The sequence below is a fragment of the Stenotrophomonas sp. YJH_SMC_80 genome (assembly GCF_059372495.1).
Window position 1 is genome coordinate 388,428 of the sequence record NZ_JCAFVP010000003.1, and the last position, 56,634, is coordinate 445,061.

The following is a 56,634-nucleotide window of genomic DNA, read 5'->3' on the forward strand; positions in this document are numbered from 1 at the left end:
AACGGAGCCCCGTATGAAGCTGTTGTCCGCTGTGTTGTTGTCTGCGCTTTCGCTCTCCGCCGTTCCGGCGCTGGCGGTGGAAGCTTCGCCCTCACCGCTGCTGGGGCGCTGGTCGCTGGATATCGCCACGTCTGCGTTACCCGAAGCACAGCGCCCGAAGCAGGTGGTGCTGGAGTTCAAGGACGCCGGTGCGGGGCGGTGGAGTTCACACGTCGACATCGTCCTGCACGACGGCAAGACGATGAAATCCGACGGCACGTTGGCGCTGGACGGTACGCCCGGGCCCTTGTCCGGCACCTACGGCGCAGACAAGGCCAACCTGAAACTGCCGGCGCCGAATACCCTGGTGATGCAGCTGGTGGACCATGGCACGCCGGCCTCCACCCGCATCTATACCGTGGCGGCGGACCGTACGACGATGACCGAGACCAAGGCGTTCTACGGCCACGACGGCACGCCGATCCTGCAGACCAACCTGTTCAAGCGGATACCGTAGCGGCGCCGCCTGCGCCATGCCCACGGGGAGGGAATCCGCGGGCATGGCACCGGCAGCCTTACACCGAGGCCGGGTCGCGCTTGCCGGTGTCGATGCCGTACTTGTCGATGGCCTCCTGCATCCGCGAGCGCTCGATGCGGCCTTCGTCGGCCAGCGACTTCAGGGCGGCCAGCACGATGAAGTGGCGATCCACTTCGAAGAACGTGCGCAGCGACTCACGCGTGTCGGAACGGCCGAAGCCATCGGTTCCGAGTGCGATGAAGCGGCGGTTGTTGATGAAGGGACGGATCTGGTCGCCGACGATCTTCATGTAGTCGGTGGCCACCACCACCGGGCCATCATGGCCCTCCAGGCACTCCTGCACGTAGGGTACGCGCGGTTCCTCAGCCGGGTGCAGCAGGTTCCAGCGTTCGGCAGCCAGGCCATCGCGGCGCAGTTCGGTCAGGCTGGTCGCGCTCCACACATCGCTGGCGATGCCGAAGTCCTGCTGCAGCAGTTCTGCCGCGGCTTCCACTTCGCGCAGGATCGAACCGCTGCCCATCAGCTGCACGCGTGGCTGCGAGTCGCTGTCGGCGGCCGCCGGGTGCAGCAGGTAGAGGCCCTTCAGGATGCCGGCCTCGGCGCCTTCGGGCAGTGCCGGCTGCGGGTAGTTCTCGTTGAGTACGGTGATGTAGTAGTAGATGTCTTCCTGGTCGACATACATGCGGCGCAGGCCGTCATGGATGATCACCGCCAGCTCGTAGTTGTAGGTCGGGTCGTAGGACACGCAGCTGGGAATCACCGACGACAGCACGTGGCTGTGGCCGTCATCGTGCTGCAGGCCTTCGCCCATCAGCGTGGTGCGGCCCGACGTGGCACCGAGCAGGAAGCCGCGGGTACGCGCATCGGCAGCGGCCCAGGCCAGGTCTCCGACGCGCTGCAGGCCGAACATCGAATAGAAGATGTAGAACGGGATCGTGGCCAGGCCGTGGTTGCTGTAGGCGGTACCGGCGGCGATCCACGAACAGATCGCACCGGATTCATTGATGCCTTCCTGCAGGATCTGGCCGTCCTTGGCTTCCTTGTAATAGCTCAGCTGGCCGGCGTCCTGCGGGGTGTACAGCTGACCCAGGTAGGAGTGGATGCCGATCTGGCGGAACAGGCCTTCCATGCCGAAGGTGCGCGATTCATCGGGCACGATCGGAATCACCAGCTTGCCCAGCTCCGGGTCCTTCAGCAGGCTGGTGAGGATGCGCACGAAGCCCATGGTGGTGGATTGGCCGCGATCGCCGCTGCCCTGCAGCTGGGTGTTGAAGATCGACAGCGGCGGCAACGGTAGCGGATCGACCTTGGCCAGGCGCGCCGGGAGCTGCCCACCCTGGATGCGGCGGCGCTCGGCGAAGTAGGCCGCTTCGGCGCTGCCCGGTTCCGGGCGCAGATAGGGCATCTCCTCCAGCTGCTCGTCGCTGACCGGCAGGTTGAAGCGGTCGCGGAAAGCGCGCACCGCATCGGCGCTCATCTTCTTCAGCTGGTGGTTGATGTTCTGGCCTTCGCCGGCTTCGCCCATGCCGAAACCCTTGACCGTCTTGGCCAGGATCACCGTCGGCCGGCCGCTGGTGTTCACCGCCTGCTGGTAGGCGGCGTACACCTTCTGCGGATCGTGGCCACCACGTGCCAGCGCCCAGATGTCGTCGTCGCTCATGTGCGCGACCAGCTCCAGCAGCTCGGGGTAGCGGCCGAAGAAATGCTCGCGCACGTAGGCGCCGCTCTGCGACTTGAAGGTCTGGTAGTCGCCGTCCACGCATTCCATCATGCGCTGGCGCAGCAGGCCGCTGTGGTCGCGGGCCAGCAGGTCGTCCCAGCCACTGCCCCATATCAGCTTGATCACGTTCCAGCCGGCCGCGCGGAAGGTGCCTTCCAGTTCCTGGATGACCTTGGCGTTGCCGCGTACCGGACCGTCCAGGCGCTGCAGGTTGCAGTTGACCACGAACACGATGTTGTCCAGCCGCTCGCGGCCGGCCAGGGAAATTGCCGCCAGCGATTCGGGCTGGTCCATCTCGCCGTCGCCGAGGAAGGCCCAGACCTTGCGGCCCTGGTGTTCTTTCAGGCCGCGGTATTCCAGGTAGCGCATGTAGCGCGCCTGGTAGGCGGCGGTCAGCGGGCCCAGCCCCATCGACACGGTGGGGAACTGCCAGAACTCCGGCATCAATCGCGGGTGCGGATACGAGGACAGGCCTTCGCGACCGGCTTCGCGGCGGAAGTTGTCCACGCGCGCTGGATCGATGCGGCCTTCCACGTACGCGCGGCCGTAGATCCCCGGCGCGGAGTGGCCCTGGATGTAGATCATGTCGCCGTCGAAGGTGTCAGTACGGCCACGGAAGAAATGATCGAAGCCCACGTCGTACAGCACAGCCGCCGACTGGTAGGTGGCGATGTGGCCGCCGACGTTGGAGTGCTTGCCGGCACGCAGCACCATCACCATCGCGTTCCAGCGGATCATCGCGTTCAGGCGGCGCTCGATGGCCAGGTCACCCGGGTAGGCCGGCTGGCGCTCGGGCGGGATGGTGTTGACGTAGGCGGTCCAGGCACGGGTATGCAGGTCGCCGTGCTGCCGGGCGTCCAGATCGCTCAGCTGGTCGATCAGGTAGTGCGCGCGCGGCCGGCCGCCGGCCTGCATCACCGCCTCCAGCGATTCACGCCACTCCTGGGTTTCCAGTGGATCGGTATCGAAGGGAATGAGGGCTTGGTTCATGGCTGTCTCCAGAGGGCGCCGGTCGGACGTCTGCCTGGGCGACAACACCGGCAGGGCGCACAGCACTGGAGCGGGGTCGCAACGGCGGGCGCCGTGACGCGAAGGGCGACCGTGGCGGCCACCGAGAAGACAAGCGTAGGCCTGCCCCCCACGCTTCGGTAGGCGTGCAGGGCTTGGGTCTCTGGCAAGCAAGGGTTGGTGCCGCGCGCCGTATCATGGGCCGATGCGCTGGGCGCGGCCGCTGATCAGGCCGGGGACAGCCCCGGCAGGAACACCGGGATGATCGCCACGCCGACGCCCAGCAGGCACCAGGCGACGATGGGCAACCAGCGCGCCAGGCGTTGGGCGGGTTCCGGTGCACGACGACCGCCGATCCACAACAGCAGCGTGAGCACACCCAGCGCATAGGCGAGGACGACGATCACCGGATGCACATGGATGACCCGGCTGGGCGGCCACATCTGCTGCTGGTAGGCGGTGGTGTGGGCGACCAGCAGCAGGAACAGCAGGCTGCTGAAGGTGTTGATGGCGGTGCGTGCGTTGATGGGAGCACTCCTTGTGCGGGCTGCCGGGACATTGCAGGGGCCGCATTCTAGCGGCTGCCTGCCGGTCGTTGAAACGCCACTGTCATCGATGGCGGTCACCCTGCGTGGCTTTCCAGCCTCGGGGTGGTTGGCCGGCCGTGAACAGCGTGAGGATCTGGGAGAAGAGCTACGAACTGCGGCGCCGGCTGCTGCGTGGCTTCTTCCTGCGTCGCGGTTCGGCCAGCGAGGATGCCGAAGACCTGGCGCAGGAGGTCTACCTGCGCCTGCTGCGCAGCACCGGCGAGGATGCCGATGCTGTCGAGAACCCGGAAGCCTACCTGTTCACCGTGGCGGCCAACCTGGCGCGCGAGCATGCGCGCGCGCGGTCGTCGCTGCCGCCGCTGGAAGACGTCGACCTGCTGGCCGAAGTGCTGAAAAGCGAAGAAGACATCGAAGGTGAATTCGAGCGTGCGCAGCGCTGGAACGATATCCGCAGCACCATCGCACGACTGCCGGCGACCACGCGGCGGGTGATGGAACTGCACTACCGCGACGGGCTGGACTGCCCGCGAATCAGCCAGCAGCTGCAGGTGTCGGTGCACATGGTGCGAAAGCACATCGGCAAGGGGCTGGAGGCCTGCAGGAAGGCGCTGGGCGCCAGGGAGCTCACATGAACCGGACCTCATCGCCCGCGGCCGACGACACGATCGCCTGCGAGGCCATGGACTGGTTCCTGCGCAATCGCGAGGGGCCATTGGATGAGGCCGGGCGCCTCGCGTTCCTGGACTGGATGAAGCGCTCGCCGGAGCACGTGCGCGCCTACATGCACGCCCTTGCGTTGCACCGGCAGGTGGGCGAGGCGCTGCAATCGCCGTTGCCTGACGACGCGGCGGTTCCACCGCGGCAGGTCGCCGCCAAGGTGGTGCCGCTGTTCGGTAGCGTGCACGCGCCGCCGCGCGCTGTGCCGCGTCGCGGTCGTGCGCGCTGGTGGGTGGCGGCTGCTGCAGCCTGTATCACCCTGCTCGGCGTGGGCCTGGTTCCGCAGGTGATGCCCACCTGGCAGCTTTACAGTGCCGGACAGGGTGAACTTCGCGACCTGGTGCTGCCCGACCAGACCCAGGTGCGGCTCAACGCGGACAGCCGCCTGCGGGTACGCATGGGCTGGTTCAGCCGCAAGGTGGAGCTGCTGCAGGGTGAGGCAACGTTCGACATCGCCCGCGACCGCCGTCCGTTCGAGGTGGCGGTGAACGGCCTGGAGATCCGCGACATCGGCACGGTGTTCGATGTATCGCGACGGCTGCAGAGCACGCGCATCGGCGTGGTCTCCGGCGAGGTGGAGGTATGGAGCCAGGGTGTGGACCCCCGGCGTCTTGCGCAACTGGGCGAAGGCCGGGTGGTGCAGGTCGACGCGCGCAGCCATGCGGTCGAGTCATTGGACCTGCCATTGTCGATGCTGCTGGACTGGCAGCAGCGCAAAGTGTCCTTCCTCGACGAGCGGCTTGACGAGGTGGCCGCTGCCTTCAACCGGCACAACCAGGTGCAGGTACGCGTGCTGGACGAAGGTGCGGCATCGGCACGGTTGTCCGGCAGCCTCGATGCGCATCGCATCGGTGCGCTGCAGGCCTTCCTCGAACGCGACCCGCGCTTCGTGGTGAGGCGCGAAGGCGACACCGTGCGGGTTGGCAGTCGCTGAGGCCGACGTGGTGTGGACTGTCAGAAAAAATTCATCGAATCCGCGTTCTCCACTTCGGTGGATGCCGGCTCTTACTTGGGAGAAGCCGCTGCCGATCCGCGCAGTGGCACCTGCTGCCTTCTCTCTTCCAAGGACCCGTGATGCGCAACACGCTCTACCTGTCGATCATCCTCGCCCTGTCTCCCTGCAGCGTGCCGCTGGCCTTCGCCGCCGGTGCCGACGGCCTGGAGGCGCGTGTATCCACGCCGATCGCGGCGCAGCCGTTGGCGCGTGCGCTGGAGCAGCTGTCGCGCGGTTCCGGGGTGCAGTTCCTGTACTCGGCCGGCGGTGATGCCCGCATGGCCGGTGCGGTGCCGCGCGGTGCCACCGTCAGGCAGGCGCTGGACGCGCTGCTGGCCGGTACCGGCCTGGGGTACACCGTGGTGGATGGCAATGTCATCGCCATCGATCCGGCGCCAGCTCGCAACCAACCGAAGCCGGCCGCGCCGAAGCCGCGCGAGGCCGAGGCAATGGTGGCGCCGACCCTGGACACGGTGAAGGTGATTGCCGCACATGAGGTCATCGACCAGAAGAAGTCGTCGCCGGTGATCAAGGATTCGGTGGTGTATGACGAGATGGACAGCTACGGCGACGAGACCCTGGCCGAGAGCCTTATGGCCGCTCCAGGGCTGAGTGCGGTGGAGGATGCCGGCGAGCCACGTTATGTGACCGTGCGCGGCGTGCAGGCCAACCTCAACTACACCACCATCGATGGCATTGCGATTGCCAGCGTGGGGGGCAGTGGCTCCGGCGAGCGCATGAACAACCTGCAGCTGATTCCCAGCGACATCGGCACCCGTACCGACATCTACAAGAGCTTCAGTGCCGAGCAGGCACCGGATGCGATCGGCGGCGTGATCGACATCATCAGCCGCAGTGCCTTCGACCGGTCAGGCAAGTACGTGTTTGCCGATGTGGCAGGCATCTATTCCACCGCCGAGACCAACGTCGAGCGCAGCGCTGGCGGCAACCACGAGACCCTGGGTCACTTCGGCAAGAGCGCCAAGATGGTGTTCTCCAACCAGTTTGGTGTCGACCAGGAGTTCGGCATCGTTGCGGTGGCACGCTACGAGCAGCGTTCGCGCAACAGCGTCAAGCGCTGGGTGGAGTCGAACTACTACTACAACGACGCTGGCAAATACCTCACCGACGGTACCACGGGCCCGGACCAGGCCAAGGGCTGGAACGGGCTGCGTGCGCCTGGCAACTTCAGCACTGGCACCTATACCAACTTCATCACCAACTTCGGTGGCTCCGCCAAGCTTGAGTGGAAGCCCTCGGATGATCCGTTCTACGCATCGTTGCTGCTGTATTCGTACCGGTTCTACGAGAACTCGACGATGAACAAGACGGATCTGTACGGCAACGCCAAGTTTCCGGTCCGCAACCAGACCGAAGACAGCGGCACCACCCAGATCAACAGCATCTACATCAAGAACCGCCACGACCGCTGGGACCGCAGCAACCGTGGCGCCATCGCCAGCTTCAACTGGGACATGGGTGACCGTTCGCGGCTGACCCTGCGCGGTGGCCATACCGAAGAGACCTTCCACAACAGCCAGGTCTACTGGGGGGTACGCGCCTACCCGAGCAACCTGTTCGTCGACTACGAGAACGACAGCCACGGTTTCCCCAACGCGGTGGCCGTTTCCGATTCCAGCCTGCTGACCAGTTCCGCATTCAAGCTCAATCCGGCGCAGGCCTACGTCTCCCCGCGCGATGCCAAGGAGAGCATCGACAACCTGCGCGCCGACTTCAGCTACAACATCGACGCCGATGCGAGAGGTTTCGGCCTCGCCGCCGGCGCCGAGTACCGCCACCTGAAGATCTGGCAGGACATCGACTTCGACTATTTCAAGAGCAGTGCCACGCTCAACGACTACCTGTATCCGGGTTCGACGCTGCTGGGCAGCGTGCCGGGCTTCCCGCTGATCGACAACCGCAAGTGGAACGAGCAACTGCTGCCGAAACTGGGCAACAACAATGCGACGTATCCGAATGCCAACTTCACCAGTGACTACAAGTACGTGGAGGACATCACCAATGCCTATGTGTCCGCGCACTACGCCTGGGACCGGCTGCTGCTGATCGGTGGCCTGCGCTACGACCACACCCGCTTCGATGCCTACAGTCCGTTCAGCGATGATGGCGGCACTACCTATACCTCCGCCTTCCGCACTACGAGTGGTGGCTACAACAACCTGCTGCCCTCGTTGAACGCAACCTTCAAGCTCACCGAGGACCAGCGCCTGCGCTTCTCCGCCAGCCGCACGCTGGGCCGGCCGACGCCGAGCAACATCGCCCAGGCCACCAGCACCAGCTGTGGCGATGACGAGGAGGGCAGGGGCTTCTGCAGCATCAAGCAGGGCAATGCCGACCTGCAGCCGCGCCGTTCCACCAACATCGACCTGGCGTGGGACCTGTATTTCAACGGCAACAACGGCCTGGTCTCGGTGGCGCTGTTCGACAAGGTGATCAAGGACGACATCTACACCCTGACCACCTTCGAGGACGTGGGTGATACCCGCTACCGGGTGACCCAGCCGATGAACACCGATGAGTCCAAGCTGCGCGGTGTCGAGTTCGCGGTGGCCAACCGCAACCTGCAGTGGGGCCGCCAGCGCTTCGACATGTACTTCAACGCCACGCGGCTGGAAGGCCAGACCAACTACCGCATCAGTGATGGCACCGAGCGCCGCCTGGACCGGCTGCTGTACCAGCCGGACTGGTCGCTCAACGGTTCGGTGATCTGGCGCATGCCGTGGAAGAGCGCGCAACTGCGCCTGTCCGGCACCTACCGCAGCCGGATGCTGGTCGACTTCGGCGACACCCAGTGGCTGGATTCGTACTACGACCCGTACATGACCTTCAACATGGGCTTCAGCCACAAGGTCAGCAAGCACGTGACGCTGAAGTACGAGGCCAAGAACCTGTTCAACACCCAGCCGACCTACAGCACCGGCCCGAACGGGCGCTTCCGTACCGAGATCGACGACTACGGCCGCTTCTTCTACTTCCACATCATCTATAACTGAGGGCACAGCCGTGGAGACGATCAATCGCAGGCGATTCCTGGCCCTGGCCGGCCTGTCCGCTGCCGGTGCCTGGATGGGCACGGCACACGCGCTGGCCGCGCAGGGCGATGCCACCGCGCTGAACCCGCGCAACCTGCTGGCCAAGCCGCGCTTTGCCAGCACACCCTTCACCCTGGGCGTGGCCTCGGGTGATCCCTCGGCCGATGGCATGGTGCTGTGGACGCGCCTGGCGACCGAACCGCTGGTGTTCGGCGGCGGCATGCCGACCCGGCCGATGCTGGTCGAGTGGCAACTGGCCGCAGACGAAGGCATGCGCAAGGTGGTACGTCAGGGGGCGGCGATGGCGCATCCCGAACTCGGCCACGCCGTGCACGTGGAGCTGGACGGGTTGGCGCCCGGACGGCCCTACTGGTACCGCTTCAGCGTCGGTGGCCACGCCAGTGCGGTTGGTTGCACCCGCACGCTGCCCGCAGCCACGGCCGCGGTGGATCGCGTGCGCTTTGCGGTGGCCGGTTGCCAGCACTACGAAGAAGGCCACTACACCGCGTGGCGGCGCATTGCCGAGGAACCGCTCGATTTCGTCTTCCACTATGGTGATTACATCTACGAAGGCGAAAGCCAGCCGGGCCTGCGGAAGATGAACGGCCAGCCGTTCACCAACCTGCGCAACCACGTCGGCCCGCAGATCTACACGCTGGATGATTACCGCCGCCGCTACGCCCAGTACAAGAGCGATGCGGACCTGCAGGCCGCGCATGCGGCGGCACCGTGGTTCGTCACCTTTGACGACCATGAAGTGGACAACAACTGGGCCGGCGCCGAAGACCAGGATGACACGCCCAGCGAAGTATTCCTGCTGCGCCGCGCACAGGCGTTCCAGGCCTACTACGAGAACATGCCGTTGCGCCGTTCGGCATTCCCGCGCGATGGCCACATGCAGATGTACCGACGTGCACGCTACGGCACGCTGATGGACCTGCACCTGCTCGACACCCGCCAGTACCGCAGCAAGCAGGTGAACATGGCGCTGCGTGAGGAGGTGGAATCGCCGGAGCGCAGCATTGTGGGGGCGAAGCAGGAGCGCTGGCTGTTCGACGGCCTGGCCGATGCCGCACCGCGCTGGCACACCATCGCCCACCAGGTGGCGCTGGGCAACTACATGCGCGAGAAGGACGGGGTGGTGCAGTCGTCCGACGACCAGTGGTCGGGCTATCTGGACAGCCGCCGGCGCCTGCTCGACCACATCCAGAAGGTGGGCTTCGGCAACGTGGTGACCGCCTGCGGCGACGCGCATCGCCACTATGCCAGCGATCTGGTGCAGGACCACCGTGACTCGGGCGTGGTCTCCAGCGAGTTCCTCGCCACGTCGATCACCTCCGGCGCCGATGGCCAGGGTGTGGACGCGTATGCCAGGAACCAGCTTGCGCACAGCCCCTATCTGAAGGCGACCACCGACAAGCGTGGCTACGTGCTGTGCGATGTCACCCGCGATGCGTGGATCGGCGACATGAAGACGCTGGATACCGTGATGCAGCCGAATGGCGCGGTGCAGAGCTGGAAGCGCTATGCGGTGGAGCACGGCCGGCCGGGGCTGCAGGAGGCCTGAATCTACCGCTCTACAGAGATCCTTCAATCCTGCTCGAACCGCAGTGGTTCGCTGCCCATCGCCGGGTCACTGGTGCCGGGGCGCCCATCCTCGGCGCGACCGGCCAGGCGCAGCATGCTCTCGCCCGCGCCGATCTGCAGGTCATACCAGCCCGCCGTGGGCGTTGCGTCCCACGCCAACGCGGTTTCTGCGTGTGCGGGTAGTACCAGCGCCTGATCGGGCATGTGCCCGGCATAGGCACCAGGCTGCACACGCACCTGCTGCGCGCCATCACCCAGGTTTCGCAGCCGCAGCCGCAGTTGGCCATCCGTGCGATCAATTGAAGCCTGCAGCGCAGGATCCTTGGCCGCCCCCTGGAAGTGGCGGTGGAAGCCGTTCGGGCCCAGCAGCCACAGGTCATAGCGGCCCTGGGCATCAAGCGGCCAGCGCTCGCGCAGCGCCATGCCCGGGAGCAGCGTGTAGCGGCGCGGCACCGTATCCAGCCGCAGCCGGTCGTAGACATGCAGCACTGCCGCCGCGCCTTCGCAGGATAGCGCCAGATCCACGCCCGAGGCGTCCACCGCAGCCATCGATGCCTGCGGCCGATAGGGCAGGGCGCGCGCCGGGCGTATGCCGACTTCCTGCTTCGCTGGTTTCAGCCCCTCCGGCAGCGCCGGCACGGTTCGCCCTGGCAACGCAGCGGCGCGTGCGGCCACCGCGCTCACGTCGGGCAGGCCGCGCACGAACGGGCGGGTATCGCGCTGGGCGAAGTCGAAGGCGTTGCTGAGGTCGCCGCAGACCGCGCGGCGCCACGGCGAGATGTCCGGTGCCGCCACACCGAAGCGGCGTTCGATCAGTCGAATGACCGAGGTGTGGTCGTAGACCTGCGAGTCGACCCAGCCACCCCGACTCCACGGCGAGATCACATACAGCGGCACGCGCGGGCCCAGTCCATACGGGCGGCCGCGCAGTTCGGCAGCATCGTACTTCTCGTCGCCCGGTGCGGGATGGCGGTGGTATTCGCCCTCGGTACTGACCGAGGACGCACCCGCCCAGCCGCCATCCACCGGCGAAGGCGGTGCCGGTGGCGGCATGTGGTCGAAGAAGCCGTCGTTCTCATCGAACATCAGCAGCAGGGCGGTGCGGCTCCAGACTTCCGGATCGGCAGTCAGCGCATCCAGCACGCGCGCGGTATAGGCCGCGCCCTGCGCCGGACTGGAGGGTCCGGGGTGCTCGCTGCCGGCCGCGTCGGCGATGATGAAGCTGACCTGCGGCAGGCGCCCGTCGAGTACGTCCTGGCGCAGCTGTGGCAGGCCACGGGTACTGACCCCGCGTGCGCGCAGTTGCGGGTCATGCCCGGGTGCAGCACTGTACGCCCGACGGAACGCCTCGAAGCCGGCCAGCGGGTTGTCGGTGAAGTTGTCCGCCATGTCCTGGTAGATCTGCCAGGACACGCCGGCCTTCTGCAGGCGCTCGACATAGCTGGTCCAGCGGTAGGACGCCGGATGCCCGCCGTGTTCGGGGAAGTTGTCATGCGAGTTGGCGATCACCGGGCCGCCGGCGCGGGCCTGTGCATCGTTGTGGCCGGTCCACAGGAACACCCGGTTCGGATTGGTGCCGGCCTGCATCGCGCAGTGATAGGCGTCGCAGATCGTGAACGCATCGGCCAGCGCGAACTGGAACGGCATGTCGCTGCGCTGGAAGTAGCCCATGGAGTGGTTCTGCTTGGCCTTCGGCCAGTGCCCCATGCGGCCGTGGTCCCAGGCGCGCTGCGCATCGGGCCAGGTGTGCGGCGTGCCTTCCACCCGCATGTAGCCGAAGTGCGCGGCGGTATCCAGCGGGAACGGTGCGATCGCCCGCGTGCCACTCGCGTCGGGCTGCAGCCACAGGCTGCGCGCGCGGCCACCGGCCTGCAGCGCGGCGGCCGGGGCCACGAAGCGGTCACCGAAACCACGTACGCCCGGCAGCGTGCCGAAGTAGTGGTCGAACGAACGGTTCTCCTGCATGAACACCACGATGTGCTGCAGGTCTTCGAGGCTGCGCGTCTGCGCGGCGGGGGCGATCGCTGCGGCCCGTGCGATGCTGGGCAGCAGCGGGGCAAGGCCGGCGGCAACGCCGGCCTGCAACAACCGGCGTCGGCCGATATCGGTCACGGGCTCACTCACAGGTCCACGCGGAAGGAGATGCCGACGGTGCGCGGGGCGCCGATGAAGGCGTTGTCGCGGCCGTCCACCCCCGCAAGATACCGCTTATCGGTGAGGTTGCTCACCACCAGGTTGGCACCCATGCCCTTCAGGCGCGGCGACAGGCCCTGCAGGTCGAAACCGATGTTGGCATTGAACACGGTGGCCGAGGGCAGCTTGTTGACGTTGGCGGCATCAAGGTAGCGCGTGCCCAAGTACCGTCCGGAGAGGCCGAAGTTCCAGTTGGCGCCCTGCCAGTCGGCCGACAGCACCAGGGTGTTCTCCGGCTGGCCGATCACCTTGGCACCGTCGACGATGCCGAGCTGCGTATCGCGTGCGGCATTGCCACTGCCCAGGTATTTGGAGCGGTTGTAGGTGTAGGCCGCGTTGATCCGCCAGCCATTGTCCCAACCATAGCCGAACGCCGCTTCCAGGCCGTTGCTTTCCACGCCACCGAAGTTCTCGTAGACGCCGTCGGTCTCGCCCAGGTAGTCGATGCCGCTGACGAAGCCCGCCGGCAGGTAGACGATGCGGTTGTCGAACTTGATGTTGTACAGGGTCACCGAGGCGGTCAGCGGCCAGCGGCTGATGCGCATGCCCACTTCGATGTTGTCGGCGGTCTCCGGTTCGACATTGCGGAAGCGCTGCGGGTCGGTCTCGCCAAGTACGCCTGAAGGAATGGCGGCGAAATTCTGCGAGAAGCCGGCGAACAGCTCCATGCCTTCCACGCCCGGTGCCCAGGTGAAGCCGGTGGACAGCAGCGGATCGGACCTGGAATCGGATTTCACGTGCTCGCTGGCACCGATCACGCGGCGGCGCGACTGGTCGACGAAGAACTGCTTCACGCCCAGGCGGGCACTGAACGGCCCGAAGCGGGCCACGTCCTCGACGTAGTACATCTGCTCGTCAACCTTGTACTTGTCCTCGAACTGCACCCAGTACGGCTGATGGTCGAAGGCGATGTCCTGGCCGACGTTGAGCAGGCGGTGCCAGTCACGGCGTGCCGAACGGTCCAGCTTCTCCACCCACAGGCCGCCACGGATGGTGTTGTCGATCGCACCGAAGGTCTGCCGCCATTCGACGTCGGCGGTCACGCCCATGCGGTCGTTGTCGTAGTGGGTGTGGCGGTAGGACTGCGCGCCCAGCACGTTGCCCGCGTAGCAGTTCGGATCGTACTCGGCGGTGAAGCCCAGGCGCGGGGTGCAGCTGGCCAGGCGCTGCGCGGCGCTGCCATCGGGATTGACGAAGAAGATCTGGCCACGGTTGCTGCCGCCGTACACGGTCTTGCCACCGAGATATTCCGATTCGGGGCGGCCCGCACCCTCATCGCTAACCTGTGCCAGGTAAGGTGGAAGCCAGTCGCCACGACCTTGCATGCGGTGCCCGTAGGCGGCCACCGAGGCCTTGAACCCGTTGCCGCCGTCGAAGGCCGCACGCAGGTAACCAAAGGTGTTCTCGCGCAGAGCACGCGAGCCGGAACGGTAGTTCTGGTCCAGATACGGAATGCCGGTGAGGGTGCCGACCAGGTTGTCGCGATCCGGATTGGTGGCAAAGCCCTTCGGTGAGACGCTGGTGTATTCCGGCTCGTCGGCATCGTTGTAGGACAGGTAGCCGGTCAGGGTCCAGCGATCCAGTTCGGTGATGAACTTGCCGGCGATGTGGTCGTTGCTGGCGTGGCCGGTGCCGTCGATCCAGTCGTGCACCTTCGACGAGGAGGCGCTGATCCACGCGCGGGTGTGGCCGCCGAGCAGGCCGGTGTCGTAGCGCACGTAGTACTTGCGCGCCTCGTTGTCACCGGCACCGACCACGAAGCGCAGGCGGCTGTCCTGCAGCGGATCGCTGGTGAGGAAGTTGAGCGTGCCGCCGAGGGCTTCGTTCGAGCGCGAGGAGATGTCAGCGGTGCCTTGGCTGACTTCCACCGTCTCCAGGTCGAGGGTGTCGATGTAGCGGTTGGCCAGCGAGCCGCCGCCGTAGCCGGAGCCGCCGTTGGGCAGGCCGTCGATGGTGGTGCCGATCTGCTGGGTATCACGATTGGTGACGAACCCGCGCATGCTGATCTGCGTGCCCCACACCGACGAGCCGGTGGCGTCGGCCTCGCTGACCACCACGCCGGGTACTTCGTTCAGCGCATCGTTGACGCTGCTCATCACGGTCTGCCTGTTCAGTGTTTCTGCGCGCACCGACGTCTTGGCGTAGCTGGTGGCCTGGCCGATCACCTGCACCTGGTCGAGGGTACGCGCATCGCTGCTGCGCGCTTCGCCCGTATCGCCCTGCGGTGCTTCTGCGAGGGCGTCCAGGGTGGGGGCGATCAGCAGGGCAAGCAGCGAAACACGGGGAAAGCGCGCAATCGTTCGCATCGAAACCGGACCTTCAGAGGGAGGAAACCCCGGAGTGTCGGCAGCGCCAATGACATCGGCATGACGTGCCAGCGCAGGAACGATGGCACTGTGGGGGCGGTCACGACCTTCGGGTATGCTCGGCGCTTCAATGGACCTGAGGTGGTGGCGATGCAGAAGCGATCGACGATCTGGCTGGGCGGCGCAGCCCTGGTGCTGCTGGCAGGATGCAACCGGACGCCCTCGGATGGAGAGGTGGTACCGCCTGTGCCAGCTACGGCGGACGAGACCGCAGCACCGGCCGCCGCCCCAGCCGGTTCAACAGCCGCCGCCGATGGCGCCGCACTCACCGACCGCGAGGGCAAGGCTGTGCCGCTGGTGCCCTTCGACCCAGCCAGCGTGCCGCTGAGCGACGCCCCGCTGGGCAAACTGCCGTTCTTCAGCCTGCCGCCGGGCTATGCGTCGCAGAACGCCCACCCACGCGCCTGGGCGCGCTTCCCGTTCCGGATGGGCAACGGCGTGCATTGGGTGGAAGGCCCGAGCTGGTCGGCACGTATCGTGACCGACGGCGATGGCGCACCGGACAAAGCGTTTTCCGCACTGGAAGTACAGCGCAACTTCGACGGCGTGATCACCGCCGCCGGTGGCCGCAAGGTCTTCGAAGGCGCGCTGCTGCGCGACATCTACTACGGCCCGCAGCTGGAAGGTGAGATCGGAGGTGGTTTCATCGATGCGGTGAACGGCGAGCAGGAGGCTCCCACCACGGTGTACGTGCTACGCCAGGCCAATCGCACCGTGTGGTTGCAGCTGGCAGTGGACAGCAATGGCGCTGGACTTGTGGTCGTGGACGAAGTGCCGTTCAAGGCCACCGCGCAGTGGTCGGACAGCTTCCCGCACCTGTCCCTGCCGGCCGGTTATCGTGACCGGAACAAGCCCGAGCAGCGTGATTTCGATGCCTTCCCGTTCTGGACCGGCGATCAGTTCGAACAGGTTGAGGGCCGCACCTTCGCTGCCGATTTCGACAAGGGCGAGCGCGAGTACTCGATGCAGGAAGTCCGTCGCAATCTTGAGGCGATGATGGCCCAGGTCAACGGCACCAAGCTGTTCGAGGGGCGCATCCCGCACGAAGCGGCCGAGGACGTACCGAAGCAGGTGCAGTCGTCCTACGGCAATGCGGCCAGCTACAGCTGGGACAACTACGACACCGTGGTCTACCGCGTGGATCTGGCTGATGGTCGCCAGGTGTGGGTGCACGCGCGCCTGGAATACCTCAGCGCAGGCTGGGTGGTGGCCGAGCGCAAGGGCTTCACCCAGACCGCGGCGCTGTTGCCGGCCGATGCGTTGAGGAAGAAGTTGGACAGCGATGGCCGCGTGGCGATCCAGGTCAACTTCGCCATCGACAAGGCGCAGATCCTGCCGGCGTCCGAACCACAGCTGGCGCAGGTGCTGGACCTGCTGCGCGCCGACCCGTCGCTGAAACTGTCGATCGAAGGCCACACCGACAACAGCGGTGCGGCCGCGCACAACCGCAGCTTGTCCGAGGATCGGGCGCGGTCGGTGGTGGCCGCGCTCACCGCAAAGGGCATCGCCGCCGACCGCCTGCAGGCGGTCGGATTCGGCGCCGACAGGCCGGTGGCTGACAACGGCAGCGGAGAAGGCAAGGCACGCAACCGGCGGGTCGAGCTGGTCAAGCGCTGACCCACGGGGTGCTCAGTACCGCGCGTCCTTGGGTTTCGGGTCGCGCGGCCAGTCCTTGGCCTTGTTGGCGAAGTCCGGGCGTGGCTGGTTGATGAAGTAGCTGGCGATGTCCACCGCATCCTGGTCGGGCATCACCTGCTGCCCAAGCGGGGGCTTGCGGGTCACCGCCGGTGGCATGTTGTGCTTGACGAAGCCGGCGGCCTTGTACAGGCGCGCCATGCCCGCGCCGATGTTGAAGCTGTGGTCGCCCCATAGCGGCGGGAAGGCGATGTCACCGCTGGCGTCGCGCCGACCTTCGCCGTTGTCGCCATGGCAGGCGGCGCACTGCACGGCGTACAGCGCCTGGCCGCGGACCGGGTCCGGGGTCAGCGTGCTGTCGATCGGCCCCTCACTGGGGGCGGCCACCTTTGCACCCTCTGGCACCGGACTGCTCAGCCACGCCATGTAATCGAGCATCGCGCGCATCTGCGGCGAGTCCTTCGGCAGCGGCTTGCCGTTCATCGAACGCTGCAGGCAGCCGTTGATGCGCTCGGTCAGCCCGATCACCTTGCCCGGACGCGGCATGTAGCGCGGATAGGCGCCGCCGCCGGTATTGAAGTAGTGATTGCCGAAAGGCCGCTTGCCCTCGGCCATGTGGCACGAGTTGCAGTTCAGATCGTTGCCGACATTGTCCGGCAGCAGCCGTGCGGTCTCGTTGAGGATACGGCGGCCGAGCATCACCGATTCGGCATTGCCGAGCCCGGCGATTTCTTCGGCGCTGGGCGCATGGTAGTGCCCGACCACCTTGCCCTGCGCATCGAGGATATCGATCGTGCTGGCCACGGCGGCATCCAGGTCCGGGTACAGATGACGGTAAGCGAGGGTACCGGCGCCGGCCAGCAGCACGAGGGTGATCGCACTGGCGATCAGCAGGCGGGAGCGTTTGCGCGAACGTTTCATCGTGCTGCCTCCTGCGGAACGTAGTGCACCGGCTTGTCGCGCACCACCCGGCGAATGCGCGCCACGTCGACCTCGCTCACGGCACTGGCCTGGTTGCCCCAGCTGCTGCGGATGAAGGTCAGGATCTGTGCCAGCTGCGCGTTCGGCAGCTGCTCGAAGCCGGGCATGGTGAAGGCCATGCGGTCATGCGGGGTATGCGGCGTGCGGCCGCCGATCAAGGTCACCTGCACCAGCGAGCTGGGGTCATCGGCGAACACGATCGAGTTGCCGGCCAGGGCTGGATAGACGCGCGGCATGCCGCGCCCGTCGGCGCGGTGGCAGGCCTGGCAGTGCTCGGCATAGGCCAGCGAACCGGCCACGCGGTAGTCGCCGCTGCGCAGTGCGGCGGTGGTGGTGTCGGTACCGGGCGACCACTGTGCGCTGCGTCCTTCGCGGGCGGGCAGCTGCTTCAGGTAGCGGGCCATCGCCAGCAGGTCGGCATCGGACAGGTACTGCGTGCTGTGCTCGACCACGTCGGCCATGCCGCCGAAGGCCGCCGATCGATCGGTGCGGCCGGTACGCAGGAAATCGACGATCTCGCCCTCGCTCCAGCTGGCCAGGCCGGTCGATTCATTGCGCAGGTTCTTCGCATACCAGCCTTCCAGCACCGAGCCGGACAGGAACTGGCGGCTGCCATCATCGGCCATCGCCTTTTCCTGGAACGCCAACCCGCGTGGCGTGTGGCAGGCGCCGCAGTGGGCCAGGCCTTCCACCAGTTCGGCGCCGCGTTGCTGGCTGGCATCCAGCGACGGATCCGGGTTGAACGTGCGCGGGCGTGCGAACAGCAGCTGCCACCAGGCCAGTGGCCAGCGCATGTTGGCCGGCCACGGGATCGTGCTGTCGGCGTTGTCCTGCTTCACCGGTTGCACCGAGCCCATGAAGTAGGCGTACAGCGCCTTGATCTCGGCGTCGCTGGCGATCACGTACGAGGCGTACGGCATGGCCGGATACAACGGCTGCCCATCGTGACGGATGCCGCGACGTACCGCGCGCTCGAAGTCGGCGTAGTCGTAGGCGCCAATGCCGGTGTCCGGATCGGGCGTGATGTTGGTCGAGTAGATCGTGCCCATCGGCGTCTGCATGCCGAGGCCACCGGCGAACGGCTTGCCGCCGGGCGCGGTGTGGCAGGCCGCGCAGTCGGCCGCGCGCGACAGGTATTGTCCCTGCGCGATCAATGCCGGATCGTGGATGTCGACCTGCGCGGCCTGTCGCGGTGCGAACCAGTAGGGCGTGGTGCGGGCGACGCCGTAGGCGGCGGCCAGCGTGGCGGCCAGGGCAATGGCGAGCTTGAACGAGGTGCGCATGACGGCACTGTGGGCAATCCCGCGCGGGCGTTCATTGATCCGGATCAATGACTGAACAGATACAGCTTGTACACCAAGCTGAATCGTTCCTGCGTTGTCATCAAGTCGTCATCCACGCGCGATAGATGGCCCACGCGCGCGTCGCTAACCTGCCACGCTGTCGCACCTTTTTCCCCGATTGCCCATGAAGCGCCTGCTGCTGTTGTTGCTGGCGTGCGCCGGCCTGTGGCTGGCTGCATGCTCGTCCTCGATCAATGCCTCGTCCACCTCGCTCGCCGATCGGCTGATCGCGCCGGGTGGCGTATCGACCCTGCTCGATCGTCCGCGCATTGCCGCGGCCATTGCCGAACTGCCCAATCGCCACGGCTTCGCGCCGGGCCGCGATGGCGTGCCGATCTTCTGGCGTGTGTTCGATCCTGGCGATTACGGCGCGCGTTACCACTACCTGCCGCAGCGCCACGAGAACGGCCTGCCGCTGGATACCGGCCTGAGCCTGGCAGTACCGCAGCCGTTCCGCGCGCAGGCACCGCGCGGTACCGTGGTGCTGCTGCACGGCTGGATGATGAACGGTGATTCGATGCTGCCGTGGTCGTTGCAGTTGGCCGAATCCGGCTACCGCGTGGTCACGCTTGACCTGCGCAACCATGGACAGTCCGGTACCGGGCCGTCGGGCTATGGCACCTATGAATCCGACGATGTGGTGGATGTGATCGGCGAGCTGCGCGCGCGTGGTGAAGTAACCGGCCCGCTGTACCTGTTCGGCGTGTCCTATGGCGCCGCCACAGCGGTATTCACCGCCGACAAGCTCGGCGACCAGGTGGAAGGGGTGGTGGCGATGGAATCGTTCGCCAATGCCGGTGTGGCGATCCGCACGATGATTCCACACCTGATGGGACTGCAGCCGGAAGGCCTGAAGGCGCAGGCGATGGCGTCGTACGCGCGCTGGCGCTACGGCGGCCAGGACATCAACCAGGTGATCGCCGCCGCCAGCCGCCGTATCGACGTCGATCTGGACCGCGTGGACGTAGCGCGCGCGCTGGCCGATACCCGCGCCTGCGTGCTGCTGCTGCACGGCCAGGGCGACCAGCACATTCCGGTCAGCCAGGGCCGCGAACTGGCCCAGGCCAACCCGCGCGCGCACTACATCGAGATGCGCGGCGAGGACCACATCACCCTGCCGCTGCGGCTGGACCTGCTGGCCGGCGTGGTCGATGACTGGATGGCGCGCGATGAGCACCACCCGAAGAGCGCCTGTCCGGCCCCACAGCTGCCGGCCCAGGCCGAGTGGCTGGCCCACCGCTGAAAAAGGGGACGGAGGGAATTAAGTCGTTTCCCGCACAGTTGGACCAGAAACGACTTAATCCCCTCCGTCCCCTTTTTCTGTCAGGCCACGCGTCGTGCCAGCGAGCGGGCAGACGCCGCGACGCCCAGCAGCAGCGCGGCCACGCACAGGAAGGCGAAGCCGAGGCTGGTGCCGTGTGCCAGTGCACCGATCGCTGCCGGGCCGGCGAGGATGCCGGCGTAACCCAGCGTGGTGACTGCGGTGATGGCGATGCTCTCCGGCATCACCCGCTGCTGGCCGGCCATCGAGAACAGTGCCGGCACGATGTTGGCGCAGCCCAGCCCGACCAGTACATAGCCCGCCAGCGCCACCGGGAACGAGGGCACCAGCGTGGCCAGGGTGAAGCCTGCTGCGGCGGTGATGCCGCCGAAGACCAGGGTGCGGGTGCGGCCGAGGCGCTCGACGATGCCGTCGCCGAACAGGCGCATCGCGGTCATCGCCAGGGTGAACAGCGCGAAGCCGGCGCCGGCCTGGTCACGCGGCACCTGCCGCACTTCGGCCAGGAACACCGCGCTCCAGTCCAGCATCGAGCCCTCGGCGAGGAACACCACGAAGGCCAGCACGCCGATGAACAGCACCACGCCGTGCGGCAGCGCCAGCAGTGGGCCGTCGTGCAGGATCCGTTGCGGGCGCCAGTGCGGCGCCGACAGCACCGCGACCAGCAGCAGTGCCGCCACCGAAACCAGCGCGGCCAGCCACAGCGGTGTACCCAGGATCAGCAGGCCGGTCATGCAGCCGGCGCCGACGAAGCCACCGATGCTGTAGAAGGCGTGGAAGCCGGACATCATCGCGCGCCCGGCGTCGCGCTCGACCGCGACCGCCTGCATGTTCATCGCACAATCCAGCGCACCGACGCCGGCGCCGAACACGAACAGCGCCGCACCCAGCGCCACCGGCGAGGGCGCCAGCACCAGCAAGGGCAGGGCGCACAGCATCATCGCGCAGGTGATCACCATCACCCGGCGGCAGCCCAGCCGCCCGGTCAGCGCGCCCGCCAACGGCATCGCCAGCAGCGAGCCGAGCCCAAGGCACAGCAGCACGGCGCCGAGGCTGGCGTCGGACAGCCCGGCCTTGGCCTTGGCGTAGGGCACCATCGGCGCCCATGCGGCGGTGGCGAATCCGGGAATGAAGAAGGCGGCGCGGGTGGCGTGCTGCTGGGCACGGGGGGATGAAGGCGTCATGCGCGATGCGAAGCTCCAGGGAACAGTCATGAAAACGATTTCAGACTGACTCGGCAAGTGCCATGCGTGACATCGGGCGACGCATACGATTGCAGTGACCCGATTGCGTCACCAGCGATTAACGCCACGCACGGACAGTGGCTGCACGGTCTGCATTCCGCCGGCCGCTGCCGGAGACCTCTACATGAGCACGACACCGACCATCCTCCTCGTCCATGGCTTCTGGGGCGGGGCCGCACACTGGGCCAAGGTGATCCTGGAACTGCATCGCAACGGCCACGACCGTGTGCAGGCGGTGGAACTGCCGCTGACCTCGCTGGCCGACGACGCAGGACGCACCCGGAAAATGATCCGGCAGATCGACGGGCCGGTACTGCTGGTCGGCCACTCCTATGGCGGCGCGGTAATCAGCCAGGCCGGCAACGAGCCCAACGTGAAGGGCCTGGTCTACATCGCTGCCTTCGCGCCTGATGCAGGCGAAAGCCCCGGTGGGATCACCCAGCAGCACCTGCCGGAGGCGGCGCCGAACCTGGCACCAGACAGCGATGGCTACCTGTGGCTGCGTGCGGACAAGTTCCATGAGAGCTTCTGCCAGGATCTGAGCGAAGACGAAGGCCGGGTGATGGCCGTTACCCAGAAGGCACCGCTGGCCAGCACCTTCGGTGATGCGGTCAGCGACCCGGCGTGGAAGCAAATGCCGAGCTGGTACCAGCTGTCCCGCCAGGACCGCATGATCGCGCCGGAAAACCAGAAGGCCATGGCCGCAAGGATGCAGCCCAGGCGCCTGCTGGAGCTGGATGCCAGCCATGCCTCGCTGGCTTCGCAGCCGAAGGAAGTGACCGCGCTGATCCTGGAGGCCTGCGCCGCCATCGGCGGCTGATCCCGCGCCAGCACTCCGCACGACAGCCGCGGCGCAGGGGAGTACACTCCTGCGCCGCGGCTGTCCGGCCGCGTCCCTCTCTTCCCTCCAGCCGCCGCCAGAGGATCCCACCCTATCGTGGAGGTCCCGCCGTGCTGCCTGTGCCTGTTGTCCATACGCCGTCCCCCTTGCCGCGTCGCCGCGCGTTGCCGCAGGCGCTGGCCCGGGGTTTGCTGATCGCTGCTCTGGGCAGCAGCGGTATTGCTGTTGCGCAGTCCAGTACGGATCCAGCCAAGGATTCGCAGGCGCCTGCATCACAGACCCTGCAGACCGTGCAGGTCACCGCCAACCTGCTCGGTACCATCACCGAGGGCAGCGACGCCTATACGCCCGGCACCATTGCCACCGCTACCCGCCTGGTGCTGACGCCACGGCAGACCCCGCAGACCATCAGCGTGATCACCCGCGCACAGATGGATGACTTCGGCCTGCACGGCATCGACGACGTGATGCGGGTGACCCCCGGCATCAGCATCGTCACCTACGACAGCGAACGCACCGAGTACTACGCGCGCGGCTTCGCGATCCAGAACTTCCAGTACGACGGCATTCCGATGTCGCGCAATTCGGCGTACTCCGCCGGCAACACGCTCAGCGATACTGCCATCTACGACCGCATCGAAGTGCTCAAGGGCGCGACCGGCCTGCTGACCGGCATGGGCGATCCGGGTGCGACCATCAACCTGGTGCGCAAGAAGCCGGGCAAGGACTTCGCCGGCAGTGCCTCACTGGGTGTCGGCCGCTGGGACGACTATCGCGCCGAGCTCGATGTGGGTGGCCCGCTGACTGCCGATGGCCGCGTGCGTGGCCGCGCCGTGGGTGCCTGGGAAGACAAGCGCTCCAACCTGGACAACTACCAGCGCACCAGCAAGGTCGGCTATGCCGTGCTGGAAGCCGATCTGGGCGAACGCACGCTGCTGTCGGTTGGTGGCGACGTGATGGACAGCGACCCGAAGGGGGCGACGTGGGGCGGCATTCCGCTGCTGGACAGCGCCGGCAACTTCAACCGCATGCCGCGCTCGTTCAACAATGGTGCGCAATGGGCCGGCTGGCGCCAGTACGTGCGTACCGGTTTCACCACGTTGGAGCACACGTTCGCCAACGATTGGATTGCCAAGCTTCAGCTCAACCACCAGGTCAACGGCTATGACGCCGCACTGGCCGGTGCCGCCGCCGGCAATCCTGATCCGTTGACCGGCGAGGGCGTCAGCCTGTGGCTCGGCAAGTACGTTGGCAAGACCGTCAGCAATGCCGCCGACTTCTATGTGAGCGGGCGTTTCGGCCTGTTCGGGCGGGAGCATGAGCTGGTGGTCGGTGGCAGTGCCTCGCGCAAGCGCTGGACCAATACCGGCTACGGCCCGCAGGCGGGGTTCCCGGATACCGTGCCGGACTACAGGACCTGGAATGGCGACATTGCCGAACCGCAGTGGCAGCGCACCTATGACAACAATGAAGTGACCCGCGAGAATGGGCTGTACGTGGTTGGCCGCTTCGATCTGGCCGATCCGTTGAAGCTGATCGTCGGCAGCCGCCTGGCCAGTTACCGCTCGCCGGACACGCGCGAGACCGGTGTCCATGTGCCCTATGCCGGCGTGGTCTACGACCTCGGCGAGCATTACTCGGTGTATGCCAGCTACAGCACCATCTTCAAGCCGCAGGGCGAGCGTGACGAGCAGGGCAAGGCACTGGATCCACTGGAGGGCCGCAGCTACGAGGTTGGCCTGAAGGCTGAGTTCTTCGATGGACGCCTCAATGCCAGTGCGGCGCTGTTCCAGCTTGATCAGGACAACTTCGCCCAGCCCACCGGCGGCAAGACACCGGATGGCCAGGATGCCTACCGCGCCTTGATGGGCGTGCGCACCAAGGGTTACGAGCTTGAAATGTCGGGTCAGCTGGCCGAGGGCTGGCAGGTGCAGGGTGGGTTCTCCCACAAGATCGCCCGCCAGGCGGGCACCAAGGTGACCACGCTGGAACCGGAGAACCAGTTCAGCCTGCACACCCGCTACCGTCTGCGTGGCGCCTGGCAGGCGCTGACGCTGGGTGGTGGCGCACGCTGGCAGGATTCGACTTTCGGCGAGATCACCAACCCGGCCACGCGGGCCAAGGTGGTGCATCGCACGCAGCCGTACTGGTTGCTCGATGCGATGGCGCGCTACCAGTTCAACGATCGCCTGTCGGCCACGGTCAACGTCAACAACCTGCTCGACAAGCGTTACTACACGATCTTCAACTGGTACAGCACCTACACCTGGGGCGAGCCGCGCAACGTGCGGTTGAGCTTGAATTACAGGTTCTGACGCAGATGCGCCCGCGATGCTCTGCAGCATCGCGGGCGATGTGGTTACAGCGGCAGGTCGAACACCAGCACTTCGGCATCGTTGCCGTTTTCCAGCGTCAGCTGGGCTTCGTCGCTGACCTGCAGCGCATCACCGGCTTCCAGGGTGATGCCGTTGACCTGCAGCTGCCCACGGGCCACCTGCACATAGGCGCCACGACCGTTGCCAAGGGCATGGTGCAGCTTCTGGCCGCCGTCGAGGATGGTGGCGAAGATGCGGGCATCCTGGTGGATGCGCAGCGAACCGTCGGCACCGTCCGGCGAAGCGATCAGGCGCAGCTGGCCGCGCTTGGTCTCCGGCGCGAAGTGGGTCTCCTCGTAGGACGGCGTGATGTTCTCGGTGTCCGGGAAGATCCAGATCTGCAGGAAGTGCACGGTCTCGTCGGCCGAGTGGTTGAACTCGCTGTGGGTGACGCCGCTGCCGGCGCTCATGCGCTGCACGTCGCCGTAACGCAGCACCGAGCCGGTGCCCATCGAGTCCTTGTGTTCCAGCGCACCGCCCAGCACGTAGGAGATGATTTCCATGTTGCTGTGGCCGTGGGTGCCGAAGCCCTGACCGCCGATCACCTTGTCTTCGTTGATCACCCGCAGCGGGCCGAAGCTGACGTAGCGCGGGTCGTAGTAGTTGGCGAAGGAGAAGGTATGGCGCGAGGACAGCCAGCCATGCTCGGCCAGGCCACGGGTAGCGCTCTTGCGGATCTGCAGCATGATGGAATCTCCTTGTTCGATGGTTTCGATGGGGCGGGGTGGGCTGGCAGCCGCTGTGTTTCCCCGTTGGAGAGAAGTATCCGCTTGCGCCTTGGGTTTGAAAAACGGATAGTTTTGACAGTCATCATCGAAAAATTCGAATGCTCAAGCTCAGCCTCGATGCCCTGCAGATCCTGGATGCCATCGACCGGCGCGGCTCCTTTGCCGGCGCCGGCAAGGCCCTGCACAAGGTGCCCTCGACCATCTCCTACACCGTGGCCAAGCTGGAGGAGGACCTGGGCGTTCAGCTGTTCGACCGGGTCGGTCCGCGCGCCGAGCCGACCGAGGCTGGCCGCGCGCTGCTGGACGAAGGTCGGCACCTGCTGCGCGCCGCCCGCGAGCTGGAACTGCGGGTGCGCCGGGTGGCGTCGGGCTGGGAGACCGAACTGACGCTGGCGGTGGATTCGGTGTTCCCGACCTGGCTGCTCGGCCCGGATATCGCCGCGTTTCGTGAGGCCGAGGCACCGACCCGGCTGCGATTGATCGGCGAGGCCCTGTCCGGCACTTGGGAGGCCCTGCTGGACCGCCGTGCCGACCTGCTGGTCGGCGCGCCGGGTGAGGGCCCCAGTGGCGGTGGTTACGTGGTCGAGCCGCTGGGCACGGTGGAGTTCGTGTTCGCGGTCGCGCCCGGTCATCCGTTGGCCGCAGTGCCAGGCGTGCTCGGTCGCGAGCAGCTGGTCGAGCACTGCGCGATCGCGGTTTCTGATTCCGCGCGCAGGCTGCTGCCGCGCACGGTCGGCTTGTTGATGGGGCAGGAGATGCTGACGGTGCCGGACATGGCCAGCAAATTGAAGTTGCAGTGCGAAGGCGTGGGATTCGGCTTCCTGCCCGAGCCGTGCGCACGCGCTGCGGTGGCGCGCGGCCAGCTGGTGATCCGCGAGGTGGAGGAACACAAGCCGGAAGAGACCTTCTGGCTGGCCTGGCGCACCGGAGAGGATGGCGCCGCACTGCGCTGGTGGCGCGAGCGCCTGCGCAGGCCGGAGCTGTTGTCGCAGTGGTGGCAGGCGATGGCCAGGGGGTAAGGTTTGGCAGGGCTGCGCCCTGCACCCGCTACGATCCAGAGCAACAGCAACTGCAACAGCAACAGCAGAAGCTGGTTTCCTGAGGGATGGCGGGGTGGGTCCGGTTGCGGGGGCCGCTGCAAGTACATCCATGTAAGCTCGGTCGCCGCATCCATGCGGCTCAGGCCCCCGCAACCGGGCCCACCCCGCCTTCGACAGTTTTCCGCGATCTGTCGGAACGGCGTACTGCTCTGGTAGGTGTCGACCTTGTCGACACGGTAGGTCCACGCCATGCGTGGATGCTCTTCGATCAATTGTCGAAATGTTCGAACTCGATGGAGATTCATCCACGCATGGCGTGGATCCATCAGATCGCGGAAATCTGTCAGAGGTGGGGCGGCATGGGCAGGCAGGACCGTTGGCGGCATGGATGCCGCCATCGAGCCCCCATGGGTGAGGGCGCTTTGCTTGCGAAGCATTGCTTCGCAAGCGCCCGAACGCACAGCCGCCAGCGGCTGGGCCGGACCGCGGAGCGGGGTTTACGGCGTGTCCTGCCTGTCCATGCCGCCCCGCCAGCCCACGGAATGCCAGCTTTTGCCGTTGCCGTTGCCGTTGCCGTTGAGGTTGCCGGCCAGCGGCCGGCACTACCAGGATGCAGGGCGCAGCCCTGCCGAAAAACACGCATAAAAAACAGCAGGCCGAGGCCTGCTGTTTCGGTGTAATGGTGCGCCCGGAGAGATTCGAACTCCCGACCGCCTGGTTCGTAGCCAGGTACTCTATCCAACTGAGCTACGGGCGCCAATTACATGAACTTGTTGTGCTGACTGTGTATGGTGCGCCCGGAGAGATTCGAACTCCCGACCGCCTGGTTCGTAGCCAGGTACTCTATCCAACTGAGCTACGGGCGCGCGGTACACAATCAAATTTTACTGCATTTCCAGCGGCGGATGCTGGAAACCTGTCGAGTGGTGCGCCCGGAGAGATTCGAACTCCCGACCGCCTGGTTCGTAGCCAGGTACTCTATCCAACTGAGCTACGGGCGCCCTGCGACAGGAGCGGAATTATGCGGATGTCGGCGCGTACCGTCAACAGTTTTGTGAAAATTTTCATCCAACTGAATGAAAAAGCTGTCAGCCACGGCATCAGGGGCCTTCAGCCACGCGAAATGATCGGCGCGCGTGCCCAGTTCCTGCGCGGACAGCACGCGCAGCTGCGCGTCCACATTCGGCAGCTTCGCCAGCAGCGTCTGCATCGATCCGGTGGGGGCCAACCAGTCGTGCTCCATCAGCACCGCCTGTGCGCTGCCATGCACACGCGCCATCTGCGCATCGAGGTCTTCGTCCATGCCGACGGCGGCGTAATGGTTGTTCAGGCCGACGCGCGCCCAGTCGGCGATCAGCCCGCGCGCTTCGGTGCCACCGAAGCCGAGGCGACGGCCATGCAGCACGCCCTGGTGCTGTGCGATCCACGGCAGGAAGCGGTAGACCAGCGGCAGCAGCCAGCCACGCGGTGGTGGGAATCCGCGCCAGAACGGTGAGCCGCTGGCGCCCAGCCACAGCCGGTTGAAGTGCTGCGGGTTGCGGCCGGCATGCACGCAGGCCAGCTGCCCGCCCAGGCTATGGCCGCCGATGATCCAGGGCAGGGCGCCGCCTTCGTCATCCGCTGCGGCCAGGACGGCCTGGCTGGTCGGCAGATCCTGTTCGAGTACCTCGCGATAGCCCCAGTCCTGCGTGCGCGATGGGCGCAGCGAACTGCTGCCGTTGCCGCGCCACTCGTGCAGGTACACCGCCACGCCCTTCGCCGCCAGCGCCAAAGCCAGTGGCAGGTAGTGGCGCGCCGCCACGCCCAGTGCCGGCAGCCACAGCAGGCGTGCGATGGGCTGTGCGGGCACGCAGGCGATCACTTCGTAGCGATGGCCATCAGCGCACTGCACGGCAAGGACGCCGGGTGTGAGGCTCATGCGTGTGGTGCCGCGCCGAAGTGATCCAGCACCAGCACCTCGCTGCGGCCGGGGGCATAGCCCTGCTGCAGGCCGCGTGCAACGTAGTCGATACCGGCTTCGCAGGCATTGGCCAGGCTCAAGCCGTTGCACAACTGCGCGGCGATGGCCGAGGCCAGCGTGCAGCCGGTGCCATGTGCGTCCAGCGGCAGGCGGGCATGGATGAACTCTTCGCTGCTCACGCCGTCGAAGTAGCGGTCGATCACGCGGTTGCCTTCATGCAGGTGGCCACCTTTCAGCAGCACCGCACCGGCCCCCAGGTCGAGCAGGGCGGAGGCGGCCTGTTCTGCGTCTTCACCGTTGCTGATCTTCCGGCCGACCAGTAGTTCCGCTTCCGGCGTATTGGGGGTGATCAGCGTGGCCAGCGGGATCAGGCGCTCACGCATGGCCTGCAATGCGCTGTCTTCCAGCAGGCGTGCCCCACTGGTGGCGACCATCACCGGGTCCAGCACCACATGTGGTGGGCGGTGGCGCTCCAACGCTTCGGCGACGGCATGGATCACTTCGGCGTTGGCCAGCATCCCCAGCTTCACCGCGTGGATGTCGAAGTCGTCGAAGCAGGCATCCAGCTGCGCGCGCAGGAACTCGATGGGTGGCACGTGCACGGCGATGACGCCGCGGGTGTTCTGCGCGGTCAGTGCAGCGATCGCCGAGAGGCCATGCACGCGGTGCGCGGCGAAGGCCTTCAGGTCGGCCTGGATGCCGGCGCCACCGCCGGAGTCGGAGCCGGCGATGGTGAGGGCGGAAACGGGAGTGGTCGGGCTCATCAGTTGATTGTGCCGTGGTCCCGGAGGGGAAGGTAGATCCACGCCATGCGTGGATGTCCTTGATTCAATGCCGCCAACGCGCCCACTGCTGGTACAGCACATAACCCAGCCCGGTCAGGCCGGTCAGCAGGGCCGGGGCGAGCAGGGCGTCGTACTGCCAGCGCATGAACAACCAGGCGCCGATGATGCCGCCGGCGAGGAAGCCGCTGATGATCAGGCCGCTGAGGGTCAGCCGTCGCAGCTGCAACGGCAGCCCACGCAGCAGGTGGCCCAGGCCGATGCCGAGGTCGGTGAACATGCCGCTGAGGTGGGTGGTGCGCACCACCGCGCCACTGAAGGTGGTGGCCATCGCGTTCTGCAGGCCGCAGGCCATGGCGGCGGCCAGCGCGCCCCAGATCTGGTGCTGTTCGAACAGTGGAATGGCGACCAGCAGCAGCGCCGATTCCAGTGCCAGCGCCACGCCGTAGCGCCGGCCCAGCTGCAGGGTGCTGTCCTGGATCAGCAGGCCGCTGAGCATCGCGCCCAGCGAGAACGCGATCAACAGCCCCCACAGGTGCCCGACGGCGCGCCAGTCCCCCTGCGCCAGCGCCATGCCCAACTGGCTGGTACTGCCGGTCATGTGGCTGACCGCCTGGTGCTCGAAACCGAGGAAGCCGACCACGTTGACCATGCCGGCCACGCACGAGAGCGCGACCGCGCCGATCCAGACCCAGGTGGGCAGGCGTATTCCCATCGGCGGGGCCCCTCAGGGCCCGCCGAAGCCGCCGTTGAACTGCAGCTCGCTGAAGGTGTTGCTGGCCGGGTCGAACACCGCGCCCCAGAACTGCGCGCCGCCATCGCAGACGCGGATCGCTTCACGGGCCGGATTGATGCCACTGTCGTCGGGCAGGTGGAAGGCGTTGACGTAGATCAGCCGCTTGCCGGCGCTTTCGATGCCGACGTACTGGCGGTCGAAGTCCAGCACCTTCGGTACCTGTGCCTCCAGCGACGACAGCTGTGCCTCCAGCTGATCGATCTGCTGCCGGCTGGGGGCCCAGTAGCCGCTGACCCGCCCGGGCTCGCGGCCGGGGCTGGCGCGCGAACAGGTGTCGAGCACCTGCGCGGCGATGATCGGGCGGGTGACCACCCAGGACTGGCCGGTGCGCTCACCGGTCGGCACACTGGCCGGGCCACGCGTGGTGGTGCAGGCGCCGAGCACGGCTGCGAGGGTGATCGCAGCCGTGGGCAGCAGCAGGCGGGTGCAGCGGTTCACAACACCTCCGAAGCGTAATCGGCCAGGCGCGAGCGTTCGCCTCGGCGCAGCGTGATGTGCGCGCTATGCGGCCAGTTCTTGAAACGATCCACCGCGTAGGTCAGGCCCGAGGTGGTCTCGGTCAGGTACGGGGTGTCGATCTGCTCGACGTTGCCCAGGCAGACGATCTTGGTGCCGGGGCCGGCACGGGTGATCAGCGTCTTCATCTGCTTCGGGGTGAGGTTCTGCGCCTCGTCCAGGATCAGGTAGCGCGACAGGAAGGTACGGCCGCGCATGAAGTTCATCGAGCGGATCTTGATGCGGCTGGCCAGCAGGTCGTTGGTGGCCTGGCGGCCCCAGGTGCCGCCTTCCTGGTTGTGCGTGAGCACTTCCAGGTTGTCGGTCAGCGCGCCCATCCACGGCGTCATCTTCTCCTCCTCGGTGCCCGGCAGGAAACCGATGTCCTCGCCGACGCTGACCGTGGCGCGGGTCATGATGATCTCGCGGTAGCGCTGCTGGTCCATCGTCTGCGCCAGGCCGGCGGCCAGTGCCAGCAGGGTCTTGCCGGTACCGGCGGTGCCCAGCAGGGTGACGAAGTCGATCTCCGGATCCATCAGTGCGTTGAGCGCGAAGTTCTGCTCGCGGTTGCGCGCACTGATACCCCAGACGGCGTGGCTGCCGTGGCGGAAATCATCGACCAGCGACAGCACTACCTTGCCGTCGCCGACCACGCGGCTGACGCGCAGTTCGACTTCGTCTTCGCCGGGCAGGTAGACGTACTGGTTCGGGTACCACTCCTCGCCGTCCTGCGCCTGGATTTCGTAATGGCTGCGGCCCTTGTCGCTCCAGCTGCGCAGGTCGTCGCCGTGGCGCTTCCAGAAGTCTTCCGGCAGCTCGGTGGCGCCGGTGTAGAGCAGGCTGAAATCGTCCAGCGCGCGGTCGTTTTCGTAGTCCTCGGACACGATGCCGGCGATGGCGGCCTTGATTCGCAGGTTGATGTCCTTGGAAACGAACACCACCGGCAGGTCCGGCGTTTCTTCCTTCAGCGCCAGGATCGCGCCAAGGATGGCATTGTCGGGAATGACCTTTCCAAAGCTCTTGCCCGCGTCGAAGTGGCTGGTCTGGAAGCGCAGCTTGCCGGCGCTCTGCTTGCCGCGCAGCTGCAGGCCGTTGGGGCGCTGCAGCGGAATGCCGTCGGCCAGGTTGTCCAGGCCGGATTCCTGCACCAGCTCGTTGAGGAAGCGGCTCACCTGGCGGGCGTTGCGGCTCGCTTCGGAGGTGCCCTTCTTGCCGTTGTCCAGCTCCTCGATCACCTGCATGGGCAGGTAGATGTCGTGCTCCTCGAATTTGAACAGCGCGGTCGGATCGTGCATCAGCACGTTGGTATCCAGCACGTAGATGCGCTTGCCTCGGGTCATCGTCGATTCCTGGTTACGGACAGGGAAAAACCACCACGGCCTGCTGCGGGGCAGGGTGATGGCAGACACAGTAGGCAGTGGGACTCACTTGGACTGGGAGGCCTTCAGTTCGGCGAGAACGGCATCGGCATGGCCGGCAACCTTGACCTTGCGCCAGGACTGCACGATGCGGCTGTCGGGGGAAATCAGGAAGGTGCTGCGTTCGATGCCACGTACCTGCTTGCCGTACATGTTCTTCATCCTGATCACGTCGAAGGCGGTGCACAGCGCTTCGTCGCCATCGCTGACCAGCGGGAAGTTGAAGCCCTGCCTGGCACAGAAGTTGTCGTGCGACTTCACCGAGTCGCGAGAGACGCCGAGCACGACCGCGCCGGCCTTCTTGAACTTCGGCAGCAGGGCGTTGAAGTCGATGCCTTCGGTGGTGCAGCCGGGAGTGCTGTCCTTGGGGTAGAAGTACAGCACCAGCCACTGGCCGGCATAGTCGCCGAGAGTGGCCTGGTCGCCACCGGACAGCGCCAGCGGCAGGGAGAGGGTGGTGCTGTCCAGGGTATCGCCGTTGTTCATGAGGTCCTTCTGTCGAGCCTGGGTTGTTTCTACGACAATTGCATGAAACGCCACGCGCCCGTGAGAGGCGCGCGAAAAATCCGCACTCCCAATCAGAATTTCATCGGGTCCATGATCGCGTCCAGGTTCAGGTGGTCGCAGAACTCAAGGAAATCGTCGCGCAGCGCGGCGATGTGCATGTTGGCCGGCACGCCGATGGTGACCTGTGCACTGAACATTTCCGCACCGGTCTGCATGGCGCGGTAGCGCGTGCTCTGCAGGTTCTCGATGGTGATGCCCTGGCGGTCGAAGAAATCGGCCAGCTGGAACAGGATGCCCGGCTTGTCGGCGGCGATCACTTCGACAATGTACGGCAGCAGGTTGGACTGCGCCTGCTTGGCCGCGGTGCGGTACCAGACCAGCTTCAGGCCTTCCTCCCGCTCCAGCCGGGTCAGCATCGCCTCCAGCTTGGCCACCGAGTCCCAGGAGCCGGTGGCCAGGGCGGTGACCGAGACATCGCGGCCGACCGTGGCCAGGCGTGCGTCCACCAGATTGCAGCCGCTGTCGGCGATGCGGCGGGTGACGGACAGCAGGGGGGACTCCGGATGCGTCGTATAGGCGTTGATCAGGAGGTGGTTTTCGCTCGGCGCGGGGCGCGGGGTGGTGTCGGTCAAGGCGATTCCGGGTAATGCATGCGTTAGTCTGAATGCCCGCCAGAGGCGGGGATCCACCGGTGTCCAGCATACTTGCCCGCGCTTTCGCGCCGCAAGTAACATTCAGGTCGCCCCCGGCCTTTCGTGGCGGGCGTTTTCCCTTTCCAGCCAAGAGCAGCACGTCCTTGTCCCTTTCCGGCCTCATCACCGCGCTGGCGACCCCGTTCCGGGCCGACGGCGCTCTCGATCCCGACGGTTGGCAGCGTCTGCTGCACCTGCAACTGGAAGGTGGCGTCCATGGCGTTGTCGTTGCCGGCTCGACCGGCGAAGCGGCAACCCTCACCGATGCCGAGTACGACCTGCTGCTGGCCAGCGCGGTCGAACGCATTGGCGGCCGCATCCCGGTCATGGCCGGCACCGGCCTGTCCGGTACCGCCAAAACCATCGATCAGACCCGTCGTGCGGCCGCGCTTGGCGCCAGCCATGCACTGGTGGTCACCCCGCCTTACGTGAGGCCGACCCAGGCCGGCCTGATTGCCCATTATCGTGCGGTCGCCGACCAGGGCGGGTTGCCGATCGTGCTGTACAACGTGCCCGGCCGTACCGGTTGCGACATGCAGCCGGAGACCGTGGCCGAACTGGCCAGCCACCCCAACATCGTCGGCATCAAGGAGGCGGTGGGCGACACCGGCCGGGTGCAGGCGCTGCTCGCACTGCGCAGCCCGCAGTTCGCCGTGCTCAGCGGCGACGACGGTACGGCCGCGCGTTCGATCCGGGCCGGTATCGACGGCCTGATCTCGGTCGGCTCCAACGTGCTGCCCGGCGCCTACCGCCGCATGTGCGAGCTGGCCGCCGCCCATGACCACGAAGCCACCGAGTCCTGGGATGCGCGCCTGCAGCCGTTCCATGATTTCTGCGGTGTTGAACCGAACCCGATTCCGGTCAAGGCGCTGCTGCGCCGCATCGGCATCGGCCATGACCTGCGCCTGCCGCTGCTGCCGCTGTCGGCGCCGCACCACGCGGCCGCCGACCATCTTGCCGGCGACATCGCCGCCCTTGAAGCCCTTTCCAGCCACTGACCTTTCGTCTTGGTCTGACCCAGGAGATTCACATGCGTCAATCCGTTTCCACTGTCCGCGTGCTGTCCTACGCCCTGCTTGCGGTGGCCGTTGCCGCCGGCACCACCGGCTGCTTCAAGCGTGGCGTCAAGGGCGACTATGCCCTGGCCCCGGAAATGCGTCCGCTGGAAGTGCCGCCGGACCTCAACCTGCCGGCCACCACCGGTGACAACAAGGTGCCGGCGCTGGTGTCGGCCACCAAGCCGGCAGCGCCGGCGGCTGCGGCTCCGGCCGTTGGCAATACCGGTTTCACCATCGCCGGTGGCAAGGATGAAGCCTTCGCCAAGGTCGGTACCGCGCTGGAAGGCGTGGAGGGCGTGACCATCGCCAGCCGCGCCCAGCTGCTCGGCTCGTATGACGTGGCCTACGAAGGCAGCAACTTCCTGGTCCGCGTGGTCGCCGTCGATGCCGGCGCCTACATCTCCGCGGTCGACCCGCGTGGCCTGCCGGCCACCGCCGAAGCGCCGGTGAAGCTGATCGCTGCGCTGAAGGCGAAGCTGGCCCAGTAAGGGCTGCCTCTGGTAGAGGCTGACCTTGGTCGGCGCTTCTGTGCCAACCAAGGTTGGCACCTACCGGATCGCAAGGTTGGCATGCCGTATCGCGAGGTTGGCATGCCGGATCGCAAGGCTGGCATGCCGGGTCTTGCGGTTGGCGTTCACCGGAAAACAGAAAAGGGCGCCCGTGGGCGCCCTTTTCGTTGCCGCCGTGGGCGCTTCTCAGCGCTCCAGCAGCTTCAGCTTGTCCGGCTTGCCATCCCATTCGCCGGCGTCGGCGGGCGGGTCCTTGCGCACGGTCAGCACCGGCCACTCCTTCGCCAGCTCGGCGTTGAGGGCGACGAAGCCTTCCTGGCCGACGGGGACATCGTCCTCCGGGAAGATCGCATTGACCGGGCACTCCGGCTCGCAGAGGGTGCAGTCGATGCACTCATCCGGGTCGATCACCAGGAAGTTCGGGCCTTCGTGGAAGCAATCCACGGGGCACACTTCCACGCAATCGGTGTGTTTGCACTTGATGCAGTTTTCGGTGACGACAAAGGGCATGGGCTGGGGGTGGATCGATTCCTGAACCCGCCAATTCTAGAACAGGTTGGCCCCCGGTGTCGGCGCGGGGCGGAAATCGGGCGTCTGGCAGGCGCGACCGTGGCAGTCATTGGCGGCAGGGCGGGGCCTGTGCGACGCTGCGGGTCAGCCGGCTGCGTCGGGTGGCCGGCCCCCTTCCCAGCAGGATCGTCAATGTCGCCAGCCAAGCCCAGCATCGCACCCCATGGCGGTGAGAACACTGCATTCATCGTCCTGATCAGCTGCGTGGCCACGCTCGGTGGATTCCTGTTCGGCTTCGACAGTGGTGTCATCAATGGCACCGTCGATGGCCTGCGCCAGGCCTTCAACTCCAGCGAGGCGGCGCTCGGTTTCGAAGTCGCCTCGATGCTGCTGGGCTGCGCGATCGGTGCGTTCCTGGCCGGCTGGCTGGGCGACCGCCTGGGACGCCGCGGCGTCCTGATCGTGTCGGCGCTGATGTTCCTGGTCTCGGCGCTGGGCGCCGGCGCAGCCCACGCCTCGTGGCTGTTCATCGCGGCCCGCGTGCTGGGCGGCTTTGCAGTAGGGGCGGCCAGCGTGATGTCGCCGGCCTACATCGCCGAGGTGGCGTCGGCGCGCTATCGCGGGCGCCTGGCCACCGTGCAGCAGATGGCGATCATCTGCGGCCTGTTCGCGGCGTTCCTCAGCAACTACCTGCTGGCCCGCGCCGCCGGGGCGTCGACCGAGCCGTTGTGGCTGGGTCATGAGGCCTGGCGCTGGATGTTCTGGATGCAGGCGCTGCCGTCGGGGCTGTTCCTGCTGTTGTTGCTGGTGATTCCGGAAAGCCCGCGCTTCCTGGTCCTGAAGGGGCGCCAGCAGCAGGCGAGGGCGGTGCTCGCGCGGCTGTACGGCGAGGCCGCAGCGGCGGCCAAGCAGGCCGAGATCGAAGCCAGCCTGGCCCAGGACCAGCACAAGCCGCGCTTTGCCGACCTGCGCGACACGGTCAGCGGCAAGCTGCGGCCGATCCTGTGGGTGGGCATCGGTCTGGCCATGTTCCAGCAGCTGGTCGGCATCAATGTGGTGTTCTATTACGGCGCGGTGCTGTGGCAGGCGGTGGGCTTCTCGGAAAGCGACGCACTGCTGATCAACGTGCTGTCCGGTGGGCTGAGCATCGGTGCTTGCCTGCTGACGGTGCTGTTGATCGACCGCATCGGGCGCAAGCCGCTGCTGTGGATCGGCTCGGTCGGCATGTCGGTGGCGCTGGTGTTGATGGTGGTCGCGTTCGCCAGTGGAAGCCTGGCCGACGGTCGACTGCAGTTGTCCGACGGCATGGGCCGGCTGGCGCTGGTCGCGGCCAACGTCTACGTGGTGTTCTTCAACATGTCCTGGGGCCCGGTGATGTGGGTGATGCTGGGCGAGATGTTCCCCAACCAGATCCGCGGCCCGGCGTTGGCTGTTGCCGGTGCGGCGCAGTGGACGTCGAATTTCGCGATCACCGTGACCTTCCCGATGCTGCTGGCCGGCATCGGCCTGGCCGGCGCCTATGGCATCTACACGGTGGCGGCCATCCTCTCGATCTTCTTCGTGGTCCGCTACGTGCGCGAGACCAAGGGCAAGGAGCTGGAGCAGATGGAAGGCTGACGGCGACTGGCTTCGGTTGCGTTCCGTTGGCGCCTGCTTGTCCAGAGTGTGAGAGGGCGGCCTGCCCCCTCCTGACAGTTCATGGTGCGTGCGGATGCGGCGAAGCGCTGGTCGGTTGTTGCCGCAGCTCGCGGGAAACCGTCCAGAGCCGGTGGGGTCACCCAGGGCAGGACCGTTGGCGCCATGGATGGCGCCATCGAGCCCCCATGGATGGGTTTACGGCGTGTCCTGCCCTGGGTGACCCCACCGGCTCAAGCCGATTGCAGGGGGGCGCCAAAGCGACCAACCCGACCGCAACCACTGCAATCCCGGAAAACAGAAAAGCCCGCACAAGGCGGGCTTTTTCGGTTCCTGCTGCGGCGACTGGCGCTCCCTAGGGGACTCGAACCCCTGTTTTAGCCTTGAGAGGGCCACGTCCTAACCACTAGACGAAGGGAGCGTAACTGTGTCGCTGCCGAGGCAGGAGCGCTAGTATATGCACCTCGATGCCATTGGGCAATCCCGAAACTTCAACCGGAAGCGCCAACATCATTTCCTCTGCTACATCACCGTTCAGCCTGCGCGTCATCCCGCGCGACCAGCACACGATCTCCCGCAAGGACATCAGCCCGAACGCCCTGCGCGTGCTTTATCGCCTGCGCGATGCCGGCTTCGGCGCCTACCTTGTCGGCGGCGCGGTGCGCGACCTGCTGGTCAATGGCCAACCCAAGGATTTCGACGTGGCCACCGACGCCACGCCCGAACAGGTCAAGCAGCTGTTCCGCAACTGCCGCCTGATCGGCCGCCGTTTCCGCCTCGCCCACGTTGTGTTCGGCCGCGAGATCATCGAAGTCGCCACCTTCCGCGCCAACAGCGATGACGGTAGTGGCGACCGCGAGATGGAAAACGGCATGCTTGTGCGCGACAACGTGTACGGCACCATCGAAGACGACGCCGTCCGCCGCGACTTCACCTGCAACGCCCTGTACTACGCCATCGAGGACTTCTCGGTGCGTGACTACACCGGTGGCTTCGAAGACGTGCAGGCGCGCCTGATGAAGCTCATCGGCGACCCGGTACAGCGCTACCAGGAAGACCCGGTGCGCATGCTGCGCGCCGTGCGCCTGGCGGCCAAGCTCGGCTTCCAGATCGAAGAGGGCACCGCCGCGCCGATCCCGCAGCTGGCTGGCCTGCTCAACGAAGCCGCGCCGGCACGCCTGTTCGAGGAAGTGCTGAAGCTGTTCCTGTCCGGGCACGGCGTGGCCAGCTTCGAAGGCCTGGAGCGCTACGGTCTGCTCGACGTGCTGTTCCCGGAAAGCGCCAGGGCGTTGAAGTCCAACCGCACCGGCGCGCTGCGCCGCATGCTGGTCGAGGGCCTGGCCAATACCGATGCCCGCGTGGCCAACGACGAGCCGGTCTCGCCGGCGTTCCTGTTCGCGCTGCTGCTGTGGCCGGCGTTCTGCCGCGCCCAGGCGACCCTGCTCAAGCAGGGCGTGGCGCCGGAAGAGGCGCAGCGTCGTGCCGCCGACCGCGTCACCGTGCAGCAGTTGAGCACCATCGCGCTGCCGCGCCGCTTCTCGCTGCCGATGCAGGAAATCTGGCTGCTGCAGTCGCGTTTCAGCTCGCGCCAGCGCAAGCGCGTGTTCCGCACGCTCACCCATCCGCGCTTCCGCGCCGCGTTCGACTTCCTCAGCCTGCGCCAGGTGGCCTCGGCCGAGCACGCTGCCGATGTTGAATTCTGGCGCGAGGCACAGGCCCAGTCCGGCCGCGAGCTGGAATCGTCGCTGGACGCGATGCACAGCGACGAGGGCGATGACGAGAACGGAGCACCGCGCAAGCGTCGCCGTCGTCGTCGCCGCCCGGGGGCCTCGGCCGGTGCAGCTGGCGAATAAGCAATGACGCCAGCGTGGATCGGCCTCGGCGCCAACCTCGGCGATGCGGCCACGACTGTCGGCGCGGCGATCACTGCGCTGGACGGCCTGCCCGGGACCCGCGTGCTGCAGGCCTCGCGCCTGTACGCAACGCCGGCCTGGGGCAATCAAGACCAGCCACCGTTCGTCAACGCAGTGGCCGCGGTCGAAACGTCACTGGCAGCCGATGAACTGCTGCAGGCGATGCTGGCGCTGGAGCAGCGCTTTGGTCGCGTGCGCGATCCGGCGGTGCACTGGGGGCCGCGCGCGCTGGACCTGGACCTGCTGCTGTATGGCGCGCAGGTGCTCGACCAGCCCGGCCTGCAGGTGCCGCACCCCTACATGCACGAGCGTGCCTTCGTGCTGGTGCCGCTGGCCGAAATCGCGCCGGATCTGGCCATCCCCGGGCATGGCCGCGTGCGGGATGCAGTGATGCGGGTGGATGCCTGCGGGATCGCGCCGATAGGGTGATAATGCCCGGGTTATCTCCCCCGGTTATCAGCACATGAGCACCCACGCAGACAGCAAGCCCTGGACCGTTCCCGCCCTGGCCGAGGCCAAGCGCAATGGCCAGAAGCTGGTCATGTTGACCGCCTACGACGCTGGCTTCGCCCGCACTTTCGACGCAAATGGCGTTGACCTGATCCTGATTGGCGATTCGCTGGGCATGGTCGTGCAGGGCCATGATTCGACCCTGCCGGTGACCGTGGCCGACATGGTCTACCACACCCGCGCCGTGGCCCGTGTGCTGCAGCGCGCGCTGCTGGTGGCCGACCTGCCGTTCGGTGCCGATGCCACTCCGGAGCGCGCGCTGGATGCTTCGCTGCAGCTGCTGCAGGCCGGTGCCGAGATGGTCAAGATCGAAGGTGCCGGCTTCAAGGTCGACATCATCCGCTACCTGGTTGAGCGTGAGATTCCGGTCTGTGCGCATCTGGGCCTGACACCGCAGTCGGTGCTGCGCCTGGGCGGCTTCAAGATCCAGGGCCGCGGCGATGCCGCGCGCCAGCTGGTGGAAGATGCCAGGGCCGTGGCCGCTGCCGGCGCCAGCATCATGGTGCTTGAGTGCGTGCCGACCCCGGTTGCCGCCGAGGTGACCGCTGCGGTGGAGGTGCCGACCATCGGCATCGGTGCCGGCCCACAGTGCGACGGCCAGGTGCTGGTGCTGCACGATTTCCTCGGCCTGGACAGTGGCCATCGCCGCCCCAAGTTCGTCAAGGATTTCCTTGCCGAAGGCGGTTCGGTGGCCGGTGCCACCCGCGCCTACGCCGACGCCGTGCGCGACGGCAGCTTCCCCGACGAACAGCACGCCTACGCCTCATGATCCAGACCTTCAACGAGCTCGGCGCACTGCGCGGGCAGATCGCCCAGTGGAAGCGCGAGGGCCTGCGCGTGGCGCTGGTGCCCACCATGGGCAACCTTCACGGTGGCCATCATTCGCTGGTGACCCTGGCCCGCCAGTACGCCGACAAGGTGGTGGCAAGCATCTTCGTCAACCCGACCCAGTTCGGGCCGAACGAGGATTTCAGTCGCTATCCGCGTACGCCCGAGGCCGACGTGGCCGGGCTGGAGCAGGCCGGCTGCGATGCGGTGTGGCTGCCCAGCGTCGAGGCCATGTACCCGCTGGGCGTGGACAAGACCACGCAGATGCACGCGCCCGGCGTGAGCGAGGTGCTGGAAGGTGCCAGCCGCCCGGGCCACTTCGATGGCGTCTGCACGGTGGTGGCGCGCCTGTTCCTGCAGGTGCAGCCGGACGTAGCCGTGTTCGGCCGCAAGGACTACCAGCAGCTGGCGGTCATCCGCCAGATGGTGGCTGAGCTGTCGTTCCCGATCCAGATCGTCGGCGCGGACATCGTGCGCGACGAGGATGGCCTGGCCAAGAGTTCGCGCAACCAGTACCTGAGCGCCGAACAGCGCCCGGTCGCGACCACCATCCACCGCACCCTGCTGGGCATGCGCGAAGGCTACGTGGCCGGGCAGGCGCGTGATCGCATCGAGGCCGACGCCACGGCGGCATTGCAGGCGGCCGGTTTCCAGGTCGACTATGCGGTGCTGCGCACCCCGGAGCTGGCCGAGCCGACGTTCGATGGCGGTGGCCGCGTAGCGCTGATCGCCGCGCGCCTGGGCTCCACCCGCCTGATCGACAACCTGGAGTTCTGAGCCGCATGCGGCCCGGGGGCGCCCACAATGGGCGCCTCGCACCTTCCCATGGACGGGAGAACGGCAATGAAGACACCCTCCACTGACGCTGGTCGGCTTGCGCAGGCGTTGATCCTGGCCGTGCTGGCTGCCGGCATGCTGCCGGCGCAGCTGTTTGGCGGCCTGTTGTTCGCGCTCGAATTCAGGCGCACGCCGATGCCCGCGCTCACCGGCGGTGGACTGATGTTCGGGCTGGGCGTCTGCAGCGCCATCGTGGTGTTCCTGCCGATGGCGCTGCTCCCGCGATCTCGGCGGCTCCTGCGCCGGACCCGCTTCGTGCTTGCAGGGGCTGCTCTGGGCGCGCTGGCCATGGTCATCCATGAATGGCCGGGCACGATCCATGGGCCGCTGCTGCAGCGCCTGCGCTATGTGGATACATTCGATGTGATCAGCTATGGGCTGACGGTGTTGGCTGCAGGGGGCCTGGGCCTGGCCTCCGGGCTGGCCTTCCATACGGTGTTCAGGCTGTCACTGCAGGGCGGTGCCGTCCATGCCACGGCGCCGCCGCCGGGCGAGGGCGCCTGAACGGCCTTCAGCGTCCTGCCGCAGGCCCCTGACGACGGCCAAGCGGGTGCTAGAATCCGCTCTTTCCTTTGCCGTTGCAGCGCCCCCATGCACCTGTCCCTGCTCAAGACCAAGATCCACCGCGCCACCGTCACCCATTCCGAGCTGAACTACGAAGGCTCGATCGCCATCGATGACAACCTGCTGGCTGCCACCGGCATCCGCGAGTTCGAGCAGGTGCACATCTGGGACGTGACCAACGGTGCGCGCTTCTCGACCTATGCCATCCGCGCCGAAGCCGGCAGCGGCGTTGTCTCGCTCAACGGTGGCGCCGCGCGCCACGTGCAGGTCGGTGACATCATCATCATTGCCGCGTTCGCCAGCATGACCGAGCAGGAAGCCGACAGCTTCAAGCCGAAGCTGGTGTACGTTGATGGCAAGAACCAGATCACCCACACCAACGACACGATCCCGACCCAGGCCGCATGACAACGAACAACGGATTCGACTCGCTGCATTCCCACGCCCAGCGCCTGAAGGGCGCAAGCATCCCCGGCCTGCTCGCCGCCGAACCCGGCCGCGTGCAGGACCTGGCGCTGCGGGTCGGTCCGTTGTACGTCAACTTCGCCCGGCAGAAATACGATGCCGCGGCGTTGCAGGCATTGCTGGCGCTGGCTGCCGACCGTGATGTCGGTGGTGCCATCACCCGCCTGTTCCGTGGCGAGCAGGTCAACCTGACCGAAGGTCGCGCCGCGCTGCACACCGCACTGCGCGGCGACGTGGTCGATGCGCCGGTGGCGGCCGAGGCCTATGCCACCGCGCGCGAGATCCGCCAGCGCATGGGCGTGCTGGTGCGCGCGCTGGAAGACACTGGCGTGACCGATGTAGTCAGTGTCGGCATCGGTGGTTCCGACCTTGGCCCGCGCCTGGTCGCCGACGCGCTGCGTCCGGTCAGCGGTGCGCGCCTGCGCGTGCATTTCGTATCGAACGTGGACGGCGCGGCCATGCAGCGTACGCTGGCCACGCTGGATCCGGCCAAGACCGCCGGCATCCTGATCTCCAAGACCTTCGGCACCCAGGAAACCCTGCTCAACGGCCAGATCCTGCACGACTGGCTGGGGGGCAGCGACCGCCTGTACGCGGTCAGTGCCAATCCGGAACGTGCCGCAAAGGCCTTTGCCATCGCCGCCGATCGTGTGCTGCCGATGTGGGATTGGGTCGGCGGCCGCTATTCGCTGTGGTCTGCGGTCGGTTTCCCGATAGCGCTGGCGATCGGCTTCGAGCGCTTTGAACAGCTGCTGGAAGGTGCTGCGCAGATGGATGCGCATGCGCTGGATGCACCGCTGGAGCGCAACCTGCCGGTGCTGCACGGCCTGACCGACATCTGGAACCGCAACCTGCTGGGCCATGCCACGCATGCGGTGATGACCTACGACCAGCGCCTGGCGCTGTTGCCGGCCTACCTGCAGCAGCTGGTGATGGAAAGCCTGGGCAAGCGTGTGCAGCGTGATGGCCAGCCGGTCACCACCGATACCGTGCCGGTGTGGTGGGGAGGCGCGGGCACCGATGTGCAGCACAGCTTCTTCCAGGCACTGCACCAGGGCACCAGCATCGTTCCGGCCGACTTCATCGGCTGCGTGCACAACGACGATCCCTACACGATCAATCATCAGGCCCTGCTGGCCAATCTGCTGGCGCAGACCGAAGCACTGGCCAATGGCCAGGGCAGCGACGACCCGCACCGTGATTACCCGGGCGGCCGCCCGAGCACGCTGATCCTGCTCGACGCGCTGACCCCGCAGGCGCTGGGTGCGCTGATCGCCGTGTACGAACACGCCGTGTACGTGCAGTCGGTGATCTGGAACATCAACGCCTTCGACCAGTTCGGTGTCGAACTGGGCAAGCAGCTGGCCAGCGGCCTGCTGCCGGCGCTGCAGGGCGAGGATGTGGCCGTTGCCGACCCGATGACCCGCGAGATCCTTGCGCAGCTGAAGGGCTGAGGCTCTGGTAGTGCCGGCCGCTGGCCGGCGACCTCATGAACGATTGAAGCATCACCTGGTTGCCGGCCAGCGGCCGGCACTACCATGAAGGGCGTGGTGCCTCAGCGGCTCGGGTCGCGTTCCGGGCTGGGCCGCTTGGCCAGCTTGCGCTGCAGCGAGCGCCGGTGCATGCCGAGCAGGCGCGCGGCTGCCGACACATTGCCGCCGGTCTCGTGCATCGCCTGCTGGATGTGTTCCCACTGCAGGCGGCTGATCGGTGTCATCGCGTCGGGCACTTCCATTTCGCCATCGTCGGCCGGGCCGTCATCCTCCTCGCCCAAAGCGCGAAGGATCATCGGTACCGTGGCTGGCTTGGGCAGGTAATCGTCCGCACCGAGCTTGATCGCTTCCACCGCAGTGGCGATGCTGGCGTAGCCGGTCACCAGCAGGATGCGCATGTCCGCGCGCAGCGCACGCAGCGGCTGGATCAGCGCCAGGCCGGAATCGCTGCCCAGCTTCAGGTCGATCAGGGCGAACGCGGGTGGGTGCTGGCGCGCCAGCGCCAGCGCGCTGGCGGCATCCTGCGCGGTCTGCGTTTCAAGTCCCTTGCGGGCCAGGCTGCGCTGCAGGGTGCGCAGGTACAGTTCGTCGTCGTCGACCAGCAGGCCGAGGGTTGAGGCGCTCATGTGGTTTCCTCGCATGGGGCCAGCGGCAGGCGGAAGCCGACGCGGCTGCCGGCCCCCTGGGCCGGGCGCATCCACATCTCGCCGTCGAGGCGTTCGATCGTGGCATGGGACAGGGCCAGGCCGACCCCCATGCCTTCACTCTTGCTGCTGCCGAACAGCTTGCCCGGCAGCACCGCGGCGCGCGCGTTGAAGCCGTGGCCGTAGTCGCGTACTTCGCCGATCAGATCGTCGCCTTCGATGCGCAGGTCCAGGTCCACGCGCGGCCGGCCGGCCTGTTCGCCGGCATCGGCGGCATTGTTGAGCAGGACCATCAGCAGGTGGCCCACGCCCGGGTCGAGCGGCAGCCGCAGCGGCGCATCATCGTTGCGGTGCAGGTCGATGGTCGGTCGCACCAGGCGCCATTGCTCCAGCACCTGCTGCGCGCTGGAATGGCTGCGTCCGGGCGCATCGGCCGAGGCCGGTGCGGCCAGCGCCAGCACGCGCTCACGGCACTGCACCAGCAGCTCGCGCAGGGTTTCCATGTCCTCGCGCACTTCCGGCTCTTCACTGCGTTCGGCCACGTCGTCGGCGAGCAGGGTCATGGTTGCCAGCGGCGTGTTCAGTTCATGCGCCACCGAGGCGGCATGGGTGGCCAGGGCGACGATGCCCTCGTTGCGGGCGAAGCGTTCGCGCAGGGCCGAGAGTTCCAGTTCGCGCTGGCGCAGCGCCAGCGCCAGGCGGGTGGAGAAGGCCAGTACGACCGCCGCGGAAATCAGGAAATTGGCGACCACGCCCCAGCGGTTGAGGTCCTGCGCGCGGAAATAGCCGTCCGGCAGGGGCTGGCCGAAGATGCCGCTGGCGGCGTAGCCGAGCAGGCAGGCCAGCGCGACCGCCAGCGCCCAGCGCAGGGGCAGGGCAAACGCGGCCAGTGCGATCAGGATCAGGAACAGCGAGCTGAACGGATTGGCCATGCCACCGCTCCAGCCGACCATCCAGGTCAGGATGATCACGTCCACCAGGATGTGGCCGAATGCAGTCAGCGGTGCGGTGTCGGCCGCTTCCGGGCGCAGCTGGGTGTAGATGTTGAACAGGGTCAGCACCGCCACGCCGGCCCACAGCGGCAGCTGCGGCAACGGCAGCCCCAGCACCCAGGTGGCGACCAGGATGGTGGCGGCCTGGCCGCCTACTGCAAGCCAGCGCAGGCTGCACAGGGTTCGGAGAAACGGGGCGTCGGGACCGGTCATTCACGCTCATCGTATGCGTTCGCGCGTGACCGTGCCTGCGACAATCGGCCGCAGCCGTGCCGCCGGCTGAATGCGAGTCACCCCGAATGCAGGGCCGGGCGGTAGAATGCGCCCATGCACGACGCCGTCACCCGCCCGACTCCGCCCTCCGATGCCACTGCCTGGCCGCGCCGCCAGACCCATGCCGTCCAGATCGGCGGGGTCACCGTGGGCGGAGGCAAGCCGGTGGTGGTGCAGTCGATGACCAACACCGACACCTCCGACGTCGCCTCCAGCGTGAAGCAGGTGGCCGAGTTGTGGCGTGCCGGTTCGGAGATGGTGCGGCTGACCGTCAATACCGTGGAAGCCGCTGCGGCGATCCCGCGCATTGTCGACAAGCTGGCGATGATGGGCATCGACGTGCCGCTGATCGGCGATTTCCACTACAACGGCCACCAGCTGCTGACCGCCGAACCGGCATGTGCCGAAGCACTGGCCAAGTACCGCATCAACCCGGGCAACGTCGGCTTCGGCAAGAAGAAGGATCTGCAGTTCGCCCAGCTGATCGAATTCGCCATCCGTTACAACAAGCCGGTGCGCATCGGCGCCAACTGGGGCTCGCTGGACCAGGCCCTGGCGGCGAAGCTGATGGACGAGAACAACCTGCGCGAACAGCCCTGGGATGCCGGCCGCGTGCTGCGCGAGGCGCTGATCCGCTCGGCGCTGGATTCGGCCGAGCAGGCGGTGGAGCTGGGTCTGCCGCGCGATCGCATCGTGCTGTCGGCCAAGGTCAGTGGCGTGCAGGAGCTGATCGCGGTGTACCGCGACCTGGCGCAGCGCTCCGACTTCGCCCTGCACCTGGGCCTGACCGAGGCCGGTATCGGCAGCAAGGGCATCGTGGCATCGTCCGCGGCGCTGGGCGTGCTGCTGCAGGAAGGCATCGGTGACACCATCCGCATCTCGCTGACCCCGGAGCCGGGCCAGTCGCGAACGCAGGAAGTGATCGTCGCCCAGGAACTGCTGCAGACCACCGGCCAGCGTGCCTTCACGCCGCTGGTCACGGCCTGCCCGGGCTGCGGCCGTACCACCTCCGAGTTCTTCCAGGAGCTGGCCAAGGTGGTGCAGAACCACGTGCGCGAGAAGATGCCGCTGTGGAAGATCCACCACCCGGGGGCGGAGAACATGACCCTGGCGGTGATGGGCTGCATCGTCAACGGGCCGGGCGAATCGCGTCACGCCAACATCGGCATCTCGTTGCCGGGCACGGGTGAGACGCCTGCGGCGCCGGTGTTCGTCGATGGTGAGAAGAAGGTGACCCTGCGTGGCGACAACATCGCCCAGGAGTTCGTCGCCCTGATCGACGATTACGTCGAACACACGTATGTCCGAAGCGCCGGATAAGCCTGCGATCCTCGCCGCACCGGAGTCCGCCTCCGGCTTCCGCCACTGGATGGCGCGCAACGCCTGGCGCCTGGTCCTGTTGTTCGGTGGCGTGCTGCTGCCGTTGGCAGGCTTTGTTGCCCTGGCGGATGAAGTGCACGAGTTTGAATCGTTCCATTTCGACGCGCCCCTGCTGTGGCAGATGCATGGCCTGCATTCGCCGTGGCTGGACCGCTTCTTCGTGCTCATCTCGAAACTGGGCTACGAGTGGTTCCTGATCCCGGCCGACGTGCTGATCATCGGCGTGCTGCTGGGCTACCGGCGCTGGCGCGAGGCGACCTTCGTCGCGGTCAGCTTCGTAGGGTCGGCGCTGCTGAACATGGGCAGCAAGCAGTTCTTCCAGCGGCAGCGCCCCAGCCTGTGGGAATCGATCGCGCCGGAATCGACGTTCAGCTTCCCCAGCGGGCATGCGATGGGTTCGATGACCCTTGCCGTGACCTTGGTACTGCTCGCCTGGAACACCCGTTGGCGCTGGCCGGTACTGATGCTGGCACCCGCGTTCAGCCTGCTGGTAAGCGTGTCGCGGGTCTATCTGGGGGTGCACTACCCCTCCGACATCCTGGCCGGATGGTGTGCCGCGCTGGTTTGGGTGGTAGGGTGCTATCTGGTCATGTTCAGTCGCCGGCACCCTTGGCGACGTCACGGCCCGCCGCCAGCGAAGGCCAGCGAAGCACCAACACAGGGGGTTTGACGTGGATGGCCCTTGAGGGACGTCTACGTGATAGATCAGTTGTTTCGTTGCAGCAGGTTCTGCAAGACAGGGGGCAAGCACAACGCGCGGTACTGTGATGCGCAAGGCAGATCGCCGATGCCGCATTCCGGACGCGCTTGCAGGGTATCGGCACCCTGCCTAGCTTGACCTGCAATGGCCGCATTCGAAGAGGTACATGAATGACGATTCGAGTCTACCTGGTGGATGACCACGCGCTGGTCCGCACCGGTATGAAGATGATTCTGTCGGGGGAAACCGACATCGAGGTGGTGGGCGAAGCCGAGACCGGCGAAGACGCGCTGCGTGAAGTCCGCCAGCTGCTGCCGGATGTGGTGCTGTGCGACCTGCACCTGCCGGGCGTGAGCGGCATGGAAGTGACCGAGCGCATCGTCCGCAGCCACCGCAATACCCGCGTGGTGATCGTGTCGGTACTGGAAGACGGCCCGCTGCCCAAGCGCCTGCTCGAAGCCGGTGCGGCCGGTTACATCGGCAAGGGCTGCGATGCGCAGGAACTGCTGCGTGCGGTGCGTGATGTGGCGGCCGGTCGTCGCTACCTGGGCACCAGCATCGCGCAGAATCTGGCGCTGTCGACAGTGGAAGGCAATGGTTCGCCGTTCGACAACCTGTCGCCGCGCGAGCTTGAGGTGGCGCTGTTGCTGACCCAGGGCCTGCGCCAGGAAGACATCGCGCGGCGCCTGAGCCTGAGTGCGAAGACGGTGAACACGCACAAGGCGCGGTTGTTCGAGAAAATGGGGATCCACGACAACATCGCGCTGGCGCGGATGGCCAGCCAGTACGGGTTGGTGGATCCGGCACGGCCGCTGTAAGGGGTTCGGCCAACGGCTGAGCCCCTCGCGGTGTGCGGCAGGATTCGTGGGGTTGGCCCTGCGGAGGGATTGCGCAGGGGCGTAAGCGCCATGGATGGCGCGCCCGAGCCTCCAGGGATGGATTCACGGCGTCCCCTGCGCAATCCCTCCGCAGGGCCACGGACGGTTTCCGTGCGCCGCCACCGCGGAATTGAAGAAGGAAGAGCAGGAGCGGGTCGCGCGCTTTGCGCGCTCGTCGCCCGGGGTCGGATCCCTTTCCCGGTGGGAAAGGGCTCTGACCCCTGATGATGCCGGAGCCGAGCATGGGCTCGGCTCTGCACCTTTGTCGGGCTCAGTGGCCGCGTACGCGCTGGATGATCTTGGCGGCGTCTGCGGCGCTGGCGCGCACCTTGTCCCATTCGCCGTTGGCGATCCAGTTGCCCGGCACCATCCACGAACCACCGATGCAGACCACGTTCTTCTGCTCGAGGTATTCGGCGGCGGTGTTCTCGGTGATGCCGCCGGTCGGGCACAGCTTCAGGTCCGCCACCGGGCCGGCCAGTCCCTTGATCATTGCCAGGCCACCCACAGCCGTGGCCGGGAACAGCTTGCACACGCGGAAGCCGCGGGCGTAGAGCGACAGCAGTTCGGTCGGGGTGGCCGCACCCGGCACCACCGGCAGCGGTGCGGCGGCCAGTGCATCAGCCAGTGCCGGCGGCGTACCCGGGGTCACCAGGAAGTCCGCACCCGCATCGATCGACTGCTGCATCTGCTCCACGGTCAGCACCGTACCGGCACCCACCACCACGTCCGGCAGCTCGCGCTTGAGCATCGCCAATGCTTCCATCGCCACTGGCGTACGCAGGGTCAGCTCGATCGCCGGCAAGCCACCTTCCAGCAGCGCCGCACTGACCGCCCGCGCCTGGTCCAGCGTATGAATCGTCACCACCGGCAGGATGCCCGCCGCACGCAACAGCTCCGCCGCCTTCACCTGATGTTGTTCGATACCCATGCTTTTGCCCTTGCCTTTTGCTCTTCTTGATTCAGTGGCCGCAGCGCAAATGACGCGCCGGGAATTGTCCAAGGGCAGTAGAGCGCCCTGGCCGGGACCGTGAGCGGCATGGATGCCGCGACCGAGCCCCCATGGATGGGTTTACGGCGTGTCCCGGCCAGGGCGCTCTACTGCCCAGGCCGGGAAGCCTGCCGCGGCTTTTCGCTTCAGGCGTCCTTCGCCTCATGCGGCGCCGCCGCCGCCGCGGCATCGTGCCCCAGCTCATATTCCGCGTCATACTCCCACGGCCCGCCATCAGCCGCCGCCGGCCCGCACGAAATCGAAATCGCACCCTGATCAGCCGGACCCACCACGCGACGGTTGATCGCGAACAGGTTGCGGCCCAGATCATGCGCAGCCGGTGCTGTGTTCGGCGCCAGCGGACGTGCCGCCCATTCGGCCGCGTCCACCAGCACTTCCAGCGTGCCAGCCTCGCCATCCAGGCGGATCATGTCGCCCTCGCGGACCTTGGCCAGCGGACCGCCGCGTGCCGCTTCCGGCGTCACGTGGATCGCCGCCGGAATCTTGCCCGAGGCGCCGGACAGGCGACCGTCGGTGACCAGCGCCACGCGCCGGCCCTGGTTCTGCAGCAGGCCCAGCAGCGGCGCCAGCGAATGCAGTTCGGGCATGCCGTTGGCACGCGGGCCCTGGTAACGCACCACCGCCACGAAGTCCTGCGGCAGCAGGCCACCGGCGTGCAGCTTGTTCAGCACCTGCGGTGCATCGACCACCACGGCCGGCGCTTCGATCGTGCGGTACTGCGGCTTTACCGCCGACAGCTTGATCAGCGACTTGCCGAGGTTGCCGCGCAGCAGGCGCAGGCCGCCCTGGTGCTCGAACGGATTGTCGACGCCACGCACCACTTCGTCATCGGCGCTGCGTTCCAGGCCCGGCAGGTAGACCAGCTGGCCATCGCGCAGCTGCGGTTCGCGTGCGTAGTCGGGCATGCCGCCGCGCGCCACGCTGACCAGATCGCCGTGCATCAGGCCCGCCTTGATCAGCTCGCCGAACACGAACGCCGGGCCGCCAGCGGCCGCGAAGCGGTTCACGTCGGCCTCGCCGTTCGGATAGACGCGGGCCAGCAGCGGAATCAGCTGCGACAGTTCGTCGAAATCGTCCCAGGTCAGCACGATACCGGCGGCACGCGCCACTGCGATCCAGTGGATGGTGTGGTTGGTCGAACCGCCGGTGGCCATCAGCGCGATGACCGCGTTGATGATCGCGCGCTCGTCGATGATCCGGCCCAGCGGACGGAAGTCGTCGCCCAGTGCGGTGATGTCCAGTGCACGTTCGGTCGCCTCGCGGGTCAGCGCGTCGCGCAGCGGCGTGCCCGGATTGACGAACGACGCGCCCGGCAGCTGCACGCCCATCGCTTCCAGCAGCACCTGGTTGGAATTGGCGGTGCCGTAGAAGGTGCAGGTGCCGGCGCCGTGGTATGAGGCGGACTCGGCTTCCAGCAGCTCTTCGCGGGTGGCTTCGCCGGCGGCATAGCGCTCGCGCACTTCCGCCTTCTGCTTGTTGGGGATGCCCGGGGTCATCGGGCCGGCCGGCACGAACACCGCCGGCAGGTGGCCGAAGGCCAGCGCACCGATCAGCAGGCCGGGCACGATCTTGTCGCACACGCCTAGGTAGACGGTGCTGTCGAACATGTCATGGCTGAGGCCGATCGCCGTGGCCTGGGCAATGACATCGCGCGAGAACAGCGACAGTTCCATGCCGCCGCGGCCCTGGGTGACGCCGTCGCACATCGCCGGCACGCCGCCGGCCACCTGTGCCGTAGCACCGAGCTCGCGGGCGATCTCGCGGATCTGCTCGGGATAGGTCTCGAACGGCTGGTGCGCAGAGAGCATGTCGTTGTAGGCGGTGATGATGCCCAGGTTCGGCGTCACGCCGCCGCGCAGGCGACTCTTGTCGGTGCCGCCACAGGCGGCGAATCCGTGGGCGAGGTTGCCGCAGCTCAGGCGGCTGCGGAACGGGCCTTCGCGCAGGGAGGCGTCGATCGCGGCCAGGTAGGCGGCACGCGAGGCGGCGCTGCGGCGGATGACGCGCTCAGTGATGGCTTGCAGTTGCGGATGGAGGCTCATTGGCTACCGGCGTTCAAGGTGGCGAGAGGCAAGCGGCGGCAGGGCGCCGCCGCCGACATCAATCAGCCCAGTGGACGCGCAGGCGCGCGCCTTCCAGGTTGATCGCGTTGAGGATCGGGTACTGCTGGACGTCGTTGCTGTCCAACGCCTGGCGCAGCACCTGCAGCTTCTGCTTGCCGCGCAGCAGCAGCAGGCGCTGCCGGCATTGGCGCAGCCCATGCGGGGTCAGCGTGATGCGCAGCGGCCACTGGTTCGCGCCCGGGCAGCCGGTGGCATCCAGCGCGGCGTAGGGCAGGGTGCTTTCCAGTGCGCGGGCCAGGTCCTTCGAGCCGGGGAACAGCGAGGCGGTGTGGCCGTCGTTGCCCATGCCCAGTGCCACCAGGCTCGGCGGCTGGCTGTGCTGGGCTTGCAGGTTGGCGGTGTACACACATTCCGGCAGGGGTTTGCCAATGCGCACCAGCGGATCGAAATGCGCACCCTCGGCGCGCTTGAGCAGGTGCTCGCGCACCAGCCATGCGTTGCTGTCGCGATCCTGCGGCGACAGCCAGCGCTCGTCGGCCAGGCTCACTTCAACCCGGTCCCAGTGCACGTCCAGTTCGGCCAGCGCCTGGTAGACCGGTGCTGGCGTGGTGCCGCCGGACAACAGGATGCGGGCGCGGCCCACTTCATTGATGTCGTGGTTGAGGGTCTGCGCCATCTCGGCGGCTACCGCTTCGATCCAGCCGTCGGCATCGCCGTGGTGGATGAACTCGACGCGGTCGTCGTGGAAGGTGGGGCTCATGCGGCAACTCCAGGTGCGTCACGTTCGGCATCGGCGGCATAGGCGGCGGCGCCCAGCAGTCCGGCATGGGGATGCATCACGGCCAGCGACGGCACCCGCGCCATGATCGAAGAGAACCGCCCCTTGTGTTCGAAGCGCTGGCGGAACCCGGAGTGCTGCAGCGAATCGAGCATCTTCGGGGTCAGTCCACCGGTGAGGAACACGCCGTCCCAGGCGCCCTGGGTCAGTACCAGGTCGCCGGCAATGGCGCCGAACACGGCGCAGAACACATCGACGGTGCGCATTGCCTGCGGATCGCCATGCAGGGCGCGGGCGGTCACGTCCACCGGCTGCAGCTGGCCCGGGTCGATACCGGCCATCTCGCACACCGCGCGATGGATGTTGACCAGGCCGGGGCCACAGATCAGGCGCTCATTGGAGACGCGGCCGAACTGCTCGGACAGGATCTCCAGGATGCGGATCTCCTCCGGCGTTCCCGGCGGGAAGCTGACATGGCCGCCTTCGGTTTCCAGCGGGTAGCAGCGGCCGTGGCGCAGGATCAGGCCACCGACGCCGAGCCCGGTACCAGGCCCGATCACCGCATAGTTGCGTGGCTGGCCCGGCTTGCCCGGCACCCAGGCGGCGCCACCGACCTGGACCACGTCCTCGGGCTGCAGCAGCGAGATCGCCATTGCCTGTGCGGCGAAGTCGTTGATCAGGTGCAGCTCGTCGAAACCGAGCATCGCAGCGGTGCGGCTGCGCGAGATCACCCACGGATGATTGGTGATGCGTGCCTCGTCACCGTCTACGCGACCGGCCACCGCGAACACGCCGCGGCTGGCGGCAGCGCCGATCTGCTCAAGGTGATGGCGGGCGGCATCGCCAAGCGACGGGAACTCCGCCACTGCGTACTCGCGGATGCTCTCCTTCAGCAATGGCGCGTCCAGCGAGGTGTCGGCCAGGGCGAAGCGGGCGTTGGTGCCACCGATGTCGGCGACCAGCACCGGCTGCGAGTTGGCACTCATGCCGACGCCTCGCTGTCCGGTGCGTCCACGCCCTGCGGCAGGAACTCCGTTGCGTTGCTCGGGCCCCATTGGCCGGCGGGATAGGGTTCCAGCGGCAGCTTGGCCTCCTTCCAGGCGTCGGCCACGCTGTCGATCCACGCCCAGGCGGCGCGCACTTCGTCGTCACGCACGAACAAGGTGTGGTTGCCGTTGAACGCATCCAGGAACAGGCGTTCGTACGCGATGCGGCGATGCAGGCCGGTCGGCACCGACAGTTCCAGTTCCAGCGGATGCAGTTCCAGCGCGCCCCATTCCGGGCCGGCCAGACTGCTCATCAGGCCCAGTTCGATGTTCTCCTGCGGCTGCAGCTGGAACACCAGGCGGTTCGGTGCGGCCTGCGCGCGCTGCGGGCGCTCGAACAGCCAGTGGGTGACCGGCTTCAGCGTGACCACCACGCGGGTGGTGCGCTCGGGCAGGCGCTTGCCGGTGACCAAGTGGAACGGCACGCCGCTCCAGCGCCAGTTGTCGATGTGCGCGGTGACGCCGGCGAAGGTTTCCACGTCGCTGCCTTCCGGCGGCTGGTAGGCCTGCGCCGGCTGGCCGTTGATGGTGCCGGCGGTATAGCGGCCGCGGATGCTGTCACGCGCGGCGTGCCTGGCATCGAGCGGACGCAGCGCGCGCAGCACCTTGACCTTCTCGTCGCGGATGCGATCGGCTTCCAGCGAGGCCGGCGGCTCCATCGCCACCATGCACAGCAGCTGCAGGATGTGGCTCTGCACCATGTCGCGCAGCGCGCCGGAGCGGGCGTAGTAGGCGTCGCGGCCATCCACGCCTTCGCTCTCGGCCACCAGGATGTGCACCGATTCGATGTAGTTGCGGTTCCATACCGCTTCCAGCAGCGTATTGCCGAAGCGCAGGGCGATCAGGTTCTGCACCGCCGCCTTGCCCAGGTAGTGGTCGAGACGGAACACACGGTCCTCGTCGATCCACTGGCCGATGGTGCTGATGATTTCCTCGGCGCTCTCGCTGTCGCTGCCGATCGGCTTCTCCAGCATCAGGCGTGCCGGCGCGGCGAGGGCGCCACCCTTGGCCAGGCCTTCGCAGGTGGAGATGTACAGGCCCGGCGGAATGGCCAGGTAGCTGACGCACTTGCGATGCACCAGATCGGAGACGGCGGCGGCGACAGAGTCGACGTCGCGCAGGTCGACCGAACGGTAGTCGATGCGGCGCAGCAGGCCGTTGATGTCGTCCTGCGAGGCCATCGGCATGGCCTGCTGCAGGCGCGGGCGCAGGATGTCATGGAAGGCTTCGGTGTCATGCCCGGACAACGCCAGTGCGCGGATGCGGAAGTCCTCCGGCAGCAGGCCGTCGCCAAGCAGGCGAAGCAGCGAAGGGAACAGGTAGCGCTGGGCCAGATCACCTGTGGCACCGAACAGGAAGAGGGTGTCGTGCATCGCTCGAGTTTCAGATCCGGGTGACATCGTTGTCAATCGCTTCATGGCTGGGTTCGGGGGACATCCGCGCAACTGCCTGTCCGAGGTTCGTTGGGGGCGTTCTCCGGGGCACCGGAAGACCGTTCCATTCGAAACCACTACCCCGGCGGAACCTTCGTTCAACCGCCGACGCAGATCGGTGCGCACCGATCATCGGATAGTGCCACGTGAAAACGTTTACATGGCAGAATGGGCAACTGTATTCGATTGCAGTGCTCGCCGTCATGCGGCAAGCGCGCAATCATCACTGCCATCGGGAGGGCCGAGGCAGTCCCAAAAGACAGCCCGGCTTCGGGCGGACCGGATAGGTGATATGGCAAAAGTGCAGTTGCAGGGTGTGCGCAAGGTCTATGACAACGGCCAGGTTGCGGTGAAGGACGCCACCTTCGAGGTCGCCGACGGCGAGCTGATGGTGCTGGTCGGTCCCTCCGGCTGTGGCAAGTCGACCCTGCTGCGGATGGTGGCTGGCCTGGAAGAGATCAGCGGCGGCACGCTGACCATCGGTGATCGCGTGGTCAACGATGTGGCGCCGAAGGATCGCGACATCGCGATGGTGTTCCAGAGCTACGCGCTGTACCCGCACATGACCGTGGCCGAGAACCTGGCCTTCGGCCTGAAGCTGCGCGGGCATGACAAGGCGACCATCGACAAGCGCATCGCCGAGGCGGCGCAGACGCTGGGCCTGACCGAGATGATGGACAAGCTGCCCAAGGCCATGTCCGGCGGCCAGCGCCAGCGTGTTGCGCTGGGCCGGGCGCTGGTGCGCGAGCCGGCGGTGTTCCTGCTTGACGAGCCGCTGTCCAATCTGGATGCCAAGCTGCGCCACAGCGTGCGTACCGAAATCGCGCAGCTGCACCGCAAGCTGGGCACCACCATGATCTACGTGACGCACGATCAGGTCGAGGCGATGACCCTGGGCCAGCGCATCGTGGTGCTGAAGGACGGCATCATCCAGCAGATCGATACGCCGATGGCGCTGTACGACCGTCCTGCCAATCTGTTCGTGGCCGGCTTCCTCGGCAGCCCGGCGATGAACGTTCTGCGCGGCACGCTGCAGGGCGATGCCGGCGGCGTGACCGTGGTCGACGGCGACTGGCGTGCACCGCTGGGCCAGGCCACGATCGATCCGGCGTGGCTGCAGAAGCCGATCGCGGTGGGCGTGCGTCCGGAGCACCTGCAGCCGGCCAGCGCCGATGATGCGCATGCGTTCACCGCGCGCATCGAAGGCATCGAGCCGGTCGGCAACGAGATCTTCGTGAATCTGAGCAGTGGCCAGCACGCGCTGACCATGCGCGTGGCGCCGCAGGCGCTGCCGGCGGTGGGCGAGCAGATCCGCGTGGCGATCCACCCGCAGGGCCTGCATTTCTTCAGCGCGGAAACCGGCGAGCGCCTGTAACGGGTAGTGCCGGCCGCTGGTCGGCAGCCTCAACCGTGCTTGGTTGCCGGCCAGCGGCCGGCACTACCATTTCAGGCGTGCGGACCAACGGTCCGCACCCACCAGTGCAGATCCCCACCAACCTGCTTCAGCGTGCCAATCCATCCAGCAACGGCACGCGCTGCGCGATGGCATCACCCACCTGCAGGTCAGCATCACCGGCCTCCAGTGGCAGCACCGCCAGTGCCAGGTCGCCGGCCACGCAGGCGATCGTGCCCAGCGCCGCGCCATCCTGCTGCACGCCATCGCCGGCCTGCGTCGGTGCCGCGGTATGCAGCAACTGCACCGCGCGCTTGGCTTTGCCGAGGAAGTGGGTGCGGGCGACGATTTCCTGGCCTGGATAGCAGCCCTTCTTCACGCTGTAGCCGTTCAGGCGGTCCAGGCCCAGCTGCTGCGGGGTCCACACCTCGCGCTGGCCTTCTTCCAGTCGCGGCAGCCCGTAGCGCAGGTCGGCCTGGCGCCAGGCCAGGGCGAAAGCGGCCTCATCGGTTTCGCTGCCGGCCGCAAAGGCATCGGCGGCGCCGATGCGCAGGGTGCGCGGCAGGGCATCGCTGCCCAGGTCCAGTTCCCAGCCATCACCTGCGGCCTGCGCAATCGCGGCGCCGCTGGCGGCCTCGGGCGCAGTGAATGCCCCGGCCGCCGCCAGATCATCGCGCACCAGCACCTTCACCTTGCGGCGGAACACGAAGCGCTGCAGTTGCGACGCAATCGCATCGGCATCGCCATCCGCCAGCACCAGCATCAGGTGGTCGTCGGCCAACCGCAGCAGCTGGAACACCGCCAGGGTGCGGCCCTTGGCGCTCAACCAGGCACTCCACTGCCAGTGCAGCAGGGGCAGGGCGGTGACATCGCTGCTGAACTGGGCGTGGGCAAAGACAGC

Annotated in this window: 48 protein-coding genes and 4 tRNA genes (1 of these 52 cut by a window edge); 24 read left to right on the forward strand and 28 right to left on the reverse strand. The window is 66.9% G+C overall.

Features of this window, described 5'->3' with window-relative positions; genetic code table 11:
* Positions 1–13: 13 nt before the first annotated feature.
* The gene (locus AC5P99_RS07655) at positions 14–496 is read left to right on the forward strand and encodes a hypothetical protein (RefSeq protein WP_033834139.1); all 483 of its coding nucleotides are present in this window, start codon (positions 14–16) and stop codon (positions 494–496) included.
* 58 nt (positions 497–554) lie between these two features.
* On the opposite strand, the gene aceE is transcribed toward AC5P99_RS07655, so the two are convergent.
* Entirely contained in the window at positions 555–3,227 is a 2,673-nt protein-coding gene (aceE, locus tag AC5P99_RS07660) for a pyruvate dehydrogenase (acetyl-transferring), homodimeric type (protein WP_495213011.1), read from the reverse strand.
* 245 nt (positions 3,228–3,472) lie between these two features.
* Entirely contained in the window at positions 3,473–3,871 is a 399-nt protein-coding gene (locus tag AC5P99_RS07665; RefSeq protein WP_005409030.1) for a hypothetical protein, read from the reverse strand.
* A 38-nt stretch (positions 3,872–3,909) separates the two neighbouring features.
* Here AC5P99_RS07665 and AC5P99_RS07670 point away from each other — a divergent pair, with 38 nt between their 5' ends.
* The 4 genes from AC5P99_RS07670 (at position 3,910) to AC5P99_RS07685 (ending at position 10,124) form a co-directional block, all read left to right on the forward strand.
* Positions 3,910–4,425: an RNA polymerase sigma factor gene (locus AC5P99_RS07670; RefSeq protein ID WP_005409031.1), complete on the forward strand. Its 516-nt coding sequence runs from the start codon at positions 3,910–3,912 to the stop codon at positions 4,423–4,425.
* Complete coding sequence (locus tag AC5P99_RS07675) at positions 4,422–5,444, forward strand: FecR family protein (RefSeq protein WP_049459643.1); 1,023 nt, start codon at positions 4,422–4,424, stop codon at positions 5,442–5,444. The genes AC5P99_RS07670 and AC5P99_RS07675 overlap by 4 nt, the downstream gene beginning before the upstream one ends.
* A gap of 140 nt (positions 5,445–5,584) precedes the next feature.
* Positions 5,585–8,518, forward strand: coding sequence for a TonB-dependent receptor (locus tag AC5P99_RS07680; protein WP_495213012.1), 2,934 nt, complete (start codon positions 5,585–5,587; stop codon positions 8,516–8,518).
* A 10-nt stretch (positions 8,519–8,528) separates the two neighbouring features.
* The gene (locus tag AC5P99_RS07685; RefSeq protein ID WP_149500917.1) at positions 8,529–10,124 is read left to right on the forward strand and encodes an alkaline phosphatase D family protein; all 1,596 of its coding nucleotides are present in this window, start codon (positions 8,529–8,531) and stop codon (positions 10,122–10,124) included.
* A 23-nt stretch (positions 10,125–10,147) separates the two neighbouring features.
* Here the strand turns inward: AC5P99_RS07685 and AC5P99_RS07690 are convergent, their stop codons facing one another.
* Positions 10,148–12,256 (reverse strand): phosphocholine-specific phospholipase C, encoded by a 2,109-nt coding sequence (locus tag AC5P99_RS07690; RefSeq protein WP_237827177.1) that lies wholly within the window; start codon positions 12,254–12,256, stop codon positions 10,148–10,150.
* Positions 12,257–12,264: 8 nt separating this feature from the next.
* A complete protein-coding gene (locus tag AC5P99_RS07695; RefSeq protein WP_062607609.1) occupies positions 12,265–14,643 on the reverse strand; it encodes a TonB-dependent receptor in 2,379 nt (792 codons plus the stop codon).
* Between the two features lie 150 nt (positions 14,644–14,793).
* Here AC5P99_RS07695 and AC5P99_RS07700 point away from each other — a divergent pair, with 150 nt between their 5' ends.
* A complete protein-coding gene (locus AC5P99_RS07700) occupies positions 14,794–16,320 on the forward strand; it encodes an OmpA family protein (protein ID WP_262091498.1) in 1,527 nt (508 codons plus the stop codon).
* A 12-nt stretch (positions 16,321–16,332) separates the two neighbouring features.
* Here the strand turns inward: AC5P99_RS07700 and AC5P99_RS07705 are convergent, their stop codons facing one another.
* Both AC5P99_RS07705 and AC5P99_RS07710 read right to left on the reverse strand, forming a co-directional pair.
* Positions 16,333–17,259: a c-type cytochrome gene (locus tag AC5P99_RS07705; RefSeq protein ID WP_149500920.1), complete on the reverse strand. Its 927-nt coding sequence runs from the start codon at positions 17,257–17,259 to the stop codon at positions 16,333–16,335.
* The gene (locus AC5P99_RS07710; RefSeq protein ID WP_111118522.1) at positions 17,256–18,602 is read right to left on the reverse strand and encodes a c-type cytochrome; all 1,347 of its coding nucleotides are present in this window, start codon (positions 18,600–18,602) and stop codon (positions 17,256–17,258) included. Before AC5P99_RS07710 ends, AC5P99_RS07705 begins: the two co-directional genes overlap by 4 nt.
* 184 nt (positions 18,603–18,786) lie before the next feature.
* Between AC5P99_RS07710 and AC5P99_RS07715 the strand changes: the two genes are divergently transcribed.
* Positions 18,787–19,905 (forward strand): alpha/beta fold hydrolase, encoded by a 1,119-nt coding sequence (locus tag AC5P99_RS07715; RefSeq protein WP_005409039.1) that lies wholly within the window; start codon positions 18,787–18,789, stop codon positions 19,903–19,905.
* An 80-nt stretch (positions 19,906–19,985) separates the two neighbouring features.
* Here the strand turns inward: AC5P99_RS07715 and AC5P99_RS07720 are convergent, their stop codons facing one another.
* The gene (locus AC5P99_RS07720) at positions 19,986–21,125 is read right to left on the reverse strand and encodes an MFS transporter (RefSeq protein WP_012479749.1); all 1,140 of its coding nucleotides are present in this window, start codon (positions 21,123–21,125) and stop codon (positions 19,986–19,988) included.
* Between the two features lie 184 nt (positions 21,126–21,309).
* Here AC5P99_RS07720 and AC5P99_RS07725 point away from each other — a divergent pair, with 184 nt between their 5' ends.
* Both AC5P99_RS07725 and AC5P99_RS07730 read left to right on the forward strand, forming a co-directional pair.
* The gene (locus AC5P99_RS07725) at positions 21,310–22,005 is read left to right on the forward strand and encodes an alpha/beta hydrolase (RefSeq protein WP_088436840.1); all 696 of its coding nucleotides are present in this window, start codon (positions 21,310–21,312) and stop codon (positions 22,003–22,005) included.
* Between the two features lie 131 nt (positions 22,006–22,136).
* Positions 22,137–24,341: a TonB-dependent siderophore receptor gene (locus AC5P99_RS07730; RefSeq protein WP_495213013.1), complete on the forward strand. Its 2,205-nt coding sequence runs from the start codon at positions 22,137–22,139 to the stop codon at positions 24,339–24,341.
* Positions 24,342–24,385: 44 nt separating this feature from the next.
* On the opposite strand, the gene AC5P99_RS07735 is transcribed toward AC5P99_RS07730, so the two are convergent.
* Positions 24,386–25,087 carry a pirin family protein gene (locus AC5P99_RS07735; protein WP_005409043.1) on the reverse strand — a complete coding sequence of 234 codons (702 nt, stop codon included), beginning with the start codon at positions 25,085–25,087 and terminating at the stop codon, positions 24,386–24,388.
* 140 nt (positions 25,088–25,227) lie between these two features.
* Here AC5P99_RS07735 and AC5P99_RS07740 point away from each other — a divergent pair, with 140 nt between their 5' ends.
* Positions 25,228–26,148, forward strand: coding sequence for a LysR family transcriptional regulator (locus AC5P99_RS07740; protein WP_005409044.1), 921 nt, complete (start codon positions 25,228–25,230; stop codon positions 26,146–26,148).
* A gap of 701 nt (positions 26,149–26,849) precedes the next feature.
* Here AC5P99_RS07740 and AC5P99_RS07745 read toward each other — a convergent pair.
* From AC5P99_RS07745 to AC5P99_RS07790, 10 genes are all read right to left on the reverse strand, one after another.
* Positions 26,850–26,926: transfer RNA gene (locus AC5P99_RS07745), tRNA-Arg, on the reverse strand.
* Positions 26,927–26,958: 32 nt separating this feature from the next.
* Positions 26,959–27,035 (reverse strand) — tRNA-Arg (locus tag AC5P99_RS07750).
* 58 nt (positions 27,036–27,093) lie between these two features.
* Positions 27,094–27,170 (reverse strand) — tRNA-Arg (locus AC5P99_RS07755).
* Positions 27,161–28,087 (reverse strand): alpha/beta hydrolase family protein, encoded by a 927-nt coding sequence (locus AC5P99_RS07760; protein WP_149500924.1) that lies wholly within the window; start codon positions 28,085–28,087, stop codon positions 27,161–27,163. Before AC5P99_RS07760 ends, AC5P99_RS07755 begins: the two co-directional genes overlap by 10 nt.
* Positions 28,084–28,893 carry a bifunctional hydroxymethylpyrimidine kinase/phosphomethylpyrimidine kinase gene (gene thiD / locus AC5P99_RS07765; protein ID WP_049451020.1) on the reverse strand — a complete coding sequence of 270 codons (810 nt, stop codon included), beginning with the start codon at positions 28,891–28,893 and terminating at the stop codon, positions 28,084–28,086. Before thiD ends, AC5P99_RS07760 begins: the two co-directional genes overlap by 4 nt.
* Before the next feature lie 64 nt (positions 28,894–28,957).
* Positions 28,958–29,626 carry a YoaK family protein gene (locus tag AC5P99_RS07770; protein WP_123958414.1) on the reverse strand — a complete coding sequence of 223 codons (669 nt, stop codon included), beginning with the start codon at positions 29,624–29,626 and terminating at the stop codon, positions 28,958–28,960.
* Between the two features lie 12 nt (positions 29,627–29,638).
* Positions 29,639–30,145, reverse strand: coding sequence for a hypothetical protein (locus AC5P99_RS07775; protein WP_123958415.1), 507 nt, complete (start codon positions 30,143–30,145; stop codon positions 29,639–29,641).
* Positions 30,142–31,542: a PhoH family protein gene (locus AC5P99_RS07780; protein WP_005409049.1), complete on the reverse strand. Its 1,401-nt coding sequence runs from the start codon at positions 31,540–31,542 to the stop codon at positions 30,142–30,144. Before AC5P99_RS07780 ends, AC5P99_RS07775 begins: the two co-directional genes overlap by 4 nt.
* Before the next feature lie 84 nt (positions 31,543–31,626).
* Positions 31,627–32,106 (reverse strand): peroxiredoxin, encoded by a 480-nt coding sequence (locus AC5P99_RS07785; protein WP_049451024.1) that lies wholly within the window; start codon positions 32,104–32,106, stop codon positions 31,627–31,629.
* Positions 32,107–32,198: 92 nt separating this feature from the next.
* Positions 32,199–32,759 carry a glycine cleavage system transcriptional repressor gene (locus tag AC5P99_RS07790; protein WP_005409051.1) on the reverse strand — a complete coding sequence of 187 codons (561 nt, stop codon included), beginning with the start codon at positions 32,757–32,759 and terminating at the stop codon, positions 32,199–32,201.
* 164 nt (positions 32,760–32,923) lie between these two features.
* Here AC5P99_RS07790 and dapA point away from each other — a divergent pair, with 164 nt between their 5' ends.
* The gene (dapA, locus tag AC5P99_RS07795) at positions 32,924–33,817 is read left to right on the forward strand and encodes a 4-hydroxy-tetrahydrodipicolinate synthase (RefSeq protein WP_049451027.1); all 894 of its coding nucleotides are present in this window, start codon (positions 32,924–32,926) and stop codon (positions 33,815–33,817) included.
* 32 nt (positions 33,818–33,849) lie between these two features.
* A complete protein-coding gene (locus AC5P99_RS07800) occupies positions 33,850–34,365 on the forward strand; it encodes a hypothetical protein (RefSeq protein ID WP_005409053.1) in 516 nt (171 codons plus the stop codon).
* Between the two features lie 207 nt (positions 34,366–34,572).
* Here the strand turns inward: AC5P99_RS07800 and fdxA are convergent, their stop codons facing one another.
* A complete protein-coding gene (gene fdxA, locus AC5P99_RS07805) occupies positions 34,573–34,896 on the reverse strand; it encodes a ferredoxin FdxA (RefSeq protein WP_123958416.1) in 324 nt (107 codons plus the stop codon).
* A gap of 192 nt (positions 34,897–35,088) precedes the next feature.
* Between fdxA and AC5P99_RS07810 the strand changes: the two genes are divergently transcribed.
* Positions 35,089–36,513: a sugar porter family MFS transporter gene (locus tag AC5P99_RS07810; RefSeq protein WP_088437120.1), complete on the forward strand. Its 1,425-nt coding sequence runs from the start codon at positions 35,089–35,091 to the stop codon at positions 36,511–36,513.
* A gap of 364 nt (positions 36,514–36,877) precedes the next feature.
* Here the strand turns inward: AC5P99_RS07810 and AC5P99_RS07815 are convergent.
* Positions 36,878–36,952 (reverse strand) — tRNA-Glu (locus tag AC5P99_RS07815).
* Positions 36,953–37,004: 52 nt separating this feature from the next.
* Here AC5P99_RS07815 and pcnB point away from each other — a divergent pair.
* From pcnB to pgi, 7 genes are all read left to right on the forward strand, one after another.
* Positions 37,005–38,384 carry a polynucleotide adenylyltransferase PcnB gene (gene pcnB / locus AC5P99_RS07820; RefSeq protein ID WP_099605433.1) on the forward strand — a complete coding sequence of 460 codons (1,380 nt, stop codon included), beginning with the start codon at positions 37,005–37,007 and terminating at the stop codon, positions 38,382–38,384.
* A gap of 3 nt (positions 38,385–38,387) precedes the next feature.
* Positions 38,388–38,873 carry a 2-amino-4-hydroxy-6-hydroxymethyldihydropteridine diphosphokinase gene (gene folK, locus AC5P99_RS07825; protein ID WP_088437119.1) on the forward strand — a complete coding sequence of 162 codons (486 nt, stop codon included), beginning with the start codon at positions 38,388–38,390 and terminating at the stop codon, positions 38,871–38,873.
* Positions 38,874–38,907: 34 nt separating this feature from the next.
* The gene (gene panB / locus AC5P99_RS07830; protein ID WP_005409058.1) at positions 38,908–39,723 is read left to right on the forward strand and encodes a 3-methyl-2-oxobutanoate hydroxymethyltransferase; all 816 of its coding nucleotides are present in this window, start codon (positions 38,908–38,910) and stop codon (positions 39,721–39,723) included.
* On the forward strand, positions 39,720–40,559 hold the full coding sequence (panC, locus tag AC5P99_RS07835) for a pantoate--beta-alanine ligase (protein WP_099605430.1): 840 nt from the start codon (positions 39,720–39,722) through the stop codon (positions 40,557–40,559). Before panB ends, panC begins: the two co-directional genes overlap by 4 nt.
* A gap of 66 nt (positions 40,560–40,625) precedes the next feature.
* On the forward strand, positions 40,626–41,123 hold the full coding sequence (locus tag AC5P99_RS07840; RefSeq protein WP_495213014.1) for a hypothetical protein: 498 nt from the start codon (positions 40,626–40,628) through the stop codon (positions 41,121–41,123).
* An 87-nt stretch (positions 41,124–41,210) separates the two neighbouring features.
* A complete protein-coding gene (gene panD, locus AC5P99_RS07845) occupies positions 41,211–41,591 on the forward strand; it encodes an aspartate 1-decarboxylase (RefSeq protein WP_005409061.1) in 381 nt (126 codons plus the stop codon).
* Positions 41,588–43,102 carry a glucose-6-phosphate isomerase gene (gene pgi, locus AC5P99_RS07850; protein WP_495213015.1) on the forward strand — a complete coding sequence of 505 codons (1,515 nt, stop codon included), beginning with the start codon at positions 41,588–41,590 and terminating at the stop codon, positions 43,100–43,102. Before panD ends, pgi begins: the two co-directional genes overlap by 4 nt.
* A gap of 101 nt (positions 43,103–43,203) precedes the next feature.
* On the opposite strand, the gene AC5P99_RS07855 is transcribed toward pgi, so the two are convergent.
* Positions 43,204–43,767, reverse strand: a complete 564-nt coding sequence (locus tag AC5P99_RS07855; RefSeq protein WP_005409063.1) for a response regulator transcription factor — start codon at positions 43,765–43,767, stop codon at positions 43,204–43,206.
* Complete coding sequence (locus AC5P99_RS07860) at positions 43,764–44,990, reverse strand: ATP-binding protein (RefSeq protein ID WP_495213016.1); 1,227 nt, start codon at positions 44,988–44,990, stop codon at positions 43,764–43,766. The genes AC5P99_RS07855 and AC5P99_RS07860 overlap by 4 nt, the downstream gene beginning before the upstream one ends.
* Before the next feature lie 114 nt (positions 44,991–45,104).
* Here AC5P99_RS07860 and ispG point away from each other — a divergent pair, with 114 nt between their 5' ends.
* From ispG to AC5P99_RS07875, 3 genes are all read left to right on the forward strand, one after another.
* Complete coding sequence (ispG, locus tag AC5P99_RS07865) at positions 45,105–46,370, forward strand: flavodoxin-dependent (E)-4-hydroxy-3-methylbut-2-enyl-diphosphate synthase (protein ID WP_005409065.1); 1,266 nt, start codon at positions 45,105–45,107, stop codon at positions 46,368–46,370.
* The gene (locus AC5P99_RS07870; RefSeq protein ID WP_005409066.1) at positions 46,351–47,100 is read left to right on the forward strand and encodes a phosphatase PAP2 family protein; all 750 of its coding nucleotides are present in this window, start codon (positions 46,351–46,353) and stop codon (positions 47,098–47,100) included. The genes ispG and AC5P99_RS07870 overlap by 20 nt, the downstream gene beginning before the upstream one ends.
* A gap of 200 nt (positions 47,101–47,300) precedes the next feature.
* A complete protein-coding gene (locus tag AC5P99_RS07875) occupies positions 47,301–47,948 on the forward strand; it encodes a response regulator (RefSeq protein WP_005409067.1) in 648 nt (215 codons plus the stop codon).
* Between the two features lie 331 nt (positions 47,949–48,279).
* Here the strand turns inward: AC5P99_RS07875 and eda are convergent, their stop codons facing one another.
* The 5 genes from eda to zwf form a co-directional block, all read right to left on the reverse strand.
* Positions 48,280–48,939 carry a bifunctional 4-hydroxy-2-oxoglutarate aldolase/2-dehydro-3-deoxy-phosphogluconate aldolase gene (gene eda, locus AC5P99_RS07880; protein ID WP_005409068.1) on the reverse strand — a complete coding sequence of 220 codons (660 nt, stop codon included), beginning with the start codon at positions 48,937–48,939 and terminating at the stop codon, positions 48,280–48,282.
* Positions 48,940–49,145: 206 nt separating this feature from the next.
* A complete protein-coding gene (edd, locus tag AC5P99_RS07885) occupies positions 49,146–51,062 on the reverse strand; it encodes a phosphogluconate dehydratase (RefSeq protein ID WP_087803259.1) in 1,917 nt (638 codons plus the stop codon).
* A gap of 58 nt (positions 51,063–51,120) precedes the next feature.
* Entirely contained in the window at positions 51,121–51,843 is a 723-nt protein-coding gene (pgl, locus tag AC5P99_RS07890) for a 6-phosphogluconolactonase (protein ID WP_495213017.1), read from the reverse strand.
* A complete protein-coding gene (glk, locus tag AC5P99_RS07895) occupies positions 51,840–52,847 on the reverse strand; it encodes a glucokinase (protein ID WP_005412971.1) in 1,008 nt (335 codons plus the stop codon). The genes pgl and glk overlap by 4 nt, the downstream gene beginning before the upstream one ends.
* Positions 52,844–54,280 carry a glucose-6-phosphate dehydrogenase gene (zwf, locus tag AC5P99_RS07900; protein WP_005409072.1) on the reverse strand — a complete coding sequence of 479 codons (1,437 nt, stop codon included), beginning with the start codon at positions 54,278–54,280 and terminating at the stop codon, positions 52,844–52,846. Before zwf ends, glk begins: the two co-directional genes overlap by 4 nt.
* Before the next feature lie 352 nt (positions 54,281–54,632).
* On the opposite strand from zwf, the gene AC5P99_RS07905 reads away from it, so the two are divergent.
* The gene (locus AC5P99_RS07905; protein ID WP_005409073.1) at positions 54,633–55,715 is read left to right on the forward strand and encodes an ABC transporter ATP-binding protein; all 1,083 of its coding nucleotides are present in this window, start codon (positions 54,633–54,635) and stop codon (positions 55,713–55,715) included.
* A gap of 127 nt (positions 55,716–55,842) precedes the next feature.
* Here AC5P99_RS07905 and ygfZ read toward each other — a convergent pair whose 3' ends face one another.
* Positions 55,843–56,634 carry the 3' portion of a CAF17-like 4Fe-4S cluster assembly/insertion protein YgfZ gene (ygfZ, locus tag AC5P99_RS07910; protein ID WP_495213018.1) on the reverse strand. Its footprint extends 84 nt past the window's final position, so only the last 792 of its 876 coding nucleotides appear in the window; its start codon lies beyond the right edge, outside the window — the gene reads right to left on this strand; it ends in the stop codon at positions 55,843–55,845.

Coding starts and splice junctions, on each gene's coding strand:
- AC5P99_RS07655 (WP_033834139.1), top strand. CDS start 14: ATGAAGCTGTTGTCCGCTGTGTTGTTGTCTGCGCTTTCGCTCTCCGCC.
- aceE (WP_495213011.1), bottom strand. CDS start 3,227: ATGAACCAAGCCCTCATTCCCTTCGATACCGATCCACTGGAAACCCAG.
- AC5P99_RS07675 (WP_049459643.1), top strand. CDS start 4,422: ATGAACCGGACCTCATCGCCCGCGGCCGACGACACGATCGCCTGCGAG.
- AC5P99_RS07680 (WP_495213012.1), top strand. CDS start 5,585: ATGCGCAACACGCTCTACCTGTCGATCATCCTCGCCCTGTCTCCCTGC.
- AC5P99_RS07695 (WP_062607609.1), bottom strand. CDS start 14,643: ATGCGAACGATTGCGCGCTTTCCCCGTGTTTCGCTGCTTGCCCTGCTG.
- AC5P99_RS07700 (WP_262091498.1), top strand. CDS start 14,794: ATGCAGAAGCGATCGACGATCTGGCTGGGCGGCGCAGCCCTGGTGCTG.
- AC5P99_RS07705 (WP_149500920.1), bottom strand. CDS start 17,259: ATGAAACGTTCGCGCAAACGCTCCCGCCTGCTGATCGCCAGTGCGATC.
- AC5P99_RS07710 (WP_111118522.1), bottom strand. CDS start 18,602: ATGCGCACCTCGTTCAAGCTCGCCATTGCCCTGGCCGCCACGCTGGCC.
- AC5P99_RS07715 (WP_005409039.1), top strand. CDS start 18,787: ATGAAGCGCCTGCTGCTGTTGTTGCTGGCGTGCGCCGGCCTGTGGCTG.
- AC5P99_RS07720 (WP_012479749.1), bottom strand. CDS start 21,125: ATGACGCCTTCATCCCCCCGTGCCCAGCAGCACGCCACCCGCGCCGCC.
- AC5P99_RS07725 (WP_088436840.1), top strand. CDS start 21,310: ATGAGCACGACACCGACCATCCTCCTCGTCCATGGCTTCTGGGGCGGG.
- AC5P99_RS07735 (WP_005409043.1), bottom strand. CDS start 25,087: ATGCTGCAGATCCGCAAGAGCGCTACCCGTGGCCTGGCCGAGCATGGC.
- AC5P99_RS07740 (WP_005409044.1), top strand. CDS start 25,228: ATGCTCAAGCTCAGCCTCGATGCCCTGCAGATCCTGGATGCCATCGAC.
- AC5P99_RS07760 (WP_149500924.1), bottom strand. CDS start 28,087: ATGAGCCTCACACCCGGCGTCCTTGCCGTGCAGTGCGCTGATGGCCAT.
- thiD (WP_049451020.1), bottom strand. CDS start 28,893: ATGAGCCCGACCACTCCCGTTTCCGCCCTCACCATCGCCGGCTCCGAC.
- AC5P99_RS07770 (WP_123958414.1), bottom strand. CDS start 29,626: ATGGGAATACGCCTGCCCACCTGGGTCTGGATCGGCGCGGTCGCGCTC.
- AC5P99_RS07780 (WP_005409049.1), bottom strand. CDS start 31,542: ATGACCCGAGGCAAGCGCATCTACGTGCTGGATACCAACGTGCTGATG.
- AC5P99_RS07785 (WP_049451024.1), bottom strand. CDS start 32,106: ATGAACAACGGCGATACCCTGGACAGCACCACCCTCTCCCTGCCGCTG.
- AC5P99_RS07800 (WP_005409053.1), top strand. CDS start 33,850: ATGCGTCAATCCGTTTCCACTGTCCGCGTGCTGTCCTACGCCCTGCTT.
- fdxA (WP_123958416.1), bottom strand. CDS start 34,896: ATGCCCTTTGTCGTCACCGAAAACTGCATCAAGTGCAAACACACCGAT.
- AC5P99_RS07810 (WP_088437120.1), top strand. CDS start 35,089: ATGTCGCCAGCCAAGCCCAGCATCGCACCCCATGGCGGTGAGAACACT.
- folK (WP_088437119.1), top strand. CDS start 38,388: ATGACGCCAGCGTGGATCGGCCTCGGCGCCAACCTCGGCGATGCGGCC.
- panB (WP_005409058.1), top strand. CDS start 38,908: ATGAGCACCCACGCAGACAGCAAGCCCTGGACCGTTCCCGCCCTGGCC.
- panC (WP_099605430.1), top strand. CDS start 39,720: ATGATCCAGACCTTCAACGAGCTCGGCGCACTGCGCGGGCAGATCGCC.
- AC5P99_RS07840 (WP_495213014.1), top strand. CDS start 40,626: ATGAAGACACCCTCCACTGACGCTGGTCGGCTTGCGCAGGCGTTGATC.
- panD (WP_005409061.1), top strand. CDS start 41,211: ATGCACCTGTCCCTGCTCAAGACCAAGATCCACCGCGCCACCGTCACC.
- pgi (WP_495213015.1), top strand. CDS start 41,588: ATGACAACGAACAACGGATTCGACTCGCTGCATTCCCACGCCCAGCGC.
- AC5P99_RS07855 (WP_005409063.1), bottom strand. CDS start 43,767: ATGAGCGCCTCAACCCTCGGCCTGCTGGTCGACGACGACGAACTGTAC.
- AC5P99_RS07860 (WP_495213016.1), bottom strand. CDS start 44,990: ATGACCGGTCCCGACGCCCCGTTTCTCCGAACCCTGTGCAGCCTGCGC.
- ispG (WP_005409065.1), top strand. CDS start 45,105: ATGCACGACGCCGTCACCCGCCCGACTCCGCCCTCCGATGCCACTGCC.
- AC5P99_RS07870 (WP_005409066.1), top strand. CDS start 46,351: ATGTCCGAAGCGCCGGATAAGCCTGCGATCCTCGCCGCACCGGAGTCC.
- AC5P99_RS07875 (WP_005409067.1), top strand. CDS start 47,301: ATGACGATTCGAGTCTACCTGGTGGATGACCACGCGCTGGTCCGCACC.
- eda (WP_005409068.1), bottom strand. CDS start 48,939: ATGGGTATCGAACAACATCAGGTGAAGGCGGCGGAGCTGTTGCGTGCG.
- edd (WP_087803259.1), bottom strand. CDS start 51,062: ATGAGCCTCCATCCGCAACTGCAAGCCATCACTGAGCGCGTCATCCGC.
- pgl (WP_495213017.1), bottom strand. CDS start 51,843: ATGAGCCCCACCTTCCACGACGACCGCGTCGAGTTCATCCACCACGGC.
- glk (WP_005412971.1), bottom strand. CDS start 52,847: ATGAGTGCCAACTCGCAGCCGGTGCTGGTCGCCGACATCGGTGGCACC.
- zwf (WP_005409072.1), bottom strand. CDS start 54,280: ATGCACGACACCCTCTTCCTGTTCGGTGCCACAGGTGATCTGGCCCAG.
- AC5P99_RS07905 (WP_005409073.1), top strand. CDS start 54,633: ATGGCAAAAGTGCAGTTGCAGGGTGTGCGCAAGGTCTATGACAACGGC.